The 57,671-nt window shown below is 47.8% G+C and carries 46 protein-coding genes, 1 tRNA gene and 4 pseudogenes (1 of these 51 running past the window's edge); 16 read left to right on the forward strand and 35 right to left on the reverse strand.

All coding sequences use genetic code 11. The features are described 5' to 3' along the window. Positions 1 to 425: 425 nt before the first annotated feature. Positions 426 to 761 carry a hypothetical protein gene (locus tag K7X24_RS17845; protein ID WP_224556409.1) on the forward strand — a complete coding sequence of 112 codons (336 nt, stop codon included), beginning with the start codon at positions 426 to 428 and terminating at the stop codon, positions 759 to 761. Positions 762 to 955: 194 nt separating this feature from the next. Here the strand turns inward: K7X24_RS17845 and K7X24_RS17850 are convergent, their stop codons facing one another. From K7X24_RS17850 to K7X24_RS17860, 3 genes are read right to left on the reverse strand one after another with little or no spacing between them, the layout of a single operon-like run. Beyond that, positions 956 to 1,786, reverse strand: coding sequence for a hypothetical protein (locus K7X24_RS17850; protein WP_224556412.1), 831 nt, complete (start codon positions 1,784 to 1,786; stop codon positions 956 to 958). Further along, positions 1,783 to 3,426, reverse strand: a complete 1,644-nt coding sequence (locus K7X24_RS17855; protein WP_224556415.1) for a hypothetical protein — start codon at positions 3,424 to 3,426, stop codon at positions 1,783 to 1,785. Before K7X24_RS17855 ends, K7X24_RS17850 begins: the two co-directional genes overlap by 4 nt. Positions 3,427 to 3,442: 16 nt before the next feature. Continuing rightward, positions 3,443 to 4,963 (reverse strand): OmpA family protein, encoded by a 1,521-nt coding sequence (locus K7X24_RS17860; protein ID WP_224556418.1) that lies wholly within the window; start codon positions 4,961 to 4,963, stop codon positions 3,443 to 3,445. A 727-nt stretch (positions 4,964 to 5,690) separates the two neighbouring features. Between K7X24_RS17860 and K7X24_RS17865 the strand changes: the two genes are divergently transcribed. From K7X24_RS17865 to K7X24_RS17890, 6 genes are all read left to right on the forward strand, one after another. Next, complete coding sequence (locus K7X24_RS17865) at positions 5,691 to 6,686, forward strand: LysR family transcriptional regulator (protein WP_039491652.1); 996 nt, start codon at positions 5,691 to 5,693, stop codon at positions 6,684 to 6,686. A gap of 519 nt (positions 6,687 to 7,205) precedes the next feature. Continuing rightward, complete coding sequence (gene aspA, locus K7X24_RS17870; protein ID WP_039491656.1) at positions 7,206 to 8,645, forward strand: aspartate ammonia-lyase; 1,440 nt, start codon at positions 7,206 to 7,208, stop codon at positions 8,643 to 8,645. A gap of 366 nt (positions 8,646 to 9,011) precedes the next feature. Beyond that, positions 9,012 to 10,433: a TolC family protein gene (locus K7X24_RS17875; protein WP_039491657.1), complete on the forward strand. Its 1,422-nt coding sequence runs from the start codon at positions 9,012 to 9,014 to the stop codon at positions 10,431 to 10,433. Beyond that, positions 10,430 to 11,428, forward strand: a complete 999-nt coding sequence (locus K7X24_RS17880; protein WP_103160160.1) for an HlyD family secretion protein — start codon at positions 10,430 to 10,432, stop codon at positions 11,426 to 11,428. Before K7X24_RS17875 ends, K7X24_RS17880 begins: the two co-directional genes overlap by 4 nt. After that, a complete protein-coding gene (locus tag K7X24_RS17885) occupies positions 11,428 to 12,543 on the forward strand; it encodes an ABC transporter permease (RefSeq protein WP_224556421.1) in 1,116 nt (371 codons plus the stop codon). The genes K7X24_RS17880 and K7X24_RS17885 overlap by 1 nt, the downstream gene beginning before the upstream one ends. Next, on the forward strand, positions 12,537 to 13,730 hold the full coding sequence (locus K7X24_RS17890; RefSeq protein WP_103161876.1) for an ABC transporter permease: 1,194 nt from the start codon (positions 12,537 to 12,539) through the stop codon (positions 13,728 to 13,730). Before K7X24_RS17885 ends, K7X24_RS17890 begins: the two co-directional genes overlap by 7 nt. A gap of 44 nt (positions 13,731 to 13,774) precedes the next feature. On the opposite strand, the gene K7X24_RS17895 is transcribed toward K7X24_RS17890, so the two are convergent. The 3 genes from K7X24_RS17895 to K7X24_RS17905 all read right to left on the reverse strand — a co-directional run bounded on the left by K7X24_RS17895 (position 13,775) and on the right by K7X24_RS17905 (position 17,989). Beyond that, positions 13,775 to 14,911: a lipase family protein gene (locus K7X24_RS17895; RefSeq protein ID WP_224556423.1), complete on the reverse strand. Its 1,137-nt coding sequence runs from the start codon at positions 14,909 to 14,911 to the stop codon at positions 13,775 to 13,777. Positions 14,912 to 15,210: 299 nt separating this feature from the next. Next, entirely contained in the window at positions 15,211 to 16,332 is a 1,122-nt protein-coding gene (locus K7X24_RS17900; protein ID WP_224556425.1) for a cupin domain-containing protein, read from the reverse strand. A gap of 475 nt (positions 16,333 to 16,807) precedes the next feature. Further along, complete coding sequence (locus K7X24_RS17905; protein WP_224556427.1) at positions 16,808 to 17,989, reverse strand: hypothetical protein; 1,182 nt, start codon at positions 17,987 to 17,989, stop codon at positions 16,808 to 16,810. A gap of 263 nt (positions 17,990 to 18,252) precedes the next feature. Here K7X24_RS17905 and K7X24_RS17910 point away from each other — a divergent pair. The 3 genes and pseudogenes from K7X24_RS17910 to K7X24_RS17920 all read left to right on the forward strand — a co-directional run. Then, a pseudogene (locus K7X24_RS17910) lies at positions 18,253 to 18,464 on the forward strand (transposase); the annotation flags it as partial. Further along, positions 18,463 to 18,744: pseudogene (locus K7X24_RS17915) on the forward strand (HNH endonuclease); the annotation flags it as partial. The pseudogenes K7X24_RS17910 and K7X24_RS17915, both read left to right, overlap by 2 nt. A 107-nt stretch (positions 18,745 to 18,851) precedes the next feature. Further along, on the forward strand, positions 18,852 to 19,268 hold the full coding sequence (locus tag K7X24_RS17920; RefSeq protein ID WP_224556428.1) for a hypothetical protein: 417 nt from the start codon (positions 18,852 to 18,854) through the stop codon (positions 19,266 to 19,268). A 376-nt stretch (positions 19,269 to 19,644) separates the two neighbouring features. Here K7X24_RS17920 and K7X24_RS17925 read toward each other — a convergent pair. From K7X24_RS17925 to K7X24_RS18000, 16 genes and pseudogenes are all read right to left on the reverse strand, one after another. Continuing rightward, positions 19,645 to 19,761 (reverse strand): annotated as a pseudogene (locus tag K7X24_RS17925) (restriction endonuclease); the annotation flags it as partial. 1 nt (position 19,762) lies between these two features. Then, positions 19,763 to 20,199: pseudogene (locus tag K7X24_RS17930) on the reverse strand (virulence RhuM family protein); the annotation flags it as partial. 91 nt (positions 20,200 to 20,290) lie between these two features. Continuing rightward, positions 20,291 to 23,539 (reverse strand): type I restriction endonuclease subunit R, encoded by a 3,249-nt coding sequence (locus K7X24_RS17935; RefSeq protein WP_224556429.1) that lies wholly within the window; start codon positions 23,537 to 23,539, stop codon positions 20,291 to 20,293. Continuing rightward, complete coding sequence (locus K7X24_RS17940) at positions 23,536 to 24,891, reverse strand: restriction endonuclease subunit S (protein ID WP_224556433.1); 1,356 nt, start codon at positions 24,889 to 24,891, stop codon at positions 23,536 to 23,538. Before K7X24_RS17940 ends, K7X24_RS17935 begins: the two co-directional genes overlap by 4 nt. Beyond that, entirely contained in the window at positions 24,891 to 27,254 is a 2,364-nt protein-coding gene (locus tag K7X24_RS17945; RefSeq protein WP_224556442.1) for a class I SAM-dependent DNA methyltransferase, read from the reverse strand. The genes K7X24_RS17940 and K7X24_RS17945 overlap by 1 nt, the downstream gene beginning before the upstream one ends. A gap of 300 nt (positions 27,255 to 27,554) precedes the next feature. Then, positions 27,555 to 28,826 (reverse strand): tyrosine-type recombinase/integrase, encoded by a 1,272-nt coding sequence (locus tag K7X24_RS17950; RefSeq protein WP_224556445.1) that lies wholly within the window; start codon positions 28,824 to 28,826, stop codon positions 27,555 to 27,557. A 404-nt stretch (positions 28,827 to 29,230) separates the two neighbouring features. Continuing rightward, positions 29,231 to 29,626, reverse strand: coding sequence for a DUF6088 family protein (locus K7X24_RS17955; RefSeq protein WP_039470469.1), 396 nt, complete (start codon positions 29,624 to 29,626; stop codon positions 29,231 to 29,233). Positions 29,627 to 29,679: 53 nt separating this feature from the next. Further along, positions 29,680 to 29,931 carry a CopG family ribbon-helix-helix protein gene (locus tag K7X24_RS17960; RefSeq protein WP_039470468.1) on the reverse strand — a complete coding sequence of 84 codons (252 nt, stop codon included), beginning with the start codon at positions 29,929 to 29,931 and terminating at the stop codon, positions 29,680 to 29,682. A gap of 109 nt (positions 29,932 to 30,040) precedes the next feature. Then, complete coding sequence (locus K7X24_RS17965; RefSeq protein ID WP_224556456.1) at positions 30,041 to 30,874, reverse strand: DUF4942 domain-containing protein; 834 nt, start codon at positions 30,872 to 30,874, stop codon at positions 30,041 to 30,043. Positions 30,875 to 30,991: 117 nt separating this feature from the next. Continuing rightward, a complete protein-coding gene (locus K7X24_RS17970) occupies positions 30,992 to 31,312 on the reverse strand; it encodes a TA system toxin CbtA family protein (RefSeq protein WP_224556459.1) in 321 nt (106 codons plus the stop codon). A 69-nt stretch (positions 31,313 to 31,381) separates the two neighbouring features. After that, positions 31,382 to 31,717 (reverse strand): type IV toxin-antitoxin system YeeU family antitoxin, encoded by a 336-nt coding sequence (locus K7X24_RS17975; RefSeq protein ID WP_224556463.1) that lies wholly within the window; start codon positions 31,715 to 31,717, stop codon positions 31,382 to 31,384. Positions 31,718 to 31,756: 39 nt separating this feature from the next. Then, a complete protein-coding gene (gene radC / locus K7X24_RS17980) occupies positions 31,757 to 32,230 on the reverse strand; it encodes a RadC family protein (RefSeq protein ID WP_224556473.1) in 474 nt (157 codons plus the stop codon). Positions 32,231 to 32,307: 77 nt separating this feature from the next. Next, the gene (locus K7X24_RS17985; protein ID WP_224556476.1) at positions 32,308 to 32,802 is read right to left on the reverse strand and encodes a hypothetical protein; all 495 of its coding nucleotides are present in this window, start codon (positions 32,800 to 32,802) and stop codon (positions 32,308 to 32,310) included. 32 nt (positions 32,803 to 32,834) lie between these two features. Then, on the reverse strand, positions 32,835 to 33,650 hold the full coding sequence (locus K7X24_RS17990; protein ID WP_224556479.1) for a hypothetical protein: 816 nt from the start codon (positions 33,648 to 33,650) through the stop codon (positions 32,835 to 32,837). Between the two features lie 245 nt (positions 33,651 to 33,895). Further along, the gene (locus tag K7X24_RS17995) at positions 33,896 to 34,360 is read right to left on the reverse strand and encodes a hypothetical protein (RefSeq protein WP_224556481.1); all 465 of its coding nucleotides are present in this window, start codon (positions 34,358 to 34,360) and stop codon (positions 33,896 to 33,898) included. 652 nt (positions 34,361 to 35,012) lie between these two features. Then, on the reverse strand, positions 35,013 to 36,077 hold the full coding sequence (locus K7X24_RS18000; protein WP_224556483.1) for a hypothetical protein: 1,065 nt from the start codon (positions 36,075 to 36,077) through the stop codon (positions 35,013 to 35,015). Positions 36,078 to 36,503: 426 nt separating this feature from the next. Here K7X24_RS18000 and K7X24_RS18005 point away from each other — a divergent pair, with 426 nt between their 5' ends. Continuing rightward, positions 36,504 to 36,710 (forward strand): helix-turn-helix transcriptional regulator, encoded by a 207-nt coding sequence (locus tag K7X24_RS18005; protein ID WP_224556497.1) that lies wholly within the window; start codon positions 36,504 to 36,506, stop codon positions 36,708 to 36,710. 338 nt (positions 36,711 to 37,048) lie between these two features. After that, positions 37,049 to 37,675 (forward strand): inovirus Gp2 family protein, encoded by a 627-nt coding sequence (locus K7X24_RS18010; protein WP_224556499.1) that lies wholly within the window; start codon positions 37,049 to 37,051, stop codon positions 37,673 to 37,675. Positions 37,676 to 37,727: 52 nt separating this feature from the next. Here the strand turns inward: K7X24_RS18010 and K7X24_RS22210 are convergent, their stop codons facing one another. From K7X24_RS22210 to lptF, 13 genes are all read right to left on the reverse strand, one after another. Next, on the reverse strand, positions 37,728 to 37,979 hold the full coding sequence (locus K7X24_RS22210) for a 3'-5' exonuclease (RefSeq protein ID WP_224556522.1): 252 nt from the start codon (positions 37,977 to 37,979) through the stop codon (positions 37,728 to 37,730). Beyond that, complete coding sequence (locus K7X24_RS18020; RefSeq protein WP_224556525.1) at positions 37,924 to 38,838, reverse strand: restriction endonuclease; 915 nt, start codon at positions 38,836 to 38,838, stop codon at positions 37,924 to 37,926. The genes K7X24_RS22210 and K7X24_RS18020 overlap by 56 nt, the downstream gene beginning before the upstream one ends. A gap of 130 nt (positions 38,839 to 38,968) precedes the next feature. Beyond that, on the reverse strand, positions 38,969 to 39,694 hold the full coding sequence (locus K7X24_RS18025; RefSeq protein WP_224556693.1) for a M48 family metallopeptidase: 726 nt from the start codon (positions 39,692 to 39,694) through the stop codon (positions 38,969 to 38,971). 30 nt (positions 39,695 to 39,724) lie between these two features. Beyond that, complete coding sequence (locus K7X24_RS18030) at positions 39,725 to 43,009, reverse strand: type I restriction endonuclease subunit R (protein WP_224556528.1); 3,285 nt, start codon at positions 43,007 to 43,009, stop codon at positions 39,725 to 39,727. Then, positions 43,006 to 44,055: a virulence RhuM family protein gene (locus K7X24_RS18035; RefSeq protein WP_224556721.1), complete on the reverse strand. Its 1,050-nt coding sequence runs from the start codon at positions 44,053 to 44,055 to the stop codon at positions 43,006 to 43,008. Before K7X24_RS18035 ends, K7X24_RS18030 begins: the two co-directional genes overlap by 4 nt. After that, positions 44,052 to 45,263: a restriction endonuclease subunit S gene (locus K7X24_RS18040; RefSeq protein WP_224556542.1), complete on the reverse strand. Its 1,212-nt coding sequence runs from the start codon at positions 45,261 to 45,263 to the stop codon at positions 44,052 to 44,054. Before K7X24_RS18040 ends, K7X24_RS18035 begins: the two co-directional genes overlap by 4 nt. Further along, on the reverse strand, positions 45,253 to 46,776 hold the full coding sequence (locus K7X24_RS18045; RefSeq protein WP_224556545.1) for a type I restriction-modification system subunit M: 1,524 nt from the start codon (positions 46,774 to 46,776) through the stop codon (positions 45,253 to 45,255). Before K7X24_RS18045 ends, K7X24_RS18040 begins: the two co-directional genes overlap by 11 nt. Before the next feature lie 6 nt (positions 46,777 to 46,782). Then, positions 46,783 to 47,355, reverse strand: coding sequence for a restriction endonuclease subunit S (locus K7X24_RS18050; protein WP_224556547.1), 573 nt, complete (start codon positions 47,353 to 47,355; stop codon positions 46,783 to 46,785). A gap of 49 nt (positions 47,356 to 47,404) precedes the next feature. Beyond that, the gene (locus K7X24_RS18055) at positions 47,405 to 47,674 is read right to left on the reverse strand and encodes a hypothetical protein (RefSeq protein WP_224556554.1); all 270 of its coding nucleotides are present in this window, start codon (positions 47,672 to 47,674) and stop codon (positions 47,405 to 47,407) included. A gap of 299 nt (positions 47,675 to 47,973) precedes the next feature. Beyond that, positions 47,974 to 49,227 (reverse strand): tyrosine-type recombinase/integrase, encoded by a 1,254-nt coding sequence (locus K7X24_RS18060; protein ID WP_224556557.1) that lies wholly within the window; start codon positions 49,225 to 49,227, stop codon positions 47,974 to 47,976. Between the two features lie 186 nt (positions 49,228 to 49,413). Further along, a tRNA-Leu gene (locus K7X24_RS18065) sits at positions 49,414 to 49,498 on the reverse strand. Positions 49,499 to 49,728: 230 nt separating this feature from the next. Continuing rightward, positions 49,729 to 50,805, reverse strand: coding sequence for an LPS export ABC transporter permease LptG (gene lptG, locus K7X24_RS18070; RefSeq protein ID WP_010284634.1), 1,077 nt, complete (start codon positions 50,803 to 50,805; stop codon positions 49,729 to 49,731). Next, a complete protein-coding gene (lptF, locus tag K7X24_RS18075) occupies positions 50,805 to 51,920 on the reverse strand; it encodes an LPS export ABC transporter permease LptF (protein WP_010298298.1) in 1,116 nt (371 codons plus the stop codon). The genes lptG and lptF overlap by 1 nt, the downstream gene beginning before the upstream one ends. Positions 51,921 to 52,202: 282 nt before the next feature. Here lptF and pepA point away from each other — a divergent pair, with 282 nt between their 5' ends. From pepA to K7X24_RS18095, 4 genes are all read left to right on the forward strand, one after another. Beyond that, a complete protein-coding gene (gene pepA, locus K7X24_RS18080; RefSeq protein WP_010284628.1) occupies positions 52,203 to 53,714 on the forward strand; it encodes a leucyl aminopeptidase in 1,512 nt (503 codons plus the stop codon). Between the two features lie 104 nt (positions 53,715 to 53,818). Further along, positions 53,819 to 54,268 carry a DNA polymerase III subunit chi gene (locus K7X24_RS18085; protein WP_005973664.1) on the forward strand — a complete coding sequence of 150 codons (450 nt, stop codon included), beginning with the start codon at positions 53,819 to 53,821 and terminating at the stop codon, positions 54,266 to 54,268. A 12-nt stretch (positions 54,269 to 54,280) separates the two neighbouring features. Then, on the forward strand, positions 54,281 to 57,151 hold the full coding sequence (locus K7X24_RS18090; protein ID WP_224556562.1) for a valine--tRNA ligase: 2,871 nt from the start codon (positions 54,281 to 54,283) through the stop codon (positions 57,149 to 57,151). A gap of 120 nt (positions 57,152 to 57,271) precedes the next feature. Next, positions 57,272 to 57,671, forward strand: the 5' portion of a protein-coding gene (locus tag K7X24_RS18095; RefSeq protein WP_224556565.1) for an RNA 2'-phosphotransferase. 146 nt of this gene lie beyond the right edge of the window; 400 of the gene's 546 nt are visible here — the first part of the coding sequence; the start codon lies at positions 57,272 to 57,274; the stop codon falls past the right edge of the window.

The raw sequence follows: 57,671 nt of genomic DNA on the forward strand, positions 1-57,671 counted from the left end.
CCACCTCATTTTAGGGGAAACACAGGGGGAGGTTCCCGCAGGGACGCCTCACCCCTGTGGTCGCCCTGTGTATCTCGATCTGCCAGCGATGGGGCTTTCAGCTCATTTCTGCGAGCACCATTCCAAAATCCGCTGTAATTCCACTGTAAATCCATCCACCCTCTTTCACGTTTTTTGCCGTTGGAATAGAGTCTCTGTGCTGCGGCAACATCCGCAGCCGGGCTTGGAACCCCGAATATCTCAAGACTGAAAAACACTTTGTTTTTTCAGGGGCTGCGTGCACACTCTTTACGGTGACGCAGGCAGGGCAACCGCAAGGTTGACCGGTCTTCTTGAGAGCCGGGGTTCCAATCCTGTCTGTGTCACCACCCGAATTTGGAACCTTGTGTAGTGGCGGACTTAATTATCTCAAGGAAAAAATGACCATGACGGACACTCACGCCACACCCGCTGACAGCACCATTACTATTTTCCGCGATCTGATAGCCAGCCTGCCTTTCGCGCAGTTGGATGACGTTCAGCTCTGCGACCTCGGCGCGATTGCTGCCGAATCGGTTGAAGGCCTGTGCCACGGCCTGCATTACCTCGGCGACACGCTGCAAAATGACGTTGAACTGCCGCAAGAGAGCCTCAGTCAACTCGGTGCGTGCCTCAACGCCACTGCGCACCTGATTCCGGCACTGCTGGAAATGTGCGAACAGGCGGAACGTCACATTCGAACAGCAACACCAGTGGGCGATTCGCTTCTTACTACGCAGTAAAAACAATACTTTATGCTAAATAAGGGGACAATCATTCTCTCCCCTTACCCTCTCTTTCTCAAGGAGAGGAAGTAAGCACGGCACTTACCATTAACTGAATAAAAAAAGTAACCCATGTCGGTGATGCTGGTCAGTTGAAAATAAAAAAAGCGCTAATGTCGTTCATACATTAGCGCTTTTCTGCCAGATAAAAACTATTTCAGATCGACCGTGAGTTCAGGTGCGCCAAAGCTCACTACCGTGGCTTTCGAAGCCGCAAAATATTGCCGCCAGAAGACTTCAAGCTGCTGCATGATCTTGCCGGATCGATAATTGTTTTTCGAATCCGTATCAATCAGCCCTGCGCCCGCGATATACACATTCGCTCCGCCAAAATCTGCCACCAGATTTTGTTTGCTGGCACGCGCCAGCTCTTTTTCCGGCTCAAGCAAACGAATACTGTTATTGCTGTAAAAGCTGCCAAATGCGCTGTTTTCCAGCATGTCGGACACCAACAGGACCGTTTTACTGCTTGCTGGCGTTTCTTTCAGATCGTCACCAATGCGCTTAAGACTATCCATGATTTCGCTTTTGGCGATGTTATCACCGCGCTCGGCGAAACTTTCCGCCATCTTCTTCCCAATGGTTTGTGCAAAGAACTGCGTTTGTTGCACCAAACACCCATCCAGTGCTTTCAGGCTATCCATACCCAGACTGTTGCGCACCTTCTGGTCGGTGAACGGCATTTCCAGCTTGCCGTCGAAAACGCGCTTCATGTAGTTATCCTGCAACAACGCCGAGAACTGATACATCACCACATGATCGCCAGGCTGTACGTAACGTACGACTTGATTCCAGATCGATTTTTTCAGGTCAACAGGCACCTTGACCGTCTGGTCGACAATCACCACCAGTTCCCGACCGCTGTCAGTTGGGCGATGTTGCTCCAGCTTGGCAAAACTGTAGCAACTAGGGATATCGTTACGTTCCGCGGCCTGCGACATACAGGCTACCCCCAGCAACAGCAGCGAGAGTATCGTCCTCATACGTTCTCCTTCGGACGCGCCTTATTCAGCAACGCCTGCACGCGCTGACGCTTCTGCAAGGACGCCAACGGCAGACCCAAATCGTCGGCAATTAACTGTAGCTCTTCCTCGCTAAACAACGTCAAATCACCCAGTTCATGAATGCGCTGCTTCTCGTCATCCGTCTCTGCCGTGCTGGCTGGCGCAGCCACAGGCTGAGCTACCGAGACAACGTCAACGACAGGAGGCGTCTGTACAGGTGCTACTTGGCTAACGGCCTCAACCGGCACGGGCTCAATTGGCTGAACGACAGGTTGAGCAATGGATGCCTTCGGCTGTACGGGTTCACTTGTCGCCTGTAAATGTGCATTCAACTCTGCGTTAGAGCGCGCTTTATCACGCAGCTTTCCGCTGATGTAATCATCAAACGTCGGCAACGTAGTAAGCGGTTCACTCTGGCCATTGGTGCGCTTCATCATCAGGCGATTTTGCAACGCAGTCAGCTTTTCTTGCCCATCGCGCTCCACACGTTCACGCCGCATTGCGTGCCATGATGCAAATTCTTCAGAGCCGCTAAAATTGCCGATATATTTCGCCGCGGCTTTGGATTCAATCCCAGCAAACGAACGATAAATACCAATCAAAATACCAATCAGCTGCACACCAACAAAAATGACGGACAGAATAATGAACGTCAATTTGGAGGCGAATACACGGTTGTCCGTGATTTCTTGTGACGCTTGCGTATCCGCTCTGGCATTATCCGCCGCCGCACCAGTTGGGAGGTCAAACGGGGAAGCATCACTCGCTTGAACGACTTGTGAGAACGGCGAACCATTCACCGCCTGAGTATCCATCGCATTGATGGTCGCCGCACGTACCAGATAGGCACCAACAGAGAAGAAAATAACCAGCGCCAATGCAACTGCCGTTGCCCAGTACTGCGGCTTAACGTGAACATTGTGCGTTACGCGGTTCAACATCTGGATGTAGTTCGGATCGTTGTCATCCAGACGGGTATTTTCCAGCGAGATTTCGTGGTTCTTGCTCAACCCTTTCGCAGAGCCGCTATGACGCGCTTCTGAATACCAGTAACGGATCTTTTTCAGCAGCGTGTTTTTATGCAGTTCGGATCCCATCAGGTGGGTAGCTGGCACCAGCACCACACCAATCAGAACGGAGATGACAATCGCCGAGAACTCTGCCTGATTGGCAGAAATGTTACTCGCGATAAACGGCGAGAGTACCAAAGCGAAAATAAAGGCTTCGAGCAGAACTAACACCACACTGCAACCCCACAAGATGACGCCTGTCGGTTTGCGACCTCGTTCATCCACCTTATTCAGGTAGTTGACACAACGCAGGTAAAAATCGGCATCCAGATTAGAGGTTTTATAATACTGCCAATATTTGGCGCAAATAGCCTCTTCCGCCGGATACCAAGCCAGTTTACCCGTGCCTTGACGACGCGGTTCATTCGCACGGGACAAACGGGACACGTGGCCAATCAGCGGCAAGCTGCTCATCAGGTTAAGGAAAAAGTAGCTGACCTGATCCCACCAGCGAATAAAGACCAGTACCAACGTCATTAGTGCCAATAATGGCCAGAAGATGTAGCGATAAAGCGAAATCGCCTCGGCGATGCTTTGAAATAATTCCATACTCAATACCTTTTAATTAACTACGCATTGGGGTGTAGCTCGCGATGTATTCTTTGTTGTGATTGCTGTAGAACAGTTGCCCTTGCTGCGCCTTACTGGCCTTTTTCGACACCAGTAAATCTACACAGGAAAGCGCCTGTTGTGTTTCATCTTGCAAATAAACCCGATACAGAATGCTGTCTTCGCCCTCCCACGCGTTCGCCATCGCATTTAATGGCGCATCAGCTTTACGGTTGCCTTTGGACTGGTAATCGCGTGTGACATACACCTTCGGATTTTCCACCACCGTGGCGTTATCACTCAGTACCTTAACGGGCGAGAGCGTAACCAGATGATTATTCACTAACCCCGCCCAGGCTCGACCATTCATGCCCGGCAGATATTCTCGGGTCTCGTGGGTTTCAACCGCTTTCCCGCTAGCCAGATTTTTGGCTTGTCCACTGACGCGCACATGATCTGCTACACAGCTTTTTAGCATGCTGCTGGCATTCGCTTCTGGAATCAGGCTAAACCCGCTGCTGCGTGGCTTGAGGCTCGCCGCCAGAACAGGCGTGGAGGAATTGACTGGCTGCCCGCCAAAATCAACAAAGCGCTGGCTGTTGGCTGGCTCGGCGGTTTTCTTCATGGCCGGCGCACCTGACGGCGATGGTGGGGCTGATGGCGTTACCTCCGCCGTCTGCGTTTCGACTTTACGAGTTGGTTCTGCTTTACGATTTGAAGATGATGTGGCTGGTTTCGGCTTACGGCTTGATGTAGAGGAAGCACTAGCGATCGACGTAGCCTGCTCAGCCGTGCCATAACGCAGATAAGCAAGATTACTGCCCTCCTGCTCAAGCCTCTGTTTTAACAGAATTTCATTTGCCAGGCCTACAATCTCGACCCGACGATTGGCAGTCCGCCCCGTTACCGTAGTGTTGTCGGCCACCGGACGCGCGGAACCCGCCCCCTGGAAGTAAAGTTTCTGCGCACTCAGGCCAGCTTGTTCAAGCACTCGGCCGACATTCTGCGCACGCTGTTCTGAAAGACGCTGGTTCCATTCTGCACTCCCAGTGGCATCCGTATGCCCTACAACCAGAATGACACCGCTTTGGTCTCCCTCTTTCATCGCTGTAGCAATCTTTTTGACCTGTCGCAATCCGTCCGTAGAAAGCTGAGCACTATTGGTATCGAACATACCACTATCCTGGACCTGAGCCACTAGCCCTACGGTTGCCGTACCGCTTTTTTCCTGAGATTGCAGAGAACGCGTTGTCATCGCGATATTCTCTTCCTGAGCAATTTTTGCCAGCGCTTCCTCACGGTTCTGCCAAACGTTCCCTAATGCACAACCAGCAGCACCTCCTAACAGCCCTCCCGCCACGGCTTTCTTGGCATCACCAGTCACCAGATAGGTAATGCCGCCGCCTAACGCAGCGCCACCAATACAGCCAATCGCCGTACCATAGCTGCGGCCAGCATCATGCAAGGTCGCACAGCTCGTTGTCAGAGTTACAATGGCTGTAAGCAGGCTAATTCTTCTGACTTGATAATGCTTCACTCCATACCCCTCATCCTTAACCATCCCGAAACGCGAAAAATCCCAGCAAGCGAAATTTTTATCCCTTAATTAACAAATTCTTATGTCATTTTCTGAGAAAACCCGCCAAGCGCAGTGAAATATCCCACCGTAGCGTTTTCTCAATAATCAGAACGATTAATTAATTCGTCATTATTTTTTCCACACCTAACCGCCACCCAATATGAACAAAGCAGGCAAGGTACGAAATCAGTTTTTATATTTATCTTATTGAATCAGCGTGAAAAATTAAGAAACTCACGCCTATGGATGTAAATCCGAGAGAGAGTATTTCGTATCGTAACAAAGGTGTCAACAAACGGTTAAAGGGGGTGCATCCCAACTTAGCTCATTGAAATACAGATGCATTTTTTGTCATCTTAAAAAAACCATGCTTTTGTTGCCCATCACATTTCACTTACTCATTTTTTCTCAATAACAGTATCTATCCACTAAAAATACGACCCCATTTTTGTTGGGATCCCCTGCACTTCTCTATGCAATTTCATGCAGTAAAATCCCTATCAGCCATATCTTCAGATCCGCTAAAGCTAGAAATAAGAAAAAATTAATCAGTGACGCGACCTGTATTTTTTCTGAAGTTAGCCGACTATTCTGACATCAGTTAGCGAGGTCGTAGTCAGCGAGATGAGATAGACTAACGCTTCATATTTCGACGACATTCACCTTGCAGCGTAGGCAAACTCATATGGTTAAACGCACAGTGTCCGCCAATAAATCGATCGATATGTACGCCGTCTATGTTTTTGTGACGATGGCGGAAGCAGGAAGCATGACGGCAGCCGCCGCGCGGTTAGGCCTGACGCCCTCTGCCATTTCGCAAACGATCCGGTTATTGGAAGAAGATTTCGGCGTCAAATTGGTTAACCGAGCTCGTCGCCCCTTTGTTCTGACGCCCTACGGCATTGCGTTGAAAAACCGCGGAGAGATCCTGACGGAGGAGATTGCTAATCTGAAGGCACAGGTGCTGGAGGCGGGGAAAGGGATCAAACCCGATTTGCGTATCGGCCTGGTAGATTCGTTTGCCATCACCTGCGGTTCGGTGTTTACCAAGAGTTTGATGAAGAGTTCATCGCAATTGCTGATTCGTACCGGGCTCAGCCCGCAACAGGGTGAAGCGCTAATGCGCCGCGAGCTGGATCTGATCGTCACCAGCGACCCGTTGATCGACAGCGATAGCGTGGTGCGTCATCAGCTGTTTTCCGAAGGCTATTTCATTATCACGCCACCGGATTACCGCAAACGCATCAAAACGGTTGAGGACATACGCGAGCTTTCCTCAGCGCTGCCGCTGGTGCGCTTTAACCGGAACTCGCAGATTGGGATGCAGATTGAGCGCTACCTGCGCCGCATCGATGTCCGCGTGCCGAACATGCTCGAATTTGATAATGCGGATACCTTAACGTCGATGGTAGCGGCAGGTATCGGTTGGGCGGTAACCACCCCGCTCAGTTTCCTGCAATCCGTTGCACATTCCCGCGAGGTGCTGACGCATATGCCGGAACCAGTGAATATCAAGCGCTCGCTTTATATTGTCGGGCACCGTGATGAATACAGCGCCTTCTTTGAAGAAGCGTGCGATGTCACACATGACATTATTAAAACCGTATTTATTCCGAAATTGAAAACGCTGAACCGTGGAATAGAAAAGCTGGTTGAGATCAACCCAGATAATACGGAATAGCCATTAGGGATATACCCTAAATAATTCGAGTTGCAGGACAAAACGTTAGCGTTTTGAACAACGCAAAGCGTTGACCCCGAAGGGGTGAGGCCACAAGGCCGAATAACGCGGCAAGAGAGAGAATCCCGATGAGCTTACTCAGGTAAGTGATTCGGGTGACTGACAAACCTGCCATAGGCAGGTTTGAACGCTGCTTGCAGCGGCCCCAACGGGGCGAGGCACACGCAAGTGTGCCGAGTAGCGTAGCCAACGCACATGTAGCTTGAAGTATGACGGGTATAACTATTAACGATTGGGAGACAGAATAATGGAGGAATATATCCACCACTAGCCATTTAACAATGCTAATTCCATGTTCGTCTCCCCGAGAACGCTTTTTAGTCATGATTTTATAAAAATCGTGATGGGTTGGTGTTACCTGAAAATCAAAAAACAGGAAAAACAAACCCTAAAAAAATCATAGTCTTAATATTGAAAACGATGCTATGTACATCGAACAAGAAAAAAGGAAGAGGAACCATGTCTACGAATATCCGTATTGAAGAAGACCTGTTAGGTACCCGTGAAGTCCCTGCTGATGCCTATTATGGTATCCATACGCTGCGTGCAATTGAGAACTTTTATATCAGCACTAGCACCATCAGCGATATTCCAGAATTTGTCCGCGCCATGGTGATGGTAAAAAAAGCGGCCGCGCTGGCGAATAAAGAACTGCAAACCATCCCACGTAAAATTGCCGATACCATCCTGCAAGCCTGTGATGAAGTGCTGAATAACGGTAAATGTCTGGACCAATTCCCTGTCGATGTCTATCAGGGCGGTGCGGGTACGTCAGTCAACATGAACACCAACGAAGTGCTGGCGAATATCGGTTTAGAACTGATGGGTCACCAGAAAGGTGAATACCAGTATCTGAACCCGAACGACCACCTGAACAAATGCCAGTCCACCAACGATGCCTACCCGACTGGCTTCCGTATCGCGGTGTACACCTCCATCCTGAAACTGGTTGAAGCGATTACCCAGTTGAGCGATGGCTTTGAGCGCAAAGCGAAAGAGTTCGAAAACATCCTGAAAATGGGCCGTACCCAGTTGCAGGACGCCGTGCCGATGACCCTCGGTCAGGAATTCCACGCGTTCAACGTGCTGCTGAAAGAAGAAAACCGTAACCTGCTGCGCACCGCCGAGCTGCTGCTGGAAGTGAACCTTGGCGCCACCGCCATCGGTACGCGCCTGAACACGCCAGATGAGTACCAAAAGCTGGCCGTTCAACATCTGGCAAAAGTCAGCGGCCTGCCTTGCGTACCGGCTGAAGACCTGATCGAAGCCACCTCCGACTGCGGTGCTTACGTGATGATGCACAGCGCCCTGAAACGTGTAGCGGTAAAACTGTCGAAGATCTGTAACGACCTGCGCCTGCTGTCTTCTGGCCCGCGCACTGGCCTGAACGAAATCAACCTGCCGGAATTGCAGGCGGGCTCGTCCATCATGCCAGCCAAAGTTAACCCAGTCGTACCAGAAGTGGTCAATCAGGTGTGCTTCAAAGTCATCGGCAACGATACCTGCGTCACCATGGCGGCAGAAGCGGGTCAATTGCAGTTGAACGTGATGGAACCGGTTATCGGACAAGCGATGTTCGAATCCATCCAGATTCTGTCTAATGCCTGCTACAACTTGCTGGAAAAATGCGTCGACGGCATCACCGCCAACAAAGACGTGTGTGAAGCTTACGTCTTCAACTCTATCGGTATCGTGACCTACCTGAACCCGTTCATCGGCCACCACAACGGTGATATCGTTGGGAAAATCTGTGCCGAAACCGGTAAGAGCGTGCGTGAAGTCGTGCTGGAGCGCGGCCTGCTCACCGAAGAACAGCTGGACGACATTTTCTCCATCCAGAACCTGATGCACCCAGCCTATAAAGCCAAACGCTACACCGACGAAAACGAAGCCGTTTAACTCTCGTTTGCTGTCACGCTGGCCCGGGGACAACCTGGGCCTTTTCCGACTCATTATTTATTAGAAAATAATCATCGTTATTTACATCATAAAGTCCGGCACCACAGGTACTATTCCCCTTCCAATAATTTTTCCAATTTAACCCCTTATATTATTTGAATAATTGGGGATTTAGACCAACACTAAATCATCTCCGAAAATAATACGGAATACATCACCCCCAATACGCGGTTTGTTTACCTGACGTTAGACACATTTTTTACAGCCATTCTCACGATATGCAAACAGACAAGCCTTGTGCTTTTTGCCGCGGGCTTATTTTTATCAATTTGGCGGCATTTGGGTAAAAGGATGATTTCACTTGGCATGCCTCGATTAACATACGGCAATACTCGGCTTCTGGCTTATTTCCCCGTAGCACTGCTGCTGTTGCAGTGCTGGTCGTCCACGGCATTTGGGCAAACCATCTCGTTTAATCAGGCCTGGGTCCGCCTGCTGCAAAGCGATGACAGTATTGCCGCCGAACACGCTGGGGTCGATCGCGCGCAGTTCTTGCAGGAATCCGCCAAAGGTCTCTATTGGCCGCAGGTCAACGTGGGCGCAAGCTATACGCGCCTCGATAAGCCTGTCGAACTGGATGCGCGCGACTTAAACCCGCTGTCGAATCACCGAGACATCTTCGCCGCGCTAAATCAGCTGATTAATATTAGCGGCAATCCCTTCGTCACCCGCTTCACAGAACAAAATGTCGTTACCAGTTCCGTTCAGGTCGTCTGGCCGTTATTTACCGGAGGCCGGATTGATGCAGCACAGTCTATCCGTGCTGCGCAGGTCAATGAGGCTGAGCAGATGCTGATCGTCCGCACGCTGGCGCAGTTTGAGGCGCTGGCACAGACTTACTACGGCGTGGTGATGGCACATCAGGTGATGAAGACGCGTCAGGATATAGAGAAAGGTATGGCGCAGCACTATGACCACGCTCGCAAGCTGGAGGCGCAAGGCCAAATCGCCCGAGTCGAGGTGCTGTCCGCCCAATCTGCTTATGACATGGCGCGTATCGAAACACAAAAGGCGCGGCGCAGTATGGAGACGACCGAAATGGTCTTCGCAAAGCTGATCAAGACCGAAGGCGCAACGCCCTCTTCTTCGCTGTTCGTCAACAAGACGCTCCCCGAACTGCCTGCGTTGGTGAAAAAAACGCTCAACACGCATCCCGGCTTAAAGGTGCTTTCTGCCAAGCGCGATCAGGCTAAGGATCTTATCCGTATTGAACGCGCCAAATACGCCCCTGACGTGTTTCTTTTCGGCAACTATCAACTCTATGAACAGGATACGCTAGCGGCAAGAACCACGCCGGACTGGATGGTGGGCGTCGGCGTTTCTGTGCCGCTCATCAGCCGTGAAGGCCGTTCAGATAATATCGCCGCCGCAAAAAGCGCAGAAATGCAGGTTAACCATCTGGAAGCTGATATGCGGCAAAACCTTGAGATAGTGGTCGAGAGCACGTGGCGAGAAGCCCAACTGGCGCTGGAAGAGTTCAATTCCCTGTCTTCGACAGAAAAGCTGGCCGAGGAGAATGTCCAGCTACGCAACAAGGCGTTTATGCAAGGCATGTCTACCTCGCTGGACGTCGTGGATGCACTAAACCAGCTAGCCGGAGCCAAGACGCAACGCGCCTCCGCCGCCTATCGTTACGTGGTTTCCATCGCCAGATTGATGGCGATTTCCGGCCAGATAAACCGCTTCTCTGACTACCAGACTCAGTACGCCATACAGGTGACGCCATGACACAGCCCCCCGCTTCTTCGCGTTCGAAACGCAAATGGATCCTTCAGGCCGTCCTGTTGATTGTGATTGTCTGGATAGCCTATCGCTTCTGGCTCGCCTATCAGCCCGAACCGATACGGCTACAGGGACAAATCGAAGCGCAGCAGTATTCGGTGTCTTCCAAAGTGCCGGGCCGTATTGCTGATGTACGGGTAGAAAAAGGCCAGCAGCTCGACGTTGGCGATCTCGTCTTTACGCTCCTGACACCGGAACTGGACGCGAAGCTGGAACAGGCGAAAGCGGGTGAAGCCGCAGCAGGCGCAGTGGCGCTGGAGGCCAAAAAAGGCGCGCGTGAGCAGCAAATCGCCGCGGCAAAAGATCAGTGGCAAAAAGCCAAAGCCGGTTCGGAGCTAAGCCATAAGACCTATCTGCGCGTGCAGAATCTCTATCAGGAAGGCGTGCTACCGCTGCAAAAACGGGATGAAGCCAAAGCCTCATGGGATGCCGCCCGCTATACCGAGGGGATGGCGTGGCAGGAATATCAAATGGCGCTGGAAGGCACACGCAAAGAAACACAGGCAGCGGCAGAGGAGAAAGTCCGCATGGCCGCCGGCTCCGTGGCAGAAGTGGAAGCCTATCTGGCAGAGGCGCGCGTCGTCAGCCCACACACCGGCGAAGTCAGCAATGTGCTGCTGCGCAACGGCGAAATTGCGCCACAGGGCTTTCCCGTGGTTACGCTGCTGGACATGAGCGACATCTGGATTCAGTTGGCGGTACGCGAAGATCTCCTTGAGCGCTTTACGATGGGTACCGAGTTTGAGGCGCGCATTCCAGCGCTGAACAACCAGACATTCCGGTTTAAGGTGTCTTACGTTTCCGTCATGGGGGATTTCGCCACGTGGCGCGCAACAGATACCCGACAAGGATTCGATATGCGGACATTCGAAGTGGAGGCGCGTCCGATTCAACCAATTAGCGGGCTGCGCGTTGGCATGAGCGCACTGGTAGAACTGTGATGATGCGCGAATGGAGGGCGCTGTGGCGTGACCGCTGGGGGATGGCTTTAGCGCTCTGGTTGCCGCTTATCACCATGCTGATTGCCTGGTGGACGCTATCCGGCGCGATTGTCCGTGAACTCCCCATCGGCCTGATCGATCTGGATAACAGCACGATGTCGCGCCAATTTGCCAGAGAGCTACATGCTTCCCCCTCTTTCAACCTGAATCATCAATTCTCGACAGTCGCGGAAGGCGCAACGTCATTGCGCGGCGGCGAGATCTACGCGCTGGTCGTGATCCCACGTCACTTTGAGCGTGATATCCGTCAGGGAACATCACCCACTATCACCGCCTGGAATAACGGGCAGTTTGTGCTGATTGCCAAAGTCATTAACAGCTCACTAACGTTGGTAGCGGGGACGTTCAACGGGCAGATCGCCGTGGTGCAGGCGCTGGCTCAGGGTGCAGCCGTTCCCGAAGCCAAAGGGCTGGCAGTGCCGATTGGTGGACAGATTACCGCGCTGTTTAATCAAAACTCCAACTACGCCCAGTTCTTGCTGAACGCGATTATCCCCTCGATCTGGTCGATTCTGCTTGCGCTATACGGCCTGAATACGCTGGCTCGAGAGGATCGACGCGGAACACGCTGGGAACCGGAGAACCGCGCCGCCATCGGATCTAAATTCCTGACGCACTGGCTGATCGGCTGGGCATGGGGTGGCGTCTGGAGCTATGCGCTGTATAGCCTGCTTAATTACCCGCTCAACGGTTCAGCGCTGCTGCTATTTGTCTCGATCGGCGTGACCGCTGGCGCCTGCGTCGCGCTGGGCATGGCCTTCTATGCGCTGATCCGCGATCCGGCACGCGCCGTTTCCATCGTCGGGGCGTTAATGGCCCCCGGACTGGCGTTCATGGGCATCACCTTTCCGGCCGCGGCAATGGAGACCTTCGCCATGTTCTGGCGACAGCTGCTGCCCGTCGCCCACTACGGTGATATCGCGATTGCCATCACCAGCTACGGTGCCAGACTCATTCAGATCGCACCTGCGCTGGCGGCGCTCGCCCTATTCTGGCTGCTGCTACCGCTCACGCTGTGGTGCTATCGGCCAGGTGACAAGGAGGCAGCATGCTGACCTTCGCTAAACTCATCCGGTTTGAGTTGCGCAGTTTACTACGCGATCCGACGATCTTACTCACCCTGTTCGGTGGGATTCTGCTCTATTCCTTTCTCTATCCGCGCCCTTACCTCGCCCAGACGCCACGTGAACTGCCGGTGGTGCTGGTTGATGAAGATGGCACCCAGCTCTCGCGTCGTCTGGCGTTTATGGCCGATTCCACACCGGAAGTACATCTGGTAGCACAGCGCAATACGCTGGATGAAGCAAAAACGCTGCTTCTGCATGGCGAGGCAAAAGGGATCCTCTATATTCCACGCCACTTCTACCGCGATATCATGCAAGGGAAAAGCGTCACGGTCAGCTACTCGGCAGATGCCAGCTACTTCCTGATCTACGGCGCGATCGCGCAGTCTCTGGCGACAGCCGGCAGCACCGCGGGTGCACAGGTTAAAATCGCACGGCTGCTTGCTCAGGGAAAAGGCATCCCCGCCGCCAGCTCACAGTGGCAGGCAGCCTCGCTGAATGCTGTGCCGGTATTTAATCCCACCATGGGCTATGTCGATTACGTGGTTCCCGGTGTTTTCATGCTGATACTGCACCAGATTTTGCTAATGGGATGCGGCCTGCTCGGGGCCGGACAAAATCAGCGCACGCGATCTGGCGAGGTTCGCTACTGGCAATACGCGACACCGTGGCGTTTGCTGCTGGCCCGCACGCTGGTCGTTGGCGGTGCCTACCTGCTCTCACTGCTCTACATGCTCGGTTTTTGTCTTGATGCCTACGGCATTGCACGCGAAGCCAGCATGAGCCAACTACTGCTGTTTGCGCTGCCCTTTCTGCTCTCAACGCTGTGGCTCGGCGTAGTACTAGGAGCGGCTTTTACACGTAAAGATCTTCCCAGTCAGGCAGTGCTGCTGTCTTCTATCCCTATCGTCTTTCTTTCTGGCTTTATCTGGCCCGTGGAGATGATCCCCGCGCCTCTGAACTGGCTTGCACAGTGGGTGCCCGCCGTCTTCACGATTCAGGGAATATTGCGTCTTAATCAGATGGGCGCTGACTTTGCACAAATTGGTGCATTTTGGTGGCATTTGTGGATGTTGGCCGCGTTGTACGGCCTGCTGGCGTGGGGAATGTTAGCGTATCGGCAGCGGCAATACCGCCGAGAAAATCAGGCCGCGCGTCGATGTCTGGCACATTATTGAACATTAAAAATGAATGCCCCGACAGGTACGCCGGGGCAAGAGGTTTACGGTTTTGCCGACCACACAAAAGGGGCCGAATTACGTAGTGAAACGTTAACCGTTTCACTGTGGTTCATGCCTTTATATTCATGCACCTCTGCTGACGTCCCTGCGCTAATGACATCTTCCGCAAAGTGACGCTGCATCTTTGTAGGTACGTTAATGTCACTGGTCCCAATCCCGATGAAGACAGGTTGATTAATCTTGAGTGTGTTATAGCGCAAACTCGCGGTTTGACTATCCAGCAATTCCTGGATCGCAGGCTTCAGGCTATTCTTCGCATTCAGCCCCTCGGCCATCACTTTTTGCGTCAGCTCGCCGATACACATTTTACGCGCGTCAGCGACAACCGCAGCGGCTTTCGGTGTGAAATAATCATCAACCTTAAGCTCTTTATTCATATCGGCCGCCGAGAGATAGATATACATCACATAAGGGATTTTCGGATCGCCGCCCTCTCCACTTTCCCCAGCAAAAAGATCTGCCGCAGAGGTTTTGTCGTCAAAATAGGGCGTTCCGGTCAATACCGTCGATATGATACGCAGGTTCGGTGCATAATCCGGTTGGTAGCCCGCTGTCGCAAAGGCCGCATGCGCCCCCTGTGACTGGCCGACAAGCGTTAACTGATTACGCAACGGGAATGTACTCAGCGATGCTGTTACGCTATCCAACACACTCCATGCCTCGCCTCGTGAATTGAGATAGTGATGCAGCCCATCAGATCCAAGCCCCGCGTAGTCCGGTGCAACAATGGCAAACCCCAACGACAACCAGGTATTTAAATACTGCGCATCCCGCGCTGAACGTGGATTGAGAGACGGTGCGCAGGCCGCCGCCACACCGATCGTTCCATGCGTCCATACTACGACTGGCCAGCCACCTTCTGGCGTCTCACCTTTAGGGATGAAAACGGCACCGGTGTCGTCCCGTGGACTTTTGCCATCCACACCACTTCGAGAGTGATACTGGATCCGATACTGATCGGCGGCCTCCATTAAGCCATACTCTTCACCCAACTGTACTTTTTTTACTAGCGTGCCTGGCGCCTTCGTATCTGCGAAAGAAAACGGTGCCACCACACAGGCTGATATAATGAGACTTAACGCTAAGGGATAGGGCTTTATTTTAGGCAAATGAAACATGACATCTCTCCAGAGTTATTTAGTATAAGTATCACTCTAAAAGATAGTCCAATTATGGATTTCTGGACGTGATGGGTTTATTTTTTTATCAATAAATTCAATAGCTAACTGATTATTAGGCAAGACAAGTTAACACCATTCCGATCTTTACATTGGCGCGGCTGACATCAGGCTGATAGTCGAATGTTAACAGGACGAATCTATACGCTTTTGATGCAGCGAACCATTCGAATGATAGTGTGCGGCTCCCGAGGCACGTCATGCCATACGTGCCAGGAAGCCGCTAAAGAGAAAGGAGTTTATTCGTCGAAGAACCAGTAACCCTGATTAACCAGCGCGGTTAATTCGGTCACAAAGGCCGGATTCTTCAGCGCCTCGCCCAGCTCTTGTTTACCGAGAACGGTGTAGCGACACAATGCATCAGCCGTTTTCGGATCGACCGTGTCCAGCCGTTCGCTATTGATGAAGTAGCTACCGCCTACTTCCAGAACGCGCAGCCCGCTCAAACGTGTCAACACGCTACCGTCCATCAGCGCGCCCACAATCTCATCCTGCTCGTAAGGCGGTTCCGCCGGAGCGATATCCAGCTCGTGGCGCGGCGTCGTCACAAAACGACCGAACCACGCTTTCAGTGCTTCCGGCTGATTAATTACGTCGATCATCATCTCGCGCAGACGGTCAAACTCATACGCTTCAACCCGGCCAGGATGCTCCCGACAGGTCAAATCAGGATCGCTATAGTGCTCACCGCCGAGGTCGTTCTCCAGCACGTAGTCAGCGAAGCTGCTGATTAAGTCTCTGCCGTTCGGCCCACGGAACCCTACCGAGTAGTTGAGCGCGGTTTCATGAGTGAAACCATCGTGCGGGAAGCCTGGCGGAATATAGAGAATGTCGCCCGGCTCAAGATCTTCATCAATAATCGGTGGGAAGGGATCGACATGCAGCAGTGCTGGATGCGGGCAGAACTGACGCATCGGCAGCTTGTCACCTACACGCCAACGACGGCTGCCCATCCCTTGAATGATGAAGACATCATACTGATCGATATGCGGACCCACGCCGCCGCCCGGTACGGAAAAGGAGATCATCAGGTCGTCCAGACGCCAGTCTGGCAACACGCGGAACGGACTCACGAGTTCAGCAGACGGCGCATGCCAGTGGTTCACCGCCTGAGCCAGCAGCGACCAACCGGTTTCACCCAAATTATCAAAATGCTCAAACGGCCCGTTGCTGGCCTGCCACTGACCATTTTTATGGCTGACCAAACGACTATCGACTTCCGGTTCCATCGCCAGACCCGCCAGCTCATCCGGCGTAATTGGATCGACAAAATTCGGGAAAGCGTTCTTCAATACAACAGGTTGTTTTTGCCAGTATTTTTCTAAGAATTCGGGCCAGTTAAGATTAAGTTGATAAACCATACGTTCACACCAGTGAGAAGACAAACGGGTGTGATTATAAAGAAGATGGCACCAGAGCTACCTTGTCATGGGTCAATAGGCGGGTGTTTAATAAGGTAAAAATGAAGACAGCCATAGCAGAGAAATGTCCCTACTATTTCTAAAAACGAGCTTCAACGACATTAATAATGTACCACTACTTGAGAAGTAGCTCGCTCACTTAAACGATATACATTAACCGAAAAACATCATACCAATTTAATATTTTCTTTATTTAATAAAATTTAGAATTTTTTATTCAGCATACACAGATACCTAAAATGCATCTTCTCTCTGTCAACATTCCTAACCAAAACACTATCAATTCCCAAGCAACTAAGCTCTCTGCTGTGATTTTTACGCGTTGTTATAACCGCGGCCCACTATTCAAGGAATATATTTTCTTAAGTTGACATCACCGATTATTAGGCCAGAACAGTCATTAGGCATCACCAAGCTATGCCCCTCCTTCTCTCTTACCTTTTCCGTCAAAAAATGATCGAATATCTGCCACATTCAAGAACTGCGAATTTGTATCTACATTTTTAATTAATTTTGATAGCTGATTAATATTTTTCATATCAACAACGCCAAACCCAGCTAATTGAAATATAAAAACCGCATTTGTGTCTGCATTGGAAAAAGCCATCTCCTTCAACTTAGATTTATCTTTTAAGATGATTTTAAAAAACTCAAAGTGTGCATCATTCGGATTTAATTTCTCTTTAATAATTTCAAGATCTTTATATAAACTCTTCCCAAAATAATATTCCTTACGATTAATAAAATTATCCCTAGCACTTATGGATAAATCTATAACTTTCTTATTCAATGCATCAACAGTATTAAATTCATGTAATTTTTCATTATTCCTGGTTACAGTCAACTCTGGTGTACGATGGTAAAAATAATCCTTCGCACCTATAGAATGTAAAATTTCATGAAGAAATACATGCGTAATTGTTGCACTATCAACTTTAAAAATAGAATTATAAATAGTTATCTTTTTAGTTAAACCAGAATAAGAAGCCAGACTCTTATCCGGATCAATATCTCTGGGGAATATAAATTTCTCATCCATTTTAGAACGAAAAAAGTCAACAGCCGCATTAAAATTAACAATACCTTCAGCTAGTACCTTAGCGTCAGATTCATCAACATCCAGTCCTATTTTATTTTTATAAAAATCAGCAAGTTCAAGATACGACAACTTCTTCATATTAATCACTGCCATATTACATATTTTTTTCGAATTATTTAATGTCTCTTTTATAATCCCATAACAAATAGGATTAATTTCCCGTAAATAAGATATAGGTGCTACCCAGCTATATATATTATTCTCTGAGGAAAAATGGTTCCTTACCTTAAATATTCCGTCATCCTTAGTTTTCGGTAGTAACGGAGGAATGTATTGTTCATTTTTCAAACAAAAACATAACAATTCTTTCAGGATTTTACAATCCCCATTCTTAGTATTTTTGGCAATCTTGGCTAAGCACATACCATTACTGTTTGTCACAGACTTCAGTTGAGCGATCGGGAAGGATGCTTTCTCGTCAATGCAGGGGTAAACTCGAGTTTCAATGGAGCGGATGAAATGCGGTTTAGAATTAGGTTCCAAACTTATTTTATTCATAATACAGCTTCCTATGCTTAACGATGCCAAGAAATTAGTAATATTTGATGTTATTCAGCTACAAAGCACAAAAGATATCAAAAAACGGACTTAATTCTACTTTACAGTACGATAGTGCCGTTCCTCATCGAAAAAAACGAGCATTTAGTCCCAACATGTCATGAAACTAATTCCACCAAAACGTAAAACGGCTGCACGAACCAAATTACTTTACGCTTACCATCAAAGACATCTACCACGAATCGGGAATATCCGAAGCCTAGTACTACAACTGGAAAGCGAAGTTTGGCGGTATGGATGCTTCCATGATGGCTCGTCTCAAAGAACTGGAAGAGGAAAATCGCCGCCTCAAAAAGATGCATGCCGAAGAACGCCTCAAAGCCGAGATTATTCAGGAGATCATGGCAAAAAAGTGGTGAAGCCATCGCGCCGAAAGCAGATGACGCAGGAAGCCGTAAAGACGCAAAACATCAGTAGAGGCAGCACACATCAAATGGAAACAATACAGTGGCCCTTGCACCGTGGCCAACGGGCTTGCCTTATGCTCGATGCATCATTCTGCGTTTGATATTGGAGTTATCGGTATTGATGAGGGGATGAAATTGATGGTTTCCGAAGGTGTGAACGGCTGTAGGATCGTCGAAAGGCTATTCTGGGATTTCGAGGGAAAACCGCTGTTTCTGCCTAAAAAGCGGGAGTATTACCCACTTGAACAGTTTGTGGAATGGCATCGGGGGCAGTTTTTTAGAATATAGATACCCATTTAGAACCTGTTCTGTGGGTTTTTCTTATTTTTATCAGGCTTACTATTGACCTATATTTATTGGCGCATTGAGCCATTGTAAAAAGGCGTTGTATCTGAATGAGTGATAATAGATTAGCTCAGAATAGTTTATCCATATCGCTTGCTAGTGTTATCGTAGCTTTATGTGCGCTAGGATTTTCTGTTTATCAAGGCTATTTACAGAAGAAAAATTATGAAATTTCCGTTCAACCTTACATAACACTTGTACCAACGATTGATGGGAGTAAAAATGAATATGGGTATTGTATTTACAATGCGGGACTTGGAAATTTATATATCGATAAGATCCAGTATTTTATTAATGGCCATGAAATAAAAGGTGATAACATCGGATCATTGAGACAAGTCGTTCATCATTTTGGATTGAACGATGAATGCTTTGCTTATGGCGACCCACGAAAAGGAGACTCAGTTGCATTAGATAAGATGAATGTATTACTTTCTATCAGCTCCGGTGCGTCTTCGATAAATTAATGCAAATAATACGATTGATAACTTTCACAAAAACCTTAGTGAATCACAACCCAGATTTACAGTTAAAATATGGTATAAGTCCATCTATAACATTAGCTATTTATATGACTCCAGTAAAAACTGTCAAGAACTACGTTGATATAGGAAAAGGCCCTCGTAGAATCAACAGTAAAATAAAAAAACCAAATATTTAAAAATGTAATTGCCCCCCCCTATACCACACAGCTAAAGAATCCATGAAAAATAAAATACATCAATACGTCAAACCTAAATATTGATATTTTATGGGGGTATCTATATTAATAATACGGATAAAAAATTTGGCAATTTAACTTCACCACTTATTATTAAAATAAAAATCATGTTTAATACTCAATTATTCAAAGTAATCCATATCCAATTTAGGTACTTTAACCAAGCGGGAAGATACCCCCACCTCGTTTTCGATCATCAGATGGACCAAACGTTCACCATCAACCAACACCATGCCTTTAGACGCGCCTTTCACTGGCACGAATATCGCGGATGCGTTCCAGCATCTCGCCAAAGTAATCGGGCACCACTGACGGGCCGACGGGCGGATTTTTCAGCCTCTCATCATCCATTACAAAACCTTTAATCAGGTATTCCTGCAAGGTCTGCGTAGCCCATTGACGGAACTGGATGCCTCGGGTTGAACGGACGCGGTAACCGACGGCCAGAACCAATGACAGATTAACGTATTGAACCTGATAATTTTTTCCATCACTGGCAGTTGTTCGGTAAAACCGAACAACTGAATCTTCATCCAATCCACTGTCTTCAAAGATGTTTTTGATATGGTTGCTTTGGCTTTACCATATAGCTCACCAATCATCGCTTGCGATAGCCATAACGTATCGCTGTCGAAACGGCATTCAATACGTATTTTGCCATCCTGACTGGTAAACATGATGAATTGCTTGAGGTAAGTGTTTATCTATCATGGTGTCTCCGTTTTTATGCTCCATCGGCTGAATGGTGATGCCCAGTCAGTGGAAAACTCACGCCCCTTTCAACATATCAAACACCACCCGGGCAAATCCTTTTGCCAGTTCAGGATTAGACAGGTATTGCATCATCATCTCCTGCTGCGCGTCATTGCTGTCCAACACCGCGTCATCAATCGCTTTAGGGAAATCACCCAGCATGGCCTGTTCGCGTGTGTTATTCGCAATCTGCGTCATCACCGCCTGATTTTCTGATAACTTGTCGCGCACGCTAAAGGCATAATTAATCATGTCTTTATCGGTCAGATTATCCGTAATAAACAGCTCGTTAAGACGCGCCAGAATATGTGACAGAAATTCTTCTTTCTTATCCTTCGGCTTGGCGGTGCCAATGTCGTTACCTGGCTTTATTTTGTATTCTTCGGCATCTTCCTGAAGTTTCAGATGTTGTTCGTGAATTTTTGACAAGCGGTAATGACTCATTTCCACATTGCTTAAATCAACCTCATCTTCTTCAACATTCTGTTCATGCAGCAATGGCCGTAAATGGCGGGCAAACAGACTGAGTTTCTCCAGTTCCTTATCATCGTACTCAACGATTTGTGACATAAATTCGTAGAAACGGACAAAACTACCGAGATCTTTCTTGAAGATATCCAGCGTGTCTTTCTCTTGCTTACAGCTTTTAAAGCTGTTTTCAGCATTGGTAATCAGCACCACATCGTTGGTTTTCTTCGTACGCTCAAAAATTTCTTTTGCCAACACATAGGCATCAATGGACGAGGTATAGCGTTTTTTCCAACGCTCAACGGCGGGTTTACAAATATTGCTAATTGCCGCGTTGGATTTATTTTTGGTAAAGAACGCTTCGCAGAATTGTTCCACTTCATTCCACAAGAAAATACCGCTGGCACGGAGCTTCTCGAATAGCTCGAAGACTAACTGCGGATCGCTGATATCTGTCAGTTCGGCAGTCTGATAGTAAGGCTGGAAAGCCCCCAGAATATCATCCGGTTCATTGTAGAAATCGAGCACGAAGGTGCCTGACTGCGCTTTGCTCGGATAAATACGATTCAGGCGCGAGAGTGTTTGTACGCACTCCACCCCGCCGAGAGGTTTATCCACATACATGGCACACAGCTTCGGCTGGTCAAACCCCGTCTGGAATTTATTCGCAACCAGCATGACCTGATAATCATCACTATCAAAGGCCTTGCGCATATCCCGGCCTTTCAGCCCTGGATTCATATTGATTTCATTGAACTTTTTATTTAACAGCGCGAGACTGTTTTGATCGCTTTCAACAAATTCCACTTCGCCTGAAAACGCCACCATCGCGTTAATTTTCTGGTAGTGATTCTCAGCAATATATTTATCAAACGCCAGCTTGTAGCGCACCGCCGCTTTGCGCGAACTGGTCACGACCATGGCCTTCGCCTGTCCGCCGAGTAAATGCATGACATGTTTTCGGTAGTGCTCGACAACCACTTTTACTTTTTGCGAGACGTTATGTTCATGCAGCGTAACCCACTGGTTTAGTTTGATTTTGGCTTTTTTACTGTCCACTTCCCGGTCAGGATCGTCCAGCTTTTGCAACAGCTTATACGCCACTTTGTAGTTGGTGTAGTTCTTCAGCACATCAAGAATAAAGCCTTCTTCAATGGCCTGACGCATCGAATATACGTGGAATGCTTCGGGCTTATTGGTCTTGGATGCGGGTTCAAGAGGGTTGGGGCGACGGCCAAACAGCTCCAGCGTTTTCGCTTTTGGCGTGGCGGTAAACGCATAAAAATTAAGATTATTACTGCCTTTTCGCGCGGCAACAGTGGCATCCAAAATATCTTCCGACGACAACACCACATCGTCGTCCGCTTCTTCGGTCATCAGTACTTCTTTTAACTGACGCGCCGTGGAACCGCTTTGAGAAGAATGCGCTTCATCGGCAATCACCGCATATTTGCGTTGCTTAAGGCTGACGCTGTTTTCGATGGCTTTGAGCACAAACGGGAAGGTCTGGATGGTAACGATAATAATCGGCTGTGAGTTTTCCAGCGCACTGGCAAGTTTTTCTGATTTAGAGCCGTCGCCTTCCTTGTTATTAATGCGCCCGACCACACCGTCCTGATGCTCAAACTGGTAAATGGTATCCTGAAGCTGATCGTCCAATACAGTACGGTCGGTAACAACAATCACCGAGTGGAACTGTTTTTCGCCCTTATCATCATAGAGTGTAGAAAGCTGGTGGGCGGTCCAGGCAATCGAATTGGACTTACCGGAACCGGCACTGTGCTGAATAAGATATTTATTTCCAGTGCCTTCTCGCGTGGCGGCGTGAATCAGTTTATTCACCACATCCCACTGGTGATAACGAGGGAAGATTAAACTCTCTTTTTTAACCTTCAGCCCGTTCCAGTCTTCTTTTTCCTCGATTTGCAAATGCACAAAACGCGCGAGAATATTCAGCAGATTGTCTGGCAGCAGCACCTCATTCCACAGGTAGCTGGTGGCGTACTCGTTTTCATTATCGGGAATGTCATTGCCTGCACCACCGTCAGCCGTGCCTTTATTAAAGGGCAGGAAGAAGGTGTCATCACCAGCCAATTTCGTCGCCATAAACACGTCATACTGGCTGACGGCAAAGTGCACCAGCGCCCCGCGTTTAAAGGTCAGCAGCGGTTCAGGTTTATTGGTTATCGGATCTTTCGGCAAACGCGTTTTCTTATATTGTTTAATCGCGTTTTGTACCGCCTGTTTGAATTCGGATTTCAACTCAAGCGTCGCCACCGGCAGACCGTTAACAAACAGTACCAGATCGATACGCCACTTTTTCGCTTTTAAGCCGGTTTCTTCAAACGCCGCTTGAGTGGCATACGGGCTATAAACCAGCTCCGGCACAATACGGCAGATATTCTGCTGGTAACGCGCCAGCGTTTCCGGGTTTAAATTGTGCTCGGGTTTAAACTGGCATAGCGTAAAACGCGCATTGCGGATCTTTAGCGCATTGCGCAATACGCCCAACGTACCGTAGGTGCGCGAGAGTTTATCGGTGGCGTTAACATCGGCTTTCTTAAGCTGTACCACCAGTGCATCAAGGAAATGACGCTCAGTATCGGTAGGGAAAACCTTAACCAGCTTTTCCCATTCCTGCGGCTGAGTCGTTTTAACGAAGGTCAGCACATCTTGCGAATACAGCGCACGTTCACGATCGTAGCCATCACCTTTTCCGACAATCCAGCCATGTTCAACCATCTGTGCAATCATTTCATTCTGGAAGACCGTTTCTTTGGTCGAGTCCATGCTCATGCGTTCACCCCCTGTGATTCCTCAATATCTGCCATTTCGCTACTCGCTGGCATAACCCAGTCGCGCACGTCGATTTTGCCCGTGACAGCAGCAGAGATAAGGGCGGTGCGGCGTTCTTGCAATAGGGCAATAACCGAATCGGCCCTTTCTACGAGTATTTCTATTTGAGGTAGATGGCAATCTAAATAGCTTACAATTTCTTTTTGCTCAGATAGTGGTGGTACCAGTATCTTAAATTTTCTAACAATATCTGCATTTAAATTCATTTGGCTTGTTTCATTACCACCATCACGAATCGCATGATAGCCGGCCATAAAAAACAATCTTAAATATACATTCAGCAGTGCTTCATTTGGAGAAATGGCAACACATGCCTGATTGTAAGTCGCACTAATATCTAATATTGCAACCCTTCCCCTTGTAATTCCTTGTCCATACATGGCCATTAATAATGTTCCAGGAGGAGAAAGGCGAACAGAAGTATTTTTTACAGCCTCACAGGTTATTTTCTCTTCGGAAGAACATATGTTGTTGTAATTAACCTCTCCGGTTTTAATCCAAGCAATCTCCCCGTTCCAATATTTAGAATTTGAACGGTCAGGAGTTGCTCCCGTATTGAGTGAGCTATAATAACCAAGGCTAGATACTTTCCAATGCTCCGGCACTTCCCCCAACCACTCAACACCAGAATCCTTCATCGGTACATCAGGGTTTAACCCTTTGGTGACGGCATGGCTAATCACCGCCTGACGTTTTTCTTTCATTAGTTCAATCAGTTGCTGTTGCTTTTCGATTAGATTATCGATTTTTGCAGTTTCGTGATCGAGGAAAGCAGATATGTTTAGCTGCTCTTCTTTCGGTGGTAATAACAGTGGTAATCTTCTAAAGTCCTCAAACTTCATAGATTGCCTCAAACCGCCCCCCATACCGTAAAAAACCTTTGTTGTATCGTACGAATGCAGCAGTCGATACAAAAAAGCAGAATTCATATCATTTTTTGCTTTCAGCTTTAAATACGCAGATGTAATGATCCCCTTCTGTTTTACTAAACCGACGCGTAAACTATTTTTATCATTTTGTAGATCGGTTAGCCTAAGAATGACATCTCCACGCTCAATGATCTGATATGTATTAAAAGACTCAGGAAGTAGGCCAAAGTTTTCCTCTACATTTCGAGGAATAATATTCCCATAACTTAGTGAGAGTACATTATTCTCTGCACCATCAATATTTTTCTTAGCTGATGCTTCGCATAAGGAAAATGTAGGTCTCACTTCCCAATGAGATGGTATTGAATCAACCCACTCAACCCCAGAATCCTTATACTCCGGATACGCCTTATATTTAGCCATCAGGAATGCACCTCCTGTAGCAGCTTCATAATTTCGGCGCTGACCGCATCCAGATCGGCATCAATCTCTTCCAACGGGCGCGGCGGCTGGTACACGTAGAAATGACGGTTAAACGGAATCTCATAGCCGACAATGCCAATGTCACCATCTTTAGCATCGCGCTTGTCGGCATTAATCCAGGCATCGGCCACATGCGGCAACACTTCCGCTTTAAAGTAGCTTTCGATCAGGTCACTGGTAGCAACTGCTGGGTTCAACGGTACGTTCTCGTTATCACGCAAATCGCCATCCTGCTCGAACTCTACCACGTTACCCTTGTATTCAAACGCACCGTACAGCGGTTGGAGTGCTTCTTTCAGCACTTTTTTCACCACCGGCTCAGCGTCTGGGTTTTTCGTGGTAATCGCGTCGATAAATTGTTTGTTCTCTTTGGTATCGAGCTTAACGCCTGCGGTTTTCAGCGCCCCTTTCAGGGTAAGTTGGAACTGGTTAAAGTCGTTACTGACCAGCATTTTTCCACCTGCTTGCGTTCCCAGCGCGGTTTGGATCTGCTGTGCTTTGATCATTAACTCGTGCTGCGCCAGCCACAATTTGCTGTCCAGCAGATCTTTAATTTGCTTCTCTTTCAGCTCGGCAAATTCCGCCTTGATAATGGCGCGAGCTTCCGCTTCACTATCTGCAAAATTGCCATAATTATCATCCTGCCACTGCGAAGCAAATTCGTCATACAAACGTTCCATCGGCGCGTTAAACGGCTTCGGCGCAAAGCGCAGGCTGGCAATCGCTCCATCGGTAATCTGTGCAGACAGGCGCAGCGGACGCTCAATGGTCAGACGGCGGTAGCCAAAATCCGTGCTGTTAAAAATTTTGCTAGCAAAGGTTTTTGGCGCTTCCGTTTTGGCCGTCGCAGACTGGCGACCACGGTTAGATTTTTGCTCGGCGGCCTTTTCAAGACCTAACGCTTCAAGAGAAATCGCATCAACCCCCTCAAAAGCGCCAAACGTGCGGGTGATAAGCTTAATATCATCCTCACCCATCAGATTACGCTTGGAACCCAGCGATTTACGCATCTTGCCGCACAGGTTGGTGCCATCAATCAGTTGGACTTTGCCTTTGCGTTCCGCTGCTTTCTTATTCGACAGAATCCAGACGTAAGTCGCAATCCCAGTGTTGTAGAACATATCTGTCGGCAACGCGACAATGCCTTCCAGCAAATCGGCTTCCAGAATATAGCGGCGGATTTCGCTCTCACCGCTACCCGCACCACCGGTAAACAGCGGAGAACCGTTGAGAATAATGCCAATACGCCCGCCATCATTGACTGAACCATCAGCATTGTGGGTATCGCGCATTTTGCTGATCAGATGTAGAAGGAACAACAGAGAACCATCGGATACGCGCGGCAAACCTGAGCCAAAACGGCCATTAAAGCCTTTCAGTTTATGCTCGTCGTTAATCTCACCTTCAATCTTTTTCCAGTCCACACCGAACGGCGGGTTCGACAGCATATAGTCGAACTGGTCTTGCGGTAACTGATCGTTGGAAAGGGTGTTGCCCAGTTTGATACGGCTAACATCCTGTCCTTTTATCAGCATATCGGCTTTACAAATTGCGTAAGATTCTGGATTCAGCTCCTGACCAAAAGCTCGCATTACCGCATTCGGGTTAAGCTCGTGCACATATTCCATGCCAGAAGAGAGGAAGCCGCCAGTCCCCGCCGTCGGGTCATAAATGGTGCGAATGATGCCGTCTTTAGACAACGCTTCATCATCTTCCATAAACACCAGTGAAGTCGTTAAACGCACGATATCGCGTGGAGTAAAGTGTTCCCCAGCAGTCTCATTCGAACTTTCCGCAAAACGGCGAATCAGTTCTTCAAACACCAGCCCCATTTCATAGTTAGAAATCGCTTTTGGACTGAGGTCTGTAGTGGCGAACTTTTTGACGATTTTGAACAGTAGGTTTGCATCATCCAGCAGGCCAACGAACTCACTAAATTTGAAGTGCTCAAAAATTTCACGCGCATCTTTTGAGAAACATTGAACGTAATTCTCCAGATTCGCTTTAATGTCGTTCTGCCCCATCTTGCCGAGATCCATCGGCGAGGTATTGAAGAATGACAGGCCATGAGTGGCGCGTAACAGAAATTTCTCTCGTCCCTCTTCAGGCAGCGGGCTTGTCTTAAGTTTTTCGACTTCCGCTAACACCGCTTCTTTACTCGCGGCTAACACGCACTCAAGCCGACGCAGCAGCGTAAAAGGCAGAATCACGCGTCCATACTGGGATTGTTTAAAATCACCGCGAAGCAAGTCAGCAACGGACCAGATAAAGGCAGCCGTTTGAGAAAAATTAGTGTTAGACATGAAAATCCTTAGAAGAGATCGCTGCCATCGCGCAAAGATGCGCAAGCATAAATTCAGTTTTAGAATGTAATTCACAAAATAATACCCGCAACGAAGGCTATCGCAAACGATACGGGCAAATAAATGAACACTGAGATTAAGCCATGGCTTAAGCAGCGCTAAGTCTTCGACGAAAGCGGCATGCTGAGGTGAAAACCAACCATGACAAAAAATACACGGCATTCTCCACCTACTCAAAAAATCAGCAGAGAATGCCCTTATGTGAAATTTTTCAAAACAGATGCAGGAAAAGGAAAGTTTCTATTTTAGTCGATTAATAACCTTCCCAAAATCAAACGGACTCACCGCCCTCTCCCGATTCGCATCCAGAAAATCCGCCCACCATTGCAGCATTAGCCTGCGCTCATCCAGATGTTCCGCTTTGTGGATATAGGCAGCACGGACGCCGTTGCGTTCCTGATGACTCATCTGGCGCTCTACCGCATCCCGTGACCACTGGCCGGACTCCACCAGTGCGCTACAGGCCATCGTGCGGAAGCCATGTCCGCAAACCTCGGTGGTGGTGTCGTAGCCCATGGTTCGCAATGCATTGTTGACGGTGTTTTCACTCATCGGTTTGGTTGGCCGACGATCGCCGGGGAAGATCAGTTCATGAGCGCCGCTGATGGCCTTAATCTCTTCCAGCAGCGCTAAAGCCTGTCGGGATAACGGCACCAGATGTTCAGAGCGCATCTTTGCACCGCGCTGTGAGTGCTTCACGCCAGGAATGGCTGCACGTTCAGCCGGTATCGTCCACATGGCGCGTTTAAAATCAATTTCCGGCCAGCGGGCAAAACGTAGCTCGCTGGAACGAATAAAAACGCACAGCGTGAGTTTTAAGGCTAGTTTGGTTAACTCCCGCCCTTTGTGGCGTTCTATCCGTGCCAGAAAGTCAGGCAGTTTATTCAGCTTCAGGGCTGGCCGATGTGTGGCTTTTGGTGCGGCTATCGCACCGGAGAGGTCTTGCGCGGGGTTGCGCTCTATCAAATCGTTCTGCACCGCGTAGCGCATGATATCGGTGACACGCTGGCGCAGCCGTGACGCCAAATCAAGATGACCGTTCTGTTCGACGACTTTCAGCGGCTCCAGCAGGTCTTTAGTTTTCAGGTCGGCAATATGGCGATGCCCGATAGCAGGCAGTAGATTTCGTTCCATATCGCGCCATACCCGTCCAGCGTGCGTTTCTGACCATCTGTTTTGGCTAATGTTTCGGTGCCAGTCCTGCGCAACCTTCGCAAAAGTATTCAACGCTTCTTGTGCCTGCTCTTTTTCTTCTTCGCGCTTTTCCGTTGGGTGGATGCCTTCCAACAACAGCAATCGTATCTCATCACGTTTCTCTCTAGCCTTTACCAGCGAGACTAGCGGATAGGCACCGAACGCAATCCGACTTTCCTTACCTTCAAAGCGGTATTTGAGATACCAGCGCTTAGAGCCGTTAGGACTCACCAAAAGATACAGGCCGTGCGCGTCCGCGAGCTTATACGCTTTATCGCGGGGCTTGGCAGTACGGGCAACAACGTCGGTCAGTGCCATAATTTGGGGGTCAACTCATAATCGAAGTGAATTGACCCTTATCTTGACCCCCAAATCATCTGGATGTCAATGGACGAAGAAAGACCACTGTGGATAAAACAGACAAAATCGCAGAGAGGAAAATGAAATTAAAATCTTTATTTTACAGATAGATATGGATGTTACTGGACGATTATGGACATAAAAAAAGCCACCCTAAGGTGACTTAATTTTCATACTATGGTGCGAAGGCCGGACTCGCACATTGCATATAACCTCATGATTTAATATTAATTTAAATAAAGACTAAAGACATTATACCAACGCAGATACCAACGCTTGAAATTGTTAAATTTGGGACTCGAAGCCGCGCAGATATTTTAGAAGGGGAAGATTGGCATCTGACGATATCATTGCAGCAGATATCATGCATTCAATTTACTGTTCCCCACGCTAAGCACTCTTTTAAAACTCGGCGGAGTTTCTATTTCCGGAGAGGTTGGGATCTGCGTAGATTTTCCACTGTTATACGCTGCCGTTGCACCAACGAAACGATAAGGGACATTGAAACGCTCTAGCGTTTCAATAATCACTGCTGAAGATCCCCCTGGCGCGGCGGGCATAATGTTGCCGGTAATGTTATTTTGACGAGCTTTGGTGTACACCCCATAGCCCACTTTCAACAATAAGCCTTCACTGACCAGACTACGCAATACTTTTCCAACTTGAGCATAGCTGCCAATATCTTTGAAGTCGTTGCGAGTGAAGACATAATGCTTGGAACGCTTCAGTCTGGACTGGATACGATCTCTTGTCGTCATGTTCTCCTCCGTTATTGGCAAGAAAATTGATACACTCACCCTATGCGTTTTTATCAATCATGCATTTTCAGCTCGTTAGCAAAGTCGAGCACATCTGCATGGTTTACCACCTTCCCAGCATCAACATCAGCAAGTCCTTTTTGAACCATCTGATGCCGTCGTTCTCTCTTTTCGATCATCTCGGTCAGTGCTTCTTTAATCACCCAGCTTTTGGATCTATCCAGTTCAATAGCCAGGCTTTCAACCGCAGCAGCAAGCCCGGCGGGTATCTGAGCACTGAGCGTCTTTTTAGACGGTGTTCCCATCAGTATCACCTCGACAAGAAAGGCCAATTACCTTTTATTAAGATAACCTGTGTTTGATACATCATTCATCAAGTAAGCACAACATCAGCATCCTTGCTACGTCATTTGATCACCTCGCCGCCAACATCCCTGGATAATGTTTGGCAATAATGTCGTTCATCTGCTCGATCAAGTCGGGGCGTTTAAAGATGAGATGACCGGTACCTTTCTGAAAGTAACGCACACTAAAGAACTCATCTTCGTATTCCTGCTGGTGCGGATTATCGCGGATATGGTCCATCAGCCGGATAGTGACATCGCCCCGATTATCGGGGATCGGTTTGCCATCCAACAGATACAGCATACGTTCCAGATCGGCCAGTTGATCGCGTCGCCAGCCCCAGTTCAGGCCAAAGCCCCAGCGGTTATATGTCACCAGATTATTAATGATTATTTTCTTACCAAAGTAGCAAGGGTGATTGGTTTTGTAATCCCACGATAGTCCTTTGAATACGTTGATGACCCCACGCTCGAATACCTCTTGTTTACTCTGGTGAAGTTGCTCAAACGTGCTGAGAATATTGGCTTCGCTGATGACCGGTAGCTCCCCTTCATCGAGATTTTTATGCCACTGGATACGCGCTTCAGCGTCCATCAGCGACAGCATGCCGGATTTCAGCATCAGGTCACGCCAGATATTGCGATCCAACGTGCGCGTGATGGCTGGCATCGCCTTGTCAGGCATTTCTGTCAGCCAGCAATCGTAGCGATGCCCTTGTTTCAGCCCCCACTCTTCAGCGGTGCCGCCGCCGATAGTCACTGTTAGCGTTGAGATCGCCCGTAGCTGGTTGAGGAGTTGCTCTATCTGTTGCAGCGCAGCATCACGTCCGGTGACGATACGCTCAATGTTGGTCGAGCAAATAAGCTCGGTGTGTTCGGTTAAAACCTCGGGTTCAATTTGCATAGTTTGCGGTCCATACATAAAAGCAAATGCGCCAGCCGGTCAGGGCTGGCGCATTATGCATTGAGGAAGAGAGTGAATTGATTTGGCCTGGTATTACTGGAAAGCGGCTCGCAATCTTTATGCTTTGAGCAAGCCGGTAGCGCGTCTGGCACGGAGAACATCAACAACAGTGAGAAACGGCGATTGCTCCTGCCAGTTAAAACCGTTGCGATCGATACGCACCAGTTCGTATTTTTCCACCAGAAAATTCACGGCATTGACCAACGTGATGCCAGCATCGATATGCTCCTGAATCACATTTTCCTCACAGAACGGCGTATCGTTCAGCGTGAGGCCGTAGTGCTTTTCCAGCAGGTAGGTCAGAAGCTGCTGCCAGACAGCTATAGGTGACGCACAGGGGTTATCCTCCCGTGACGGGATTGTAGGTGATGGTTGCATGGGAATACGCTCTTCAGATTAAGTCGATAAAATCAGGGAAATGCACAAGGTGAGTAGAGAAATTATGGATTAGTGTGTCGCAGCAGAAGTTGGATAAATAACAATATACACATAACCAAAACTGCCCAGCGTATCGGCTTCACAGGTCCATTCGTTGCAATGCAGCGTGATGCAGCCCTGCTGGCGGGGATTTAGCTCACCCGTGCGTAGCTTCTGCTCTAACTGCTTAATCTGCTGAGGGAAACTGTGTTCCAAGCTACGGGCCTCTGTTTTGCTAAAAGTACCGATAAAGCTGGCCCGGTCAGCCAGATAATGCAGACGATTACCTTCCTGCACCAGTCTGGCTCCGAATCGCGGAGTGATGGCACATTTTAATCCCCATTCCGGGGTGTCCGATGATGGCATGATGGTTTCCTCATAAAAACGCGGTAGTAAATGCGGTCATCACAGCCAGCCGCGTTCAGCGAACGACACCACCTCAGCGCCGCCGACCACCAGATGGTCGAGCACTTTGACGTCGAGTGGTGACAATGAGTCCTTAAGCTTGTCGGTGATATAGCGGTCGGCCTGACTGGGCTCGGCCCAGCCGGAAGGATGGTTATGCGCCAGTATTACGGCAGCGGCATTATGGCGCAGTGAGGCTTTGAGGATTTCACGCGGATGCACTTCGGTGCTGTTGATGCCACCCAGCGCGATAATTTCCTTTTCTATCAGGCGATGCTGGTTATCCAGATACAGCACCATAAAGACCTCGCGCTCCAGGCTACTGAGCTCCAGCATTAACCAGCTTTTGGTGTCTTCCGAGGTTTTGAACTGCCGCGCATTTTTACGCACCCGTTTTTCCAGCAGGCACAGCGCCATCTGGATGATGCGCTGTTCTTTGGACGCAACGCAGCCTGCCAATGAATTACATGACATGGTGATTCCTCAAGTTAAAAATCAGGCATAAAAAAGCCACTTCACACATGGAAGTGGCGTGTATTAGGGAAAATCATTTATTTTGCGGGGGAATTAGGTATCGGGTTTTCCGTCAACAAAGGAAGTGACTCCTCTAAGCTGTCTGCGAGTTCGTCTGCAGATAACTTCCCTGCTCGGTAATCCTGAATTTTTTCCAGTAGAGGTTCTTTATTAGCTATGAGGTAATCCAAACAGCGCTTTCGGTTTAATATCAACCTAACCGGAGTAGGAAGTATTTCATAAGCTTTATTGAATACACTCTCGATAAACACATCGTCTTTAAGCTTATCTTCAGCAATACCTATTAGCCCATTAATTATCACTTGCTGAAACATTAGCTTATATTTTGATGAAAAAACCGATTCTGACTTTTCAGAAGATTGATGTACGACATCGTCCTGATTAGATTCATTTATAATAGGTGAGATTTCAGCACATGACTCTGATGAATCTATTTCACATTGTGGTTTCTCTCTTGAAACATGAAACTTTCCTTTTAGACGCTGGAAACGTCCTTTTAGACCTTCAGACATAAATTCTCCACACTGAAATATGAATTCCGTAATCACTCAATTCGCAGCGTGCCATTGGGTAAGTTAAACCATACAGGCCGACCATCTTTATACTCTATTGTCACCCCCTCTCCTGCATACCCATCATGCATTTTATAATAAATTGAATAATACGGCCCATCACCGCCAACTTTAGTCACTTGAGCACAAAGCTGATCAGAGTTGCTTGATGCCCCCTTTTTTATCATTGCATCATTTATAACCGAACAACCGTTTTCCTTTAAATATGAGGTGATTCTTTCAACCTCTGCCATATCCTTTTTAGGGGGAGTGGATGCTGGGGTTGAAGGACGAGGAGAAAATTGAACAGAATCATTCCTGGTCGTAGGGTCATCTCCTTGTAGTGCAAGGTAAACAGGGCAATCTGACAGCCCAACTTTGCACACCTTCTCCAGTGCCTGTTGAGCCGGCCAGCCTTTTAACCCAGTATATTCAGCACCCGTTTCATCTGCACAATATGTGATGTCCTGATAAAAATTTCCAACAGAGTTCCTTGTGGTTGCTATCAGACAGGTCAATGCAACGGGTGGTTTACCATCCCAACGAATGTTTCCTTTTTTCCATATTGGATCTTCATTTGAATTAATTCCAATTCTATTTACATTATCCTCCAACTCTTTCAACAAAGGAATATCACCAGGTTTTGTTCGTAGCTTTAGATTTATATTGTTTATATTTTTCAACACTTCACCACCCTGCTTATTTAAGAGAAATGTATATCTATCTGGATGAATATTTCCTTTTATAACCATTGCATATGAATGAAAGCAGCTTAAAATCAATGTTAGCAATAACATTAAATTTTTCATTTATTATCCTTGTTTTTGAGTTCACTAATTAAAAGAGTATAGTTTTACGCAATTTCATTTCTTGACAACCGTCTTATTGAATGGCATATCCCCCAAGTTAAAAAACCTGCTGTAATAGATTTCAATATAATGGATGAACTCTGCATTAAAACAACACACATCGCGAGAGCTGCTATAGTTATATCTGCTACATTTCCACTTTTTACCTTTTTACTCTTCTGATTCATAATCATACTCCGACTAAATTACTGATTGATGCAGTCCTGCCACGTAATATCCTTTAATGCTTCATTTAAACCACTGGCCGAAAAATCTTTAGATTCCCCAGATTGGAAAGAAGTAAAACGCAGCAGATCACTGTTTTTCGTCTGCTTGAGTACCTCAAAAATAATAGTGGCTGGAATCTCCCCATTGACATTCTTTACGTTATCTAATTCGTATTTTTGGCTATTGATGGACAGGAATACATCCTGAGCACCTTCTATAGAAGTGATTGCATAGCTTTCAGCCGGAATGCTGAAACGGACAACCAATTGCTGGTTAGCACACTCAAGAGTCAGAACTTCATTGCTGGCATTCCTGCTATTGAGCGAAAACTCCATCCCACCGGTTGTCCCATACCAATCTCCCCACTGCTGATCTGCTACAACTGCATGTGCGTTAGTACAAAATATCAGCGCTGTAACTATCCAGATTCGTAGACACTTCATAAATAATTTCCTCATGATTTTATTGAAAAATTTATAACTCCGATGATTAACATTTTCATGATTATCGTAATGTTGAACTGATGGCAGGTATAATCGTTAATACAGATCGAAAAACGATTATCGATCGTCATTTTCTATTATAAAAACGATCGATTTTTAATTATTGATAGTCATTATCTATCAAAATAAGGTTATTCGATCGATAATGCAGATCGGTCTATCTAAAGCCGTACTTTAGGATACTTCTGGAGGACTTCATATTGGTAATATAGAACCGAAAAAAAATAGAAAGCTAAATTAATTCATTAGAATATTGATAAAAACTCAAAAAAGTATTTTTAAAAATGTACGTTTTTAAAAAATTATAAAAACTTAAAACAAAAATCACATTTTAATTTAAATATCTTTTAAAAAACCGAATGTGATTGAATAAAAATTAATTATCTTATTTAAGATCCAAAATATTCTATTGTCAGTAAATCAAACAAGTGAGCGAATGCCAATGGGTTTACTAAATTAAGTGATTCAGGTGATCTACTTCAGTCAGTGTACATACAACTTGAAAGATAACGCGTATAATTATCTTATACGCTCGTTATTTTCAAATATATTACCTCTAAAGAGATACATTCCTATACATTTCACATGAAAATTAACATGCATCTATGATGTTGAAATTTATTTCTGAAACAACGAGTTCTGTTTCTTTAACATCTGTAATGGTTTCATGTTCTTTAGATGATTTTAATTTATCAAAATTCATTAGTTTTTTTGATTTTTTATTTATTGCCAACTTATTTCGACCATTTTGCGCTTCCCATGCTTTATTGAAACGGCGAATGAATTTATTATCTTGATAATACCAGAATATATATAAACAGCGAATAATTAAATATTTTTCACTAATGCTTGCTGGCTTGAATAACGAAAGCAATGAGTCTGCATGAATAAAGTTACCAGTCATTGTAAAATTCAATTCATGGCTATGTGTATAATAATTATGTTCAAGTGGTGATAATGCTATATTCTTTGTTTTATTTAATAGTCTTTTTTGTGCACCGATTTTAACGTTTCGTTTATCTTTTTGCATATACCCCCATGCCCATTCACACTTGATTTTATCTGTTTTTTTTAGAGGGATTTTATCTTTTAGCGGATAGCTATCATACCAATCAGATCTGATTCTATTCATAAGTTCAAGTTTTCTTTTCAACCCTAGTGCTGCTCGATCAAAAAAGTCAACAATAACTAAAAATCGCTCCTGATGGTTAGCTGGGTAAAGTGTAATATCTAATTTGTTGTATAAAATTTCTGGCGAAATGATTGGATCTCCTGTTTCAGTTTTAACAACGAAGGTACGGTTCGCAAGAAAATTAATATCCAACGTACGAATGCTGAGCCAAGTAAAATAACATGCATCCTGGCATTTTTTAAACCATGCAAATTCACGCATAGGAATTAAATTGTCATTCATATGCTTATAATAGTTAGCAACGCAGCCTTGTTTATGGTAATCATCATAAAATCTTTTAATAGCATCACTTATTGCCATCGATGCTTTTTTTATATCTAAACCATGTATGTGATCAATATTTAATGTGCTGTCCTGATATTTTTTATCATAATTTATGGCCGCAATATCATGCTGAAATATCCATCTGCAGAACCGCAACTCCCTCTCACTTTTTAGTTCCACACTAGTCAACTTTTTGTTCACGCCATATCTCCCTACTGATCATGACACCTAATAGCGAAGTACCGCACATACATCTTTTCTTTCAGTTTAACTGTTTAAAACAGTAGGGTAAATCATTTGAAAAATTATAGTTTTTTTATAGGTAAAATCGTAGGCAATAACTTGCATACAACCACTGAAAAACCTGGCCTACATAAAGAAAAATCACGAAAAAATTCGTACCAGTGATGAGAACTACTGATAGTCCTAATGAGTATTACATCGAAGAAAGGATTGCTTAGGTCAGTTACCTGCTCTGTACGACCTTCCGTGGGTGATAATCGCGAAGGCTAATGCTGTTCAGTATGAGGTATCAAAAGATGAAAATGTGTATTACTCAACATATTCACCACATGACATGAAAGGATGTCATCCGGCGTCCTCCTGACTCTTTACAGGTAGACTTTCATGAACATGATTAATATCCATAACGACAAATTCGTTGATATGACTTTTATTACCTCTTTCACAGGTATGACTGATAAGTGGTTTTACAAATTAATACAGGAGGGGAAGTTTCCACATCCTGTCAAATTCGGACGTAGTTCTCGTTGGTTAGAAAGTGAAGTGATTGCATGGTTTGAAGAACAGTTAGTTAAATCACGGAAAAAATAGCAATTGAAAAATAAGTTATCAGTAAGGAATAAGTAATACTATAACTTCGGAGTGAGAAAACAAGGGAATTAGCCCTTTCGATTAGATACATTAACGGTGAAAGATAAAAACCCATGTCGGGTTGGTAATATATACATATACAACAGAGAATATCAATACTTATTAATCACCCCTAATTATAATCTATGAAAGATGTTGCTATCGTTATCTACCAACGAATAGGTAAATAAGTTTAAATACACCAAGTGATTAATATTAATTATGCAATATACATTATGAAATGAAAACGATCTTCGTTTTTATTTTAATAAAAAGACTTTAATAAAGGGAGTATTGTTATGACAGGTTACAATAATAATCATGGGGCATTAAACAATCATTACATAGAGAAAATGAAAACGGTGATTGGTAATGCAGTACAAGACCATCACAGAACAATGGCTGTAGTCATGTTGCTCCGATTACCTGATCATGTTAATGACAGCAACGATATCCCCACTATGATTAATTATAGCCAAGGAATTATGAGTCGTTTTATCGAGTCACTGAATGCGAAGATTGCTTCTCTTATGAATAAAAAGAAAAAACAAGATATCAGAACACATCCTTGCCATCTGAGATATTCATGGGTTCGTGAATATTGCCAGAATGGAAAACCTCACTACCACGCTGTTATCTATGTAAATAAAGATTCATTCCATTCACTTGGTGATTATATGAAAATTTCAGATAACTTAGGCTCACTAATTCGTGAAGCATGGTTAAGTGCGTTAAATTTAATTGGTCACAATGAATATCTAAGTCTGGTTCATTTTCCAGAAAACCCCCTTTATTATCTAAATGTCAATGAATCCCAGTACCCTCAGGTTTTCAATGACCTGATGTATCGCCTTAGCTACTTTGCTAAGGATAAATCAAAGAGTTATAGCAAAGAACAGCGTTCTTTTGGATGCAGTCAGCGCTAAAAGAGAATCCGTGATATTAGGGCAAAAAAAGTATAATTCACTTCGTGGTTAATTAGACGTTAGGAATAGGAAACTGAATGAAGCGATCTGGTGACGAAATCGTCAGTGACCGAGTAGCCCGGGAAATGGCTACATAAAAGCGTTTCGCTTGTGCTTGGCGTTCATTAACAAAATGGGGCACGTTAGGAATAACGACATGATCAAATTCAAGCCCCTTTAATAGCAGCGGATGCAGAGGGTTTCTGCGGTTACTCGAAGTAGTCCATATCCAATTTAGGCACTTTAACCAAGCGGGAAGATACACCCACCTCGTTTTCGATCATCAGGTGGACTAAACGTTCACCATCAACCAACACCATGCCTTCAACGGAATGAGCAAAATCTCTCGCTTGTGCAGTGAAACCTGATGTAGTGATAAATACACCGCGCTTTGCTTTTTGTCCCGCTAATGCGCCATAGAAAGCCTGAAGTTCAGGGCGTCCGACGGTGTTCTGCCAGCGTTTAGCCTGCACATACACCTTTTCTAGCCCCAGCTTATCAAGTGAAATAATGCCATCAATGCCGCCATCCCCAGTACCGCCTACGCGCTGAAGATCATCGCGATGTCCGCCATAGCCCAGTCGGTGAAGCACATCCAAAACAATGACTTCAAAACGCGCCGGAGAGACCTGTAATAAATTCTCTAGCACTTCAACAGCGACAGCGTCACGTAGCTCTTTTAACGCTTGATCGAGGCGATCGTCAGGGCTGCTTTTCGCTAATTCTTCATGCGTGAGCAACGTTGGACTTTGATCCAATTCCACAGCATCAGATTGTTGTTTGAGTTTGACATCCATGAAATCAAACGCCAGATGGTTCACTTGTTCTTCCGTTAGCGGTTGAGGATGAGCCTGTATCCAATGAAGCCCTTCCGTGGTTAAACACCACTTTCCTCTTGATAGGCTTTGAGATAGCCCCGCACGTTTCAAGCGATCATGCGCCCAGCCAGTTCGGTTTTTATACACCAACTGACCGCTAGCAATCATCACCGCACGCTGATTATCATCGAGGCCAAGCATATCAGCAGCAGCTTCGTGCGCATCACGCGCAGGAACACCCTCGGGCTTGGTAGCTAAAAAACGCAGTACAGGTTCAATAAATTTATCGTAAGTTGGTACGGTCATAGATACATCCCTGCTGATATTTTCTAATGATTAGAGACCAAACAACTGAATCATTACCGTATGCTAGATAAGACATTGCAGATCAGAGTGTTGTACAACAATTTTACCGCTAAGCTAAAGTAGGTACCGCCTAGCATAGATCGGAAAATATGACTCCCGCCATGCTATCCAAGCGTATTTTTACTATTTCCCATTCCGGCATCACCTGTCCCATTAGCCGATAAAAACGTTCGCTATGGTTATGCTCAGCGATATGACACAGTTCATGTAGAATCACATAGTCGATGCATTCACGCGGCGCTTTGACCAAATAGGGATTAAGCGTCAACCGACCATGAGGAGAGCAACTCCCCCATTGGGTTTGCATGGTTAAAAGGCGTAGTGGCGGACGTTCGCTGACCCATAATGTCTGTTCCAGCATCGCCTCTAATCGTCTGGAAAAGACCTCTTTAGCTCGTGTTTTATACCAACCCACAAGCAACTGCCGAACCTTTGCTGCGTTTCTCTGGTGTAGAGCCACTTCCAGCTTGCCGCGCAGCATCTTGACGCCCTGTATCCCTGATGGCTCTTCAAGCACCTTTAGCAGATATTGCTTACCCAGGTAATAATGACTCTCCCCGCTAATGTACTGCCGTGGGGTGATGTATTCACGCTGCTGGCGAAAATCACGTAGTTGTTGATATATCCAACGACCACGCTTTTTCACCGCATTCAGTACCGCATGATCGTTGGCGTCTTCTGGCGCTGAGACCACCACGCTACAATCTGGATGCACCTTAATCAGGATGCGTTCAGTTGCCTGAAGACGCGGAACACAGTCGAAGCAAATTCGCTCATCGCCATAGAAAAAGCACATTGACCGATGTGGGTACTGAGCAGACACGGCTTAACCCCCACTCAACCCGACGCGGGTGATTTGTACGATCATCTCCACCATCCTTTTTGCTTGATCCATACCACCGCCAATCGCTTTGCATTCTTTAAACAACATCGGTAGCAGTTTCTTACGGATATCCGCTTCAATGTTTTGTGGATTAATCGAGTGTTCTGCCACCGAGACATCGACAAGCTGATCGAGAGTAAATGCCAGTTTTACCCATTTATCCTGTACCTGTGCATCAGTAATCGCAAAAACCTCCGGCAGAATTTTTCTGAATACGCCAAAATAAGCTTGAGCATGGTGATTACCGGCAAATGCATCGGGGATATCATTCAGCCGACGTTCTTGTACCTGCTCTTCAAACTCACGAAACAGCAGGTATTGCTTCAACGGATGATCAAATAGCTTCTCCGCTTCTTCAATCGCCTGACGCAATAGCTTAGAAAAAGCCTCCTGCGCGTAAGGATCGTCACGCAGTTGCTGTTCAATCATACGCGTGACGCGTGTTTTGATGATGTCTGTTTCGTTGCGGGTTTTCTCATCGCTCCAGTCTTCGGGGGGCTCGTTACGGCCCATTTGACTCACTTCATACACCCCACCAGGCTCCCGCACGCTAACACCGACCACATGCTTATCCAGCAGTTTTTTAACTTGCGCAGCATACTCATCGTAATCGATACGTTCACCTGCATCCTGCTGAGCTAATTGCCGCAAGCTGGAGAACTGTTTCATCGTTTCTTTATAGTGATAACGATCGTCATCACTGAAGCTTTTATCTTCAAAGAACGTAGCAGATTGCAACGCCACTTTCAGGCAACTGGCAAACGCCGTCAGCGCCTCGTAGAAGTCTTCACGCACTTTCAGATGAATATCGACGAGTTCGCCGTTCTGCTCTTCAATACGCGGTATCAGCACCTGACGCAGTTGTTCGATGTCATTCTTATTTTTCACACCGGCAAAAATAGCCCACAGATTTTTATAAAGCTGAGGTAGACGTTTGTACTCCGTACTCATCTGATCGTAGAGGCCAACAAGATCGTTAATGTCGTAACCGCCCTGGGTGCGTGAAGCGAGCTTTTGATAGTCCTTAATGGTGGTATCCAACTCACTGAGAATGCCGCGATAATCGATCAACAAGCCGAATTTCTTTTTCGGATGCAAACGGTTAACACGAGCAATAGCTTGGATCAGGTTGTGCCCTTTAAGCGGCTTGTCGATATAGAGCACGGTGTTTTTCGGCTCGTCAAAGCCCGTCAGCAACTTATCGACCACAATCAGTATTTTTAGCGAGTCATCTTTATCAAAACGTTCGATGACATGCTGGGTATAAGCCTGTTCATCCTGCGAGCCAACATTCTCTTTCCACCACTGTGTCACTTCCGGCGTGGTGGACTCATCGATCTCGGTATTGCCTTCACGGCTATCTGGCGAGCTGATAACCACCGCTGATTCAAATAAGCCTGCTTCATCAAGATATTTTTTATACTTAATCGCAGAGACTTTACTGTCGCAGGCGAGTTGGCCTTTTAAGCCATCATCAATGTTCTTGACGAAGTGATTAGCAATATCCAATGCGATAAGACGGATGCGATCGTCAGTGCTGTATATTTGCCCTTTTCTGGCAAACTTACGTTTGAGGTCTGTTTTTTGCTCGTCGCTCAAGCCCTCAGTAATACGCTCAAACCAGCTATCAATCGCACGTTCATTCACATCAAGGTCCGGAATGCGCTCTTCGTAAAGCAGTGGGGTTACTGTTTTGTCTTCCACTGCCCGTTGCATGGTGTAGGCATGCACAATAGGGCCAAACTTATTGGTGGTTTTATCGTCTTTTAACAACGGGGTGCCGGTAAAAGCGACAAAGGAGGCATTAGGTAGAGCCTGCTTCATACGGATATGGTTTTCACCGCCCTGGCTGCGGTGGCCTTCATCAATCAAGACGATAATATCTGAGCTGGTATTAACGCATTCTGGCAACCGGGTGGCAGTGTTAAACTTCTGGATCAGTGAAAAAATAATGCGTTCAGTCCCTTTGCCAATCTGCTCAGCTAATCGCGTACCGGATGTCGCGATAGCGGATGTTTTATCTCGTTTACCTGACAGTTCACCGCCAGAAATAAAGGTACGGCTGAGTTGTTTTTCCAGGTCAATTCGGTCAGTCACCACCACAATGCGGCACTGCTTTAGGGTTTCATGCAGAATCAGTACTTTGCTCAGAAACACCATCGTAAATGATTTACCGGAGCCCGTGGTATGCCAGATAACCCCGCCTTCACGACCCCCATCGGGGCGCTTGGTATTAATTCGCTCAATCAGACGCTTAATGCCAAACACCTGCTGATAGCGAGCAACGACCTTCCCCGCTTTCTTATCAAACAGCGTAAAATAGCGTGTCATCTCCAACAGGCGAAATGGTGACAATAGGCTAATTAACAGCTTATCTTGCCCGGTAACGGCAAGCTCACCGCTCGTTGTTAACTGTTGATACCAATCCACAACGGCTTGAGGCCGGTGGCTAAACAGCGCAGTGAATTGCCCAGTAGAAAGTGAGTGATTCTTGAGGGCATACATCTCAGCGTCAGAGATATCCTCTTCACGCCAGTTTGCCCAAAACTTGGCTGGCGTGCCGCAGGTGCCATAACGACCATCATGACCATTAATGGATAACAGTAGCTGGCTGTAAGCGAATAAACGCGGAATTTCATCGTGGCGCTGATTACGTAGGCTTTGCGAAATCCCTTCATCAATGGTTGGTCCTTTTTTGGCATTACCATCTGGGCGTTTGGCCTCAATGATCGCCAACGGAATACCATTCACGAAACAAACGATATCAGGCCTGCGCGACTCAATACCATTGGAACGAGTCACGCTAAACTCTTCAGTAAAGACAAAGCTGTTATTTGCCGGATTATGCCAGTCAATCAATGCTATGGTGGGATTGGCCTTTTTGCCATCAATAAACTCAGTGACCGAAATGCCGTATATCAGGTGGTTATAGAGCCGTTCATTGGCGGTAAGCAAACCTTCGTTCAAAGCCGGGTTGTTCACTTCGGCAATCAGGCTATCAATCGACTTGTCAGAGAGCGGGTAGTCCCGTCCTGCAAAAGTGAAAGTACGCTTTTCCAATTGCTCACGCAGAATCTGGCTTAATACAACCTGATCCGCCTTATTACCACGTGTTGCCAGAGCATATTCAGGCGTTATGTATGACCAACCGAGATTGGAGAGCAATGCCAGCGCCGGAATTTTAGCGCTGTATTCTTCCTGAAACTTTGGCGCATATTGCGTACTCATGGCGCATCCTTATTTTTCGGATTGGCTTGCCACTGTAATAGCTCAGTAATATCCCACTCGCCCTCAGCCTCTTTTAAACGGCGCTGTTGCTCAGCAAACTGTTCATATTCAGCCTGAGCCTTATCATCCGCCATTTTCTTACTAATGGTACCTGCGCCTTTTAATACATCGCGATCGTTGAATTGCAGAAATTGATCTAATTTTTCCTGCCAGTCGCGTAAAAATATCTGCTGACGGCGTCTGGCCTGATCTTCCGCAAAATCCAACCACATATTGACTACGCGGTTCAGTTCGTCGACCTCGCTTCGGTTGAGATAATTTTTAGCGACGGTAACATCCCCTTTGCGCACTTCATCGCCCTTGAAGCTGGTCAAGCCCATATGCGGTAAGCTGGCATCGGCGCGTTGGTGAATAAGCTCAGCAGCCGTTTTTCCGGTACAGGCAAAATGCAGTTTATTCTGGATAGTCTGGAAAAAAAGCGTAGTTTCTTTTAATGAGGGTTGATAATCCGCTGCGAGAGCAAAAATTTCCCGTACCCGTAAATAGACGCGCCGTTCGCTGGCACGAATATCGCGAATGCGTTCCAGCATCTCGCCAAAGTAGTCGGGTACCACTGACGGGCCAACCGGTGGATTTTTCAACCGCTCATCGTCCATCACAAAGCCTTTGATCAGGTATTCCTGCAAGGTTTGCGTGGCCCACTGGCGGAACTGGGTGCCACGGGTTGAACGGACGCGATAACCCACGGCCAGAACTGCTTCAAGGTTGTAATGATCGATCTCCCTTGCAACCTGCCGCTTACCCTCTAAACGAACTATCCGGAATTTCCGGATAGTTGAATTTTGAGCAAGTTCGTCTTCAGCAAAGATGTTGATCAGATGCTCATTGATGGTTCGAACATCTTTACCGTATAGCTCAGCCATTGAGGCTTGCGACAGCCAGAGTGTTTCTGCTTCAAATCGACATTCAACCCGAGCACGACCATCATCGCTTTGGAACAGCAGGAATTCTCCCGCAGGGGCTGGAGGTAAGTGTTTATCCATTATGCCGCCTCCGTTTTCACCCGGCGTTTACCGGTGAGCAGTTGCTGCATCAGGGCTTTTTTTTCTTGTTTTAGGTGGTTGAGCTTTTGTTTTAGGGTTTCGATTTCTTGGTCTGCAATGTTAAGTGATGTTGAAATTGCTTTTTGCTCCTCTAAGCTTGGCAACAAAATACTAAATTTTTTCACCATACCCGCATTTAGATTAGACTGTGTACCTTGTTGCCCTTGAAGTTTAATTCTTTCTTTCAAATGACTTAGAAAAAAATATAAATACTCATAGTGCAAATCTTGCTTCGGACGTATACCAAGAATTGCTTGAGAAGAACAAAGTGGAACTCGAGCAATACTACATTCTCCAATAGAAGCATACATTGCATAAAGAATGGTATTTTCAGGATATAGTTTCGCAGAGCTATTTTCCAAACCAATAATAGAAAGAGTCTTATCAGTAGATATGATCCACTTCCCTTGACTTGTCATATCAGATATCGAGACCCAAGGAATACCACCATTGTAGTATTCCTTAACAGAGGATGTAGGAGTTCCACCACTGCTCATATTGGCAACAGCTCCCAATGTCGTTTTTTTCCACTTATCACTAAACCCCGGAAAACGTTTCTTACTAGTAAGTAATTGCTGCATCAACGCTTTTTTCTGCTGCTGGCTATTGACGAGCAGTTGTTCAGTGGTAGTGATCGCTTTATCCCAGGTAGAAAGGATTTTGGCGATTTTTTTTTGTTCAATAAGGGAGGGGGTATTAATCAATATTTCCCCACAATCAGGCACACGCATGTGCGCAACAGTCCCCCCATTACAGAAGTTGTCAATCTGCTTTTGACAATACTCACTTAATAATGAGTAAAAAAGATAATAATTATCTGCTACATCAGTGTTGGTCCTATACATCATAGTTCTTTGCCCGAGGAATACTCCATTATCGTCCTCAAGAATACCAACTTCACCAACAGGAGCTTCTCGTGTAAAGATGATATCTCCTTTTTGAGGTTTTCCTCTTTTAACCCATTGTAAGTAGGTTTCTTCGGTTACATATCGAACACTCTGGGTATCTACCCGCCCATTACGAATATTGGTGGTTCGCAGCATTTTAAAATTGGTTTCATAGTCCACCACAGGCGCAGTTTTGTTCACACAGTCGATGATAGCTTCACAGGCATCTTTAATGGAGATTCGTTTCCACCCCTTAGGCACCATAACCCAACTCCTCCAGATACTTCGCCATTTCAGCTTCCAACTCAGCCAATTGTATTTGCAATTGCTTACGCTCGGCACGGACCGCCATCAGGTCGATTTCCTCTTCTTCTTCAAAGGTATCAACATAGCGAGGAATGTTCAGGTTGTAGTCGTTGTCACGGATCTCTTGTAGGCTGGCAAGATAAGCATATTTATCAACGTTATCGCCATTTCTGTAGGTTTTAACGATTTTGGCAATATTTTCCACGCTAAGGCGGTTCTGGTTTTTACCCGGTTTAAACTCTCGACTGGCATCGATAAACAACACGTTATCGTCAACCTTGTGCTTTTTGAAAATCAAAATCGCAGCAGGAATACCGGTGCCAAAAAACAGCTTTTCCGGTAGACCAATCACCGCATCCAACAGGTTTTCTTCAATCAGTTTCTGACGAATTTTCCCTTCGCTGGAACCACGGAAGAGTACGCCGTGCGGCACCACGACACCCATACGCCCAGTTTTCGGCTTTAGGGTTTCGATCATATGTAAAATAAAGGCGTAGTCACCTTTGGTTTTCGGCGGAAGGCCACGGCGGAAACGGCTGAACTGATCGTCTTCCACATCACTGTACCCCCACTTATCCAGCGAGAAAGGTGGGTTGGCGGTGACGATATCAAACAGCTTTAAGTTACCGTTTTTATCCAGCAGCTTGGGGTTACGGATAGTATCGCCCCATTCGATTTTGTGGTTATCTTCGCCGTGCAGGAACATATTCATTTTCGCCAGCGACCAGGTTGAACCAATCGCTTCCTGCCCATATAGTTCATACTGCTTGCTGCCGTGGTTTTGCACCACTTTACGACCGCATTTCATCAATAACGATGCGGAACCACAGGCGGGATCGCAAATAGTATCGCCCGGCTGTGGATCGAGTAATTCTGCCATCAAATCGGACACTTCCGGCGGGGTATAGTACTCGCCAGCTTTCTGACCGCTGTTGGCGGCGAACTTACCAATCAGATACTCGTAGGCATTACCAATCACATCCAACTTACCGACGCGACTTGGTTTCAAATTTAATTCGGCGCTAGAGAACTCAACTAACAAATCTTTCAGAATCCCGTTCTTTTGCTTCTCTTCACCCAGCTTGTCGGTATTAAAAGAGATGTCCTGGAACACGCTTTTCCCAGCGTCTTTCAGTTTTGTGCCGTTGGCTTCCTCAATCGCGTGCAGAGCCTTATCGATACGCTCGCCGTTACCCGGTTCATTCCGCTGCTGAAAGAGCGTATAAAAACTGGCTTGTGCTGGCAGAACAAAACGCTCGTTTTTCATCATTTCTTCGATCAATTCAGGTTCATCACCATACTCAGCCTTATAGCCATCGTAGTGATCCTGCCAGACATCCGAAATGTATTTAAGGAACAGCATGGTAAGAATGAAGTCTTTATAGGTATCGGGGCTGATGGTGCCACGGAAAATATCGCATACGCTCCATAACACACTGTTAATACGATTCTGGTCGATCTTGTTACTCATAACACATTAATCCTTAGATAATTTTTTCAAAATACCGAGTTGCAGTTTCTGGCGATTAGCTTGTAACTGGCTAATCAACAGGTCTTCCTGTTCCCACACCTGTTGCAACCCAATAATATTTTTCTGAACATCTATCGATGCTAAAGGTAGTTTTACCTTGAGTAAGGCAGCTTTGGTAACCAACTGAATATTCGTGCCGCTGCGATGAAACATTTGCTGAATCGTTGGATGATTAATGAGCCAGCACAGGTACTCAGGCAACACCGTTTTTGTCTTAATATTGATGATAAGAAATTGATTCGTCGCCACTATGGGTGCGTTACCGTGATAAACTACAGCCACATTGCGGTTGCCGCGTGCAGCAACCACAATTTCTCCCGGTTCAAGCAACGGCGGAGTGGCATTCTGTTCCCATACCACGGTTGGCAGTGTATCCGGCACGATCCGCGCATCTTGAGTAAGGTCTTTAATCTGCAAGATGTGCACGTTGCCAGCGGGGCTGGGTTGTATTGCCTCACGAAAGGTAAATCCTGAACGAACGTCAGCAATCTTTTCCAGGTTCACTAGAGTTTTAGGCATTCTTACCTCTGATATTGCGCCATCCCTGGCGCATATAGATCTCACGAAATTACTGTAAATTATCTTTCAGCCACTGAGAGATCTCATTTGATAACCCATACCACGCTGCCTCTCCCTGTAAGCGAGTAACCAAAAGCCCATCATCAGCATCCATTACCGCCTTAAGGTTATCGCGGACCTGCACTGCGGTTTGGTCTGTAACGATAATCCAGGTCGACTCAAGAGGATGACACCAGTTCCCATAGGACTGAATACGTTCGATAAGAGACGAATAGTTACGCTGTTTACGCAGATCGTAGTTAATTTGATATACTGGCATAGCTTCTATTTCCTTCTGGCAAGTTGGAGTTTAAGTGATCGCTACAGGTGGCCGCCTGTAGCATCGCAACATCAATATCTATAGAGACAATATAGAGATAAAATGAATCAATGAATTCATCATCCTGCAAACACTCAACAGTGTCAAGAAACAAAAAACGCAGTAGCATCTCTATAGATTAAGTAAGTTGAGGGTTTAGAGGATAAAAAATAAATGGCCCCAGTCATAAAGCTTGTTAGGGGCCCCAACAGCGCAATGAAACCTCTTACAAATAGAGCCGCCGCGCACACCTGCGTGAACTAATGGCTAACTTTCCCAAAATCAAACGCACTCACCGCCTTCTCCCGATTCGCATCGAGATAATCCGCCCACCATTGCAGCATCAGCTTGCGTTCGTCCAGGTGCTCCGCCTTGTGGATATACGCTGCTCGTACAGAGTTACGCTCTATATGGCTCATCTGCCGTTCTACCGCATCCCTCGACCATAACCCCGATTCAATCAGCGAGCTACAGGCCATCGTTCTGAAGCCGTGGCCGCAGACTTCAACCTTGGTGTCATACCCCATAACCCGCAGCGCCTTATTCACCGTGTTTTCACTCATTGGCTTACGCGGATCGTGATCGCCAATAAAGATCAGCTCATGGTCGCCACTGAATTGTTGTATTTGCTTCAGAATAACCAGCGCCTGTCGGGAAAGTGGCACCAGATGCGGAGTACGCATCTTAGAACCTCGATGGGAATGTTTCACCCCTTCGATGGGTTCGCGCTCAGGGGGAATGGTCCACATTGATGTTTCAAAATCGATCTCCGACCAACGGGCAAAGCGCAACTCGCTGGAACGGATAAAGATCAGTAGCGTCAACTCGACAGCCAAACGAGTCAATGGCCTGCCGGTATAGCTATCAATGCGTTGAAGCAGTTCGGGAGTATGCTTTAATTCCAATGCCGGACGATGCTGTCGATTGCTGGACGCTACAGCGCCCGCCATTTCCTGCGCCGGGTTGTAGTCAATTAATCCGCTCTGTACCGCGTAACGCATTATTGCGGTTGTACGTTGCTGAAGTCGTGAGGCAACTTCAAGACGGCCCGACTGTTCCACTGCCTTGATGGGTGCAAGCAGGTCACGGGTTTTAAGCTCAGCAATGTTGCGTTTACCGATAGCGGAGAAAAGATTATCTTCCAGGCTTTTCAGCACGCGACGGCTATGCTCTTCCGACCACTTTTTATTGGTGGCATGCCATTCAATGGCAACTTCTCGAAAGGTCAACGCCTCGCTCTGTTCAATCTTATCAGATTTCTTTTTATCACCAGGGTCACTGCCGTTCGCCAGTAGCTTACGCGCTTCATCACGCCGTGCTCGTGCATCGGCCAGAGAGACATCAGGATAAACACCCAGTGCCAGCATCTTCTGTTTACCGCCAAAGCGATACTGTAAGCGCCAGTACTTTGAACCATTGGGATGAATCAGCAGGTGCATGCCGTTGCCGTCGGTAAGCTTGTATTGCTTATCGGCAGGCTTGGCTGTTCTGACTTTGATATCAGTAAGCGCCATGTTTAGGCCCTCCCTGTTGGTATATGCATTATCGAACCGGAAATACCATCATCTGTACCAACAACTGTTGGTAGATGTACATTGAAGTCGGTTGACCCTGAGAGAGTTAATATAGCGGGAAAGGGGGATAAATACTGGATTTTAGGCATAAAAAAAGACCTCAGTTGAGGTCTATTTACATACTGTTGGTGCCGAAGGCCGGACTCGAACCGGCACATCTTTCGATGGTTGATTTTGAATCAACTGCGTCTACCGATTTCGCCACTTCGGCACAGAAGTAGTATGCGGAAAACGGGTGCATTATACCGTTTGACGGCTCTCGCGCAACGTTAATCCACTCCGTGTTCGGTTAAGTGCTGAAAAAATCATCTTTAGCAACGTGTTATGCCCGCTTCGCCTTAATATGGTGCGGTAATTGACGTTGTCGAGGGCACTTTGTCACAGCCAATAAAAAAGCGCCGAGGAGTGATCCACTCGGCGCTTTCTCTGATTTATTGGCTGCTATCGGCGTTTAAGCAGCAGCGCGACGCTGATGAACAGAAACACCGAGCTCGGCAAGATCGCGCCCAGGATCGGCGGGATGCCATAGACCAGGCTGAGTGGACGGAAAATCTCATTCAGCAGGTAGAAGAGGAAGCCGAAGCTGATACCTATCACAATGCGTGAACCTGCCGACACGCTGCGCAGCGGGCCGAAGATGAAAGAGACTGCCATGAGCATCATCACCGCCACTGAGACCGGTGCAAAGATTTTGCTCCACATGTTCAGCTGGTAGCGATTCGACTCTTGCCCGCTTTGTTTCAGGTATTTGGCGTAATTATGTAGCCCACGGATCGACAGCGCATCAGGCTCAAGCGCCACCACGCCCAGCTTATCCGGCGTCAGGTTGGTTTTCCATTCTCCGCTGAACGTCTGGCTGCCACCAATTTGTTTGCCGTCGCTCAAATCAGATTCATCAACTTGCGAGAGCTTCCAGACATTCCTGTCATCTTCAAACTCTGCGGAAGCCGCATAGCGCACGGATAGCAGCTTGTTCTTATCGTCGAAGTGGTAGATGTTGACGCCAGACAGCTCTTTATCGCCCGTCACCCGTTCGATATAGATAAAGTCATTACCGTCTTTTGCCCACAGTCCGCCCTGCGTAGAGATCATCGACCCACCGGAGATCATCTGAGAGCGGTAGTTGCGCGCCATCTGTTCCCCTTGCGGAGACACCCATTCGCCAATCGCCATCGTTAGCAGCACCAGCGGGATCGCAGTTTTCATCACGGCCGTCGCGATCTGCAAGCGGGTAAAGCCGGAAGCCTGCATCACCACCAGTTCGCTGCGGGTCGCAAGCTGGCCCAGCCCGAGCAATGCGCCGAGCAGCGCCGCCATTGGGAAGAAGATCTCAATATCTTTAGGTACGCTGAGCAACGTGTACAACCCAGCGCCCAGCGCCGAATACTCGCCCTGCCCAACTTTACGCAGTTGGTCGACAAATTTGATGATGCCGGAGAGCGACACCAGCATGAACAACGTCGTCATGATGGTGGTGAAAATCGTTTTGCCGATATAGCGGTCTAATACACCAAACATCAGGCCGCTCCTTGTGTTCTAAGAATACGAGGCTTAAAGCGGGCGCGCACTTTGCGCATCGGCACGGTATCCCATAGGTTAAGCATCACAGCGATACCGAAATACGTCAGGTTGGTCAGCCAGACCCATACCATCGGATCGATTTTGCCTTTACTGGCGTTAGAACGCAGAGAGCTTTGCAGCAGGAAGAAAATCAGGTACAGCAGCATCGCAGGCAGCATGCTCAATACCCTACCCTGACGTGGGTTCACCACACTCAGCGGCACCACCATCATCGCCATGATCAGTACCGAAATAATCAACGTCAGTCGCCAGTGGAACTCTGCACGCGCATCGTGCGCATCCGAATGCCACAGGGTCTGCATATCCATTTGCTGCACGTCGCTATTATTGAGCGTCACGCTCTGGTGACCAATCACGGCCTGATAGTTGGTGAAATCCGTGATACGAAAATCACGCAGCAGCGCCGTGCCTTCGTAACGTGAACCGTTATCCAGCGTTACGACCTGCGCACCGTCTTCGTTTTGCTTGATATGACCGCGATCGGCAACGACGACAGAAGGTCGTGCGTTACCGCTGGGGCGCAGCTGTGCCAGAAAGACGTGCTCAAACTCCGAGCCTTTGACATTGCCGACAAACAACACCGCGTTGCCACCCTGTGCGGACTGGAACTGCCCTTCTACCAGCGTTGCCATGCCGGGGTTTGCCTTCGCTTCCGCCAGTACTTCTTCCTGATGCCGGGACGACCACGGGCTGAGCCACATGACGTTAATGGTGGCGACAATGGCAGTGAACACCGCCAGAACCAGCGCGGCTTTCAGCAACACGCGTTTGCCCAGCCCGCAGGCGTGCATGACGGTGATCTCGCTTTCCGCATAGAGGCGGCCAAACGTCATCAATACGCCAAGAAACAGACTTAATGGCAGGATGAGCTGCACCATTTCTGGCACGCCCAATCCCAACAGGGAGATAACCAAATTTGTCGGGATTTCACCATCAACAGCGGCACCCAGTATCCGTACCAATTTCTGACAAAAGAAAATCAGTAACAGAATGAAAAGGATGGCCAGTTGGCTCTTAAAGGTTTCCCGTACCAGATATCGAATGATGATCACGCTTAATTACGCCTGTGAAAACTTGTCTTTTTGCAGGAAAATCGATAGTTTCTTCGCTAACGCGCCATTTATACTCATTTTTGGCTGCCCTCTTAGCTAAAACTGTATTACAACACACTGCGTTTGAGCTGTTGTATCAGAACCTGCTTATTAGTCACTAAAACAGGTTCGTTACGTCGTTAAGATTAACACAGGTTATGTTAACGCAACGGCGGGAAGTATTACGGAGTGTCACATTCTAGCCGTTGCCCCCGCCGTTGTCTTTAAGATTCAGGAGAGTACATGGAGTTCAGCGTAAAAAGCGGTAGCCCGGAAAAACAACGCAGTGCCTGCATTGTCGTCGGCGTGTTTGAACCGCGTCGTCTGTCCCCTATTGCCGAACAACTCGATAAAATCAGCGACGGCTACATCAGCGCGTTGCTTCGCCGTGGTGAATTAGAAGGCAAAGTGGGGCAATCACTGCTCTTGCACCATGTACCTAACATTCTTTCCGAGCGCATTCTGCTGATTGGTTGCGGTAAAGAGCGCGAACTTGATGAACGCCAGTACAAACAGGTGATTCAGAAGACGATCAACGCCCTGAACGAAACCGGCTCGATGGAAGCAGTCTGCTTCCTGACCGAGCTGCACGTGAAAGGCCGTAACACGTACTGGAAAGTGCGTCAGGCGGTCGAAACTGCAAAAGAGACGCTGTATACCTTCGATCAGCTTAAGAGCAATAAGGTCGAGCTGCGCCGTCCACTGCGCAAAATGGTATTCAACGTACCGACGCGCCGTGAGCTTACCAGCGGCGAGCGCGCTATTCAGCACGGTCTGGCGATTGCAGCGGGCATCAAAGCCGCGAAAGATCTCGGCAACATGCCACCGAATATCTGTAATGCCGCGTATCTGGCTTCGCAAGCGCGTCAACTGGCCGATACCTACAGCCAGAACATCATCACGCGCGTGATTGGTGAACAGCAGATGAAAGAGCTGGGCATGAATGCCTATCTGGCCGTGGGTCAGGGCTCGCAGAATGAATCGCTGATGTCCGTGATCGAATATAAAGGCGATCCGAACCCGGAAACCCGCCCGATTGTGCTGGTAGGTAAAGGGCTGACGTTCGATTCCGGCGGCATCTCCATCAAACCTGCCGACAGCATGGACGAAATGAAGTACGACATGTGCGGCGCGGCCACGGTCTACGGCGTGATGCGCATGGCGGCCGAACTGGCGCTGCCATTGAATATCATCGGCGTGCTGGCGGGCTGTGAAAACATGGTCGATGGCCGTGCATACCGTCCGGGAGACGTGCTGACCACAATGTCCGGCCAAACGGTAGAAGTGCTGAACACCGATGCGGAAGGTCGTCTGGTCTTGTGTGATACGCTGACCTACGTTGAGCGTTATGAGCCAGACGTGGTGATTGACGTCGCGACGCTGACCGGCGCGTGCGTGATTGCGCTGGGGCACCACATCACCGGGCTGATGGCGAACCACAATCCGCTGGCGCACGAACTGTTGAGCGCGTCCGAGCAGTCTGGCGACCGCGCATGGCGTCTGCCGCTGACCGACGAATTCCAGGAACAGCTGGAATCCAATTTTGCCGATATGGCGAATATTGGTGGTCGTCCGGGCGGAGCGATTACCGCAGGCTGCTTCCTGTCGCGCTTTACGCGTAAGTACAGCTGGGCGCATCTGGATATCGCGGGCACCGCTTGGCGTTCTGGTAAAGCCAAAGGCGCAACGGGTCGTCCGGTCGCGCTGTTATCACAGTTCCTGCTTAACCGCGCCGGACAGAACGACGTAGAATAAGACTTTCACGTCAACGGCGATGACCAAAGCCAGCGATTGCCTTATCCTTATAAGGTAATTGTCTATCGGGCCGGATATTCCGGCCCTTATCAATAGTGTAAACAATGAAAAACGCAACGTTCTATCTTCTCGAACACGACAGCAAAAGCGGTGAGCTCAGCGCCCATGAGGCACTGGCATGCGATCTGGCGGCAGAACGTTGGCGAGCAGGAAAGCGCGTGCTGATTGCCTGTGAAGACGAGCAACAGGCCATCAGACTGGACGAGGCGCTGTGGCAACGCGATCCCAACGCATTCGTGCCGCATAATCTGGCAGGCGAAGGGCCGCGTCACGGCGCACCGGTTGAACTGGCCTGGCCGCAGCGGCGTGGCAACGCGCCACGAGATCTGCTGATCAGCCTATTGCCGCAGTTCGCAGATTTTGCCACCGCTTTCCATGAAGTGATAGACTTTGTCCCTTACGAAGAATCCTTGAAACAGTTGGCGCGCGACCGCTATAAAACCTATCGCAGCGTCGGCTTCCAATTGACCACGGCTACGCCGCCAACTCACTGAATTTTGAGCATAATGGAAACGAAATATAACCCGCAAGATATCGAGCAGCCGCTCTACGAACACTGGGAAAAGCAAGGCTACTTCAAGCCGCACGGCGACACGAGTAAAGAAAGCTTCAGCATCATGATCCCGCCGCCCAACGTCACCGGCAGCTTGCATATGGGTCATGCTTTCCAGCAAACCATTATGGATACGTTGATCCGCTATCAGCGCATGCAGGGCAAAAATACCCTGTGGCAGGCGGGTACTGACCACGCGGGTATCGCCACGCAAATGGTCGTTGAGCGCAAGATCGCCGCAGAAGAAGGCAAAACTCGCCACGATTACGGCCGCGAAGCGTTCATCGACAAAATCTGGCAGTGGAAAGGCGAATCCGGTGGCAACATTACTAATCAGATGCGTCGTCTGGGTAACTCCGTTGACTGGGAGCGCGAACGCTTCACTATGGATGAAGGCCTGTCCAACGCGGTGAAAGAAGTGTTCGTCCGTCTGTATAAAGAAGACCTGATTTACCGTGGCAAGCGTCTGGTGAACTGGGATCCGAAACTGCGCACCGCGATTTCCGATCTGGAAGTAGAAAACCGCGAAGTGAAAGGGTCGATGTGGCACCTGCGCTATCCGCTGGCTGATGGCGTGAAAACCGCCGACGGAAAAGACTATCTGGTCGTCGCGACCACCCGCCCGGAAACTGTGCTGGGTGATACCGGTGTCGCCGTTAACCCGGAAGATCCGCGTTATAAAGATCTGATCGGCAAAGAGGTGATCCTGCCGCTGATTGGCCGCCGTATTCCGATCGTTGGCGACGAACATGCCGATATGGAAAAAGGCACTGGCTGCGTGAAGATCACGCCAGCGCACGACTTCAACGACTACGAAGTTGGTAAACGCCACCAGTTGCCGATGGTGAACATCCTGACGTTCGACGGTGATATCCGCCAGAGCGCTGAAATTTTTGATACCAATGGCGAAGCCAGCACCGCTTACAGCAGCGACATTCCAGAAGCCTTCCAGGGTCTGGAGCGTTTTGCCGCACGTAAAGCGCTGGTAGCCGCATTCGATGAACTCGGCCTGCTGGAAGAGATCAAAGCGCACGATCTGACCGTGCCTTACGGTGACCGTGGCGGCGTTGTCATTGAGCCGATGCTGACCGACCAGTGGTACGTGCGTGCTGCCGTACTGGCTAAACCGGCAGTGGAAGCGGTAGAAGATGGCCGCATCCAGTTCGTACCAAAACAGTACGAAAACATGTACTTCAGCTGGATGCGCGACATTCAGGACTGGTGTATTTCCCGTCAACTGTGGTGGGGTCACCGCATTCCGGCCTGGTACGATGCCAACGGCAACGTCTATGTGGGCCGTACCGAAGCGGAAGTACGCAGTGAAAACAACCTCGCTGATAATGTCGTTCTGAATCAGGATGAAGACGTACTGGATACCTGGTTCTCATCCGGGCTGTGGACGTTCTCTACGCTGGGTTGGCCAGAGCAAACCCCTGATCTGAAAGCTTTCCACCCAAGCAGCGTGATGGTCAGCGGCTTCGACATCATCTTCTTCTGGATTGCTCGCATGATCATGCTGACCATGCATTTCATCAAAGATGAAGACGGCAAATCGCAGGTGCCATTCCACACCGTTTACATGACCGGCCTGATCCGTGATGAGGAAGGCCAGAAGATGTCTAAATCCAAAGGGAACGTCATCGACCCGCTGGATATGGTGGACGGTATCTCGCTGGAAGCCCTGCTGGAAAAACGTACCGGCAATATGATGCAGCCGCAGCTGGCGGAAAAAATCCGCAAGCGCACCGAGAAACAGTTCCCGAACGGCATCGAACCTCACGGTACAGATGCCCTGCGCTTCACGCTGGCGGCACTGGCCTCTACCGGTCGCGACATCAACTGGGACATGAAGCGTCTGGAAGGTTACCGCAACTTCTGTAACAAGCTGTGGAACGCTAGCCGTTTTGTGCTGATGAACACCGAAGATCAGGATTGCGGCTTTGGCGCAGGCGAGAAAGTGCTGTCGCTGGCTGACCGCTGGATTCTGGCGGAATTCAACCGTACGGTGAAAGCCTACCGCGAAGCGCTGGACAGCTATCGCTTTGATATTGCGGCCGGTATTCTGTACGAATTCACCTGGAATCAGTTCTGCGACTGGTATCTGGAGCTGACGAAGCCTGTGATGAATGGCGGATCGGAAGCGGAACTTCGCGGTACGCGCCATACGCTGGTTACCGTACTGGAAGCGTTGCTGCGTCTGGCACACCCGATTATTCCGTTCATTACCGAAACCATCTGGCTACGCGTTAAAGCGCTGAAAGGCATTAGCGCCGCTGTTCGTACAAATGAAAGCATCATGTTACAGCCGTTCCCTGAGTTCGATGCCGCGCAGGAAGATACGCTGGCGCTGAACGATCTGGAATGGATTAAGCAGGCGATTATCGCGGTGCGTAACATTCGTGCGGAAATGAACATCGCGCCGGGCAAACCGCTGGAAGTGTTACTGCGTGATGTCACTGCTGAAGCACAGCGTCGCGTGGAAGAGAACCGCAGCTTCATCCAAACGCTGGCGCGTCTGGAAAGCATTACGCTGCTGCCTGCGGGCGACAAAGGTCCGGTTTCCGTCACTAAACTCATCGAGGGTGCCGAGCTGTTAATCCCGATGGCTGGCCTGATCGATAAAGCGGCAGAGTTGGATCGTCTGACGAAAGAAGTGGCGAAAATCGAAGCCGAGATTGAGCGCATCGAAAGTAAGCTGTCCAACGAAGGCTTTGTGGCTCGCGCACCGGAAGCGGTCGTTGCCAAAGAGCGTGAGAAGCTGGATGGCTACGCCGTAGCGAAAGCCAAACTGCTGGAACAGCACGCGGTCATCGCTGCGTTGTAACGCTAACCGATTTTCTAGCGGTAGTATGGTAAATACGAAAGCCTCGTTGCAAAACGGGGCTTTTTATTTTATTCACTTCACACTGATTCACCTCACAAAATGCATGAAGGGGGTAACACAATGAGCAACACGAATCATGCTGAGACCAGCAAGTTTCTTAGCTACGTTTTACGGCACAAGCCCGAAGCTATTGGGTTAACGCTAAGCAGCGACGGCTGGGCAAACATAGCTGAACTGATTACTGGTGCAGCTAAAGATGGACGGCTTCTTACCAGAGAAGTGATTCAATCTGTCGTTGATAACAGTGACAAAAAGCGGTTTTCTATTTCGCCGGATGGGTTATCGATCCGTGCAGCGCAGGGGCACTCATCATCGCAGGTCGATATGCATTACGAGCCCAAAGTGCCGCCCGAATTTCTTTACCACGGCACGGCAACCCGATTTGTCGATTCGATAAATCAGCAGGGTTTGCTTTCTGGTTCACGTCAGTATGTGCACTTGTCTGCCGATGAAGCCACGG

It is taken from the genome of Pectobacterium versatile, assembly GCF_020166435.1.
In the GTDB taxonomy this organism is placed as follows: domain Bacteria; phylum Pseudomonadota; class Gammaproteobacteria; order Enterobacterales; family Enterobacteriaceae; genus Pectobacterium; species Pectobacterium versatile.

Bases quoted from the DNA above. Each gene is read 5' to 3' on its own strand.
- K7X24_RS17845 (WP_224556409.1), top strand. From the start codon at position 426: ATGACGGACACTCACGCCACACCCGCTGACAGCACCATTACTATTTTC.
- K7X24_RS17850 (WP_224556412.1), bottom strand. From the start codon at position 1,786: ATGAGGACGATACTCTCGCTGCTGTTGCTGGGGGTAGCCTGTATGTCG.
- K7X24_RS17855 (WP_224556415.1), bottom strand. From the start codon at position 3,426: ATGGAATTATTTCAAAGCATCGCCGAGGCGATTTCGCTTTATCGCTAC.
- K7X24_RS17865 (WP_039491652.1), top strand. From the start codon at position 5,691: ATGGTTAAACGCACAGTGTCCGCCAATAAATCGATCGATATGTACGCC.
- aspA (WP_039491656.1), top strand. From the start codon at position 7,206: ATGTCTACGAATATCCGTATTGAAGAAGACCTGTTAGGTACCCGTGAA.
- K7X24_RS17875 (WP_039491657.1), top strand. From the start codon at position 9,012: ATGCCTCGATTAACATACGGCAATACTCGGCTTCTGGCTTATTTCCCC.
- K7X24_RS17880 (WP_103160160.1), top strand. From the start codon at position 10,430: ATGACACAGCCCCCCGCTTCTTCGCGTTCGAAACGCAAATGGATCCTT.
- K7X24_RS17885 (WP_224556421.1), top strand. From the start codon at position 11,428: ATGATGCGCGAATGGAGGGCGCTGTGGCGTGACCGCTGGGGGATGGCT.
- K7X24_RS17890 (WP_103161876.1), top strand. From the start codon at position 12,537: ATGCTGACCTTCGCTAAACTCATCCGGTTTGAGTTGCGCAGTTTACTA.
- K7X24_RS17895 (WP_224556423.1), bottom strand. From the start codon at position 14,911: ATGTTTCATTTGCCTAAAATAAAGCCCTATCCCTTAGCGTTAAGTCTC.
- K7X24_RS17900 (WP_224556425.1), bottom strand. From the start codon at position 16,332: ATGGTTTATCAACTTAATCTTAACTGGCCCGAATTCTTAGAAAAATAC.
- K7X24_RS17905 (WP_224556427.1), bottom strand. From the start codon at position 17,989: ATGAATAAAATAAGTTTGGAACCTAATTCTAAACCGCATTTCATCCGC.
- K7X24_RS17920 (WP_224556428.1), top strand. From the start codon at position 18,852: ATGAGTGATAATAGATTAGCTCAGAATAGTTTATCCATATCGCTTGCT.
- K7X24_RS17935 (WP_224556429.1), bottom strand. From the start codon at position 23,539: ATGAGCATGGACTCGACCAAAGAAACGGTCTTCCAGAATGAAATGATT.
- K7X24_RS17940 (WP_224556433.1), bottom strand. From the start codon at position 24,891: ATGGCTAAATATAAGGCGTATCCGGAGTATAAGGATTCTGGGGTTGAG.
- K7X24_RS17945 (WP_224556442.1), bottom strand. From the start codon at position 27,254: ATGTCTAACACTAATTTTTCTCAAACGGCTGCCTTTATCTGGTCCGTT.
- K7X24_RS17950 (WP_224556445.1), bottom strand. From the start codon at position 28,826: ATGGCACTGACCGACGTTGTTGCCCGTACTGCCAAGCCCCGCGATAAA.
- K7X24_RS17955 (WP_039470469.1), bottom strand. From the start codon at position 29,626: ATGACGACAAGAGATCGTATCCAGTCCAGACTGAAGCGTTCCAAGCAT.
- K7X24_RS17960 (WP_039470468.1), bottom strand. From the start codon at position 29,931: ATGGGAACACCGTCTAAAAAGACGCTCAGTGCTCAGATACCCGCCGGG.
- K7X24_RS17965 (WP_224556456.1), bottom strand. From the start codon at position 30,874: ATGCAAATTGAACCCGAGGTTTTAACCGAACACACCGAGCTTATTTGC.
- K7X24_RS17970 (WP_224556459.1), bottom strand. From the start codon at position 31,312: ATGCAACCATCACCTACAATCCCGTCACGGGAGGATAACCCCTGTGCG.
- K7X24_RS17975 (WP_224556463.1), bottom strand. From the start codon at position 31,717: ATGCCATCATCGGACACCCCGGAATGGGGATTAAAATGTGCCATCACT.
- radC (WP_224556473.1), bottom strand. From the start codon at position 32,230: ATGTCATGTAATTCATTGGCAGGCTGCGTTGCGTCCAAAGAACAGCGC.
- K7X24_RS17985 (WP_224556476.1), bottom strand. From the start codon at position 32,802: ATGTCTGAAGGTCTAAAAGGACGTTTCCAGCGTCTAAAAGGAAAGTTT.
- K7X24_RS17990 (WP_224556479.1), bottom strand. From the start codon at position 33,650: ATGAAAAATTTAATGTTATTGCTAACATTGATTTTAAGCTGCTTTCAT.
- K7X24_RS17995 (WP_224556481.1), bottom strand. From the start codon at position 34,360: ATGAAGTGTCTACGAATCTGGATAGTTACAGCGCTGATATTTTGTACT.
- K7X24_RS18005 (WP_224556497.1), top strand. From the start codon at position 36,504: ATGAACATGATTAATATCCATAACGACAAATTCGTTGATATGACTTTT.
- K7X24_RS18010 (WP_224556499.1), top strand. From the start codon at position 37,049: ATGACAGGTTACAATAATAATCATGGGGCATTAAACAATCATTACATA.
- K7X24_RS18020 (WP_224556525.1), bottom strand. From the start codon at position 38,838: ATGACCGTACCAACTTACGATAAATTTATTGAACCTGTACTGCGTTTT.
- K7X24_RS18025 (WP_224556693.1), bottom strand. From the start codon at position 39,694: ATGTGCTTTTTCTATGGCGATGAGCGAATTTGCTTCGACTGTGTTCCG.
- K7X24_RS18030 (WP_224556528.1), bottom strand. From the start codon at position 43,009: ATGAGTACGCAATATGCGCCAAAGTTTCAGGAAGAATACAGCGCTAAA.
- K7X24_RS18040 (WP_224556542.1), bottom strand. From the start codon at position 45,263: ATGGTGCCTAAGGGGTGGAAACGAATCTCCATTAAAGATGCCTGTGAA.
- K7X24_RS18045 (WP_224556545.1), bottom strand. From the start codon at position 46,776: ATGAGTAACAAGATCGACCAGAATCGTATTAACAGTGTGTTATGGAGC.
- K7X24_RS18050 (WP_224556547.1), bottom strand. From the start codon at position 47,355: ATGCCTAAAACTCTAGTGAACCTGGAAAAGATTGCTGACGTTCGTTCA.
- K7X24_RS18055 (WP_224556554.1), bottom strand. From the start codon at position 47,674: ATGCCAGTATATCAAATTAACTACGATCTGCGTAAACAGCGTAACTAT.
- K7X24_RS18060 (WP_224556557.1), bottom strand. From the start codon at position 49,227: ATGGCGCTTACTGATATCAAAGTCAGAACAGCCAAGCCTGCCGATAAG.
- lptG (WP_010284634.1), bottom strand. From the start codon at position 50,805: ATGTTTGGTGTATTAGACCGCTATATCGGCAAAACGATTTTCACCACC.
- pepA (WP_010284628.1), top strand. From the start codon at position 52,203: ATGGAGTTCAGCGTAAAAAGCGGTAGCCCGGAAAAACAACGCAGTGCC.
- K7X24_RS18085 (WP_005973664.1), top strand. From the start codon at position 53,819: ATGAAAAACGCAACGTTCTATCTTCTCGAACACGACAGCAAAAGCGGT.
- K7X24_RS18090 (WP_224556562.1), top strand. From the start codon at position 54,281: ATGGAAACGAAATATAACCCGCAAGATATCGAGCAGCCGCTCTACGAA.